Origin of the sequence: Enterococcus sp. 7E2_DIV0204, assembly GCF_002140855.1 — a bacterium.
Classification (GTDB): Bacteria; Bacillota; Bacilli; order Lactobacillales; family Enterococcaceae; genus Enterococcus_L; species Enterococcus_L lemimoniae.
The window spans coordinates 381542-439212 of the sequence record NZ_NGKY01000001.1; the positions used below are offsets into that span (position 1 = coordinate 381542).

52 protein-coding genes, 2 tRNA genes and 2 other annotated features are annotated in these 57671 nt (G+C 36.1%); of the genes, 13 read left to right on the forward strand and 41 right to left on the reverse strand.

Annotated features, from left to right (window positions below):
- Positions 1-469: 469 nt before the first annotated feature.
- From A5819_RS01855 to A5819_RS01870, 4 genes are all read right to left on the reverse strand, one after another.
- A complete protein-coding gene (locus tag A5819_RS01855) occupies positions 470-769 on the reverse strand; it encodes a hypothetical protein (RefSeq protein WP_086353014.1) in 300 nt (99 codons plus the stop codon).
- A gap of 20 nt (positions 770-789) precedes the next feature.
- Positions 790-1278, reverse strand: coding sequence for a nucleoside deaminase (locus tag A5819_RS01860; RefSeq protein WP_254907194.1), 489 nt, complete (start codon positions 1276-1278; stop codon positions 790-792).
- A gap of 416 nt (positions 1279-1694) precedes the next feature.
- Positions 1695-2492, reverse strand: coding sequence for a hypothetical protein (locus A5819_RS01865; RefSeq protein WP_086280514.1), 798 nt, complete (start codon positions 2490-2492; stop codon positions 1695-1697).
- 263 nt (positions 2493-2755) lie between these two features.
- A complete protein-coding gene (locus tag A5819_RS01870; protein WP_086280511.1) occupies positions 2756-4837 on the reverse strand; it encodes a DNA topoisomerase III in 2082 nt (693 codons plus the stop codon).
- Between the two features lie 187 nt (positions 4838-5024).
- On the opposite strand from A5819_RS01870, the gene A5819_RS01875 reads away from it, so the two are divergent.
- Positions 5025-5729: a DsbA family protein gene (locus A5819_RS01875; RefSeq protein WP_086280508.1), complete on the forward strand. Its 705-nt coding sequence runs from the start codon at positions 5025-5027 to the stop codon at positions 5727-5729.
- 74 nt (positions 5730-5803) lie between these two features.
- Here A5819_RS01875 and A5819_RS01880 read toward each other — a convergent pair whose 3' ends face one another.
- Complete coding sequence (locus A5819_RS01880; protein WP_086280506.1) at positions 5804-6169, reverse strand: DUF1033 family protein; 366 nt, start codon at positions 6167-6169, stop codon at positions 5804-5806.
- A gap of 225 nt (positions 6170-6394) precedes the next feature.
- Here A5819_RS01880 and A5819_RS01885 point away from each other — a divergent pair, with 225 nt between their 5' ends.
- Entirely contained in the window at positions 6395-6799 is a 405-nt protein-coding gene (locus A5819_RS01885; protein WP_086353015.1) for a hypothetical protein, read from the forward strand.
- 157 nt (positions 6800-6956) lie between these two features.
- Here A5819_RS01885 and mnmA read toward each other — a convergent pair whose 3' ends face one another.
- The 5 genes from mnmA to A5819_RS01910 form a co-directional block, all read right to left on the reverse strand.
- Positions 6957-8081 (reverse strand): tRNA 2-thiouridine(34) synthase MnmA, encoded by a 1125-nt coding sequence (gene mnmA, locus A5819_RS01890; protein WP_086280503.1) that lies wholly within the window; start codon positions 8079-8081, stop codon positions 6957-6959.
- Between the two features lie 208 nt (positions 8082-8289).
- On the reverse strand, positions 8290-8631 hold the full coding sequence (locus A5819_RS01895; protein ID WP_086280500.1) for a DUF1831 domain-containing protein: 342 nt from the start codon (positions 8629-8631) through the stop codon (positions 8290-8292).
- Positions 8632-8713: 82 nt separating this feature from the next.
- Complete coding sequence (locus tag A5819_RS01900) at positions 8714-9859, reverse strand: cysteine desulfurase family protein (RefSeq protein WP_086280497.1); 1146 nt, start codon at positions 9857-9859, stop codon at positions 8714-8716.
- Positions 9860-9943: 84 nt separating this feature from the next.
- Positions 9944-10840 (reverse strand): EamA family transporter RarD, encoded by an 897-nt coding sequence (gene rarD / locus A5819_RS01905; protein ID WP_086280494.1) that lies wholly within the window; start codon positions 10838-10840, stop codon positions 9944-9946.
- 100 nt (positions 10841-10940) lie between these two features.
- Complete coding sequence (locus tag A5819_RS01910; protein ID WP_086280492.1) at positions 10941-11906, reverse strand: ribose-phosphate diphosphokinase; 966 nt, start codon at positions 11904-11906, stop codon at positions 10941-10943.
- A 242-nt stretch (positions 11907-12148) separates the two neighbouring features.
- Between A5819_RS01910 and A5819_RS01915 the strand changes: the two genes are divergently transcribed.
- The 4 genes from A5819_RS01915 to A5819_RS01930 all read left to right on the forward strand — a co-directional run bounded on the left by A5819_RS01915 (position 12149) and on the right by A5819_RS01930 (position 16187).
- Positions 12149-13345 (forward strand): serine hydrolase, encoded by a 1197-nt coding sequence (locus A5819_RS01915; protein ID WP_086280488.1) that lies wholly within the window; start codon positions 12149-12151, stop codon positions 13343-13345.
- Between the two features lie 306 nt (positions 13346-13651).
- Positions 13652-14407, forward strand: coding sequence for a metal ABC transporter ATP-binding protein (locus tag A5819_RS01920; protein WP_086280485.1), 756 nt, complete (start codon positions 13652-13654; stop codon positions 14405-14407).
- Positions 14404-15261: a metal ABC transporter permease gene (locus A5819_RS01925; RefSeq protein WP_086280483.1), complete on the forward strand. Its 858-nt coding sequence runs from the start codon at positions 14404-14406 to the stop codon at positions 15259-15261. The genes A5819_RS01920 and A5819_RS01925 overlap by 4 nt, the downstream gene beginning before the upstream one ends.
- Complete coding sequence (locus tag A5819_RS01930; protein WP_086280480.1) at positions 15258-16187, forward strand: metal ABC transporter substrate-binding protein; 930 nt, start codon at positions 15258-15260, stop codon at positions 16185-16187. Before A5819_RS01925 ends, A5819_RS01930 begins: the two co-directional genes overlap by 4 nt.
- Positions 16188-16233: 46 nt before the next feature.
- On the opposite strand, the gene A5819_RS01935 is transcribed toward A5819_RS01930, so the two are convergent.
- The 7 genes from A5819_RS01935 to A5819_RS01965 all read right to left on the reverse strand — a co-directional run bounded on the left by A5819_RS01935 (position 16234) and on the right by A5819_RS01965 (position 24031).
- Positions 16234-17769, reverse strand: a complete 1536-nt coding sequence (locus A5819_RS01935) for an ABC-F family ATP-binding cassette domain-containing protein (RefSeq protein ID WP_086280477.1) — start codon at positions 17767-17769, stop codon at positions 16234-16236.
- Between the two features lie 584 nt (positions 17770-18353).
- Positions 18354-19553: an amidohydrolase gene (locus A5819_RS01940; RefSeq protein WP_086280474.1), complete on the reverse strand. Its 1200-nt coding sequence runs from the start codon at positions 19551-19553 to the stop codon at positions 18354-18356.
- Positions 19554-19568: 15 nt separating this feature from the next.
- On the reverse strand, positions 19569-20402 hold the full coding sequence (locus tag A5819_RS01945) for a MetQ/NlpA family ABC transporter substrate-binding protein (RefSeq protein WP_086280471.1): 834 nt from the start codon (positions 20400-20402) through the stop codon (positions 19569-19571).
- Positions 20403-20434: 32 nt separating this feature from the next.
- Entirely contained in the window at positions 20435-21115 is a 681-nt protein-coding gene (locus A5819_RS01950; RefSeq protein ID WP_086280468.1) for a methionine ABC transporter permease, read from the reverse strand.
- 27 nt (positions 21116-21142) lie between these two features.
- The gene (locus A5819_RS01955; protein ID WP_086280465.1) at positions 21143-22213 is read right to left on the reverse strand and encodes a methionine ABC transporter ATP-binding protein; all 1071 of its coding nucleotides are present in this window, start codon (positions 22211-22213) and stop codon (positions 21143-21145) included.
- Positions 22210-23058: a MetQ/NlpA family ABC transporter substrate-binding protein gene (locus A5819_RS01960; protein WP_086280462.1), complete on the reverse strand. Its 849-nt coding sequence runs from the start codon at positions 23056-23058 to the stop codon at positions 22210-22212. Before A5819_RS01960 ends, A5819_RS01955 begins: the two co-directional genes overlap by 4 nt.
- A gap of 68 nt (positions 23059-23126) precedes the next feature.
- Positions 23127-23378: a binding site (T-box leader), on the reverse strand.
- A gap of 89 nt (positions 23379-23467) precedes the next feature.
- Positions 23468-23703 (reverse strand) — a binding site (T-box leader).
- 67 nt (positions 23704-23770) lie between these two features.
- Entirely contained in the window at positions 23771-24031 is a 261-nt protein-coding gene (locus tag A5819_RS01965; RefSeq protein ID WP_086280457.1) for a zinc-ribbon domain-containing protein, read from the reverse strand.
- Positions 24032-24224: 193 nt separating this feature from the next.
- Here A5819_RS01965 and A5819_RS01970 point away from each other — a divergent pair.
- Both A5819_RS01970 and A5819_RS01975 read left to right on the forward strand, forming a co-directional pair.
- Positions 24225-24297, forward strand: a tRNA-Thr gene (locus A5819_RS01970).
- Between the two features lie 90 nt (positions 24298-24387).
- Complete coding sequence (locus A5819_RS01975; RefSeq protein ID WP_086280455.1) at positions 24388-24882, forward strand: GNAT family N-acetyltransferase; 495 nt, start codon at positions 24388-24390, stop codon at positions 24880-24882.
- A 192-nt stretch (positions 24883-25074) separates the two neighbouring features.
- On the opposite strand, the gene rpoN is transcribed toward A5819_RS01975, so the two are convergent.
- Positions 25075-26400: an RNA polymerase factor sigma-54 gene (gene rpoN / locus A5819_RS01980; protein WP_086280452.1), complete on the reverse strand. Its 1326-nt coding sequence runs from the start codon at positions 26398-26400 to the stop codon at positions 25075-25077.
- A 59-nt stretch (positions 26401-26459) separates the two neighbouring features.
- Between rpoN and A5819_RS01985 the strand changes: the two genes are divergently transcribed.
- Positions 26460-26531, forward strand: a tRNA-Arg gene (locus A5819_RS01985).
- A 568-nt stretch (positions 26532-27099) separates the two neighbouring features.
- Here the strand turns inward: A5819_RS01985 and A5819_RS01990 are convergent.
- The 5 genes from A5819_RS01990 to A5819_RS02010 all read right to left on the reverse strand — a co-directional run bounded on the left by A5819_RS01990 (position 27100) and on the right by A5819_RS02010 (position 31155).
- On the reverse strand, positions 27100-28077 hold the full coding sequence (locus A5819_RS01990) for a hypothetical protein (protein ID WP_254907195.1): 978 nt from the start codon (positions 28075-28077) through the stop codon (positions 27100-27102).
- A gap of 128 nt (positions 28078-28205) precedes the next feature.
- A complete protein-coding gene (locus A5819_RS01995) occupies positions 28206-28496 on the reverse strand; it encodes a hypothetical protein (RefSeq protein ID WP_086280446.1) in 291 nt (96 codons plus the stop codon).
- A gap of 169 nt (positions 28497-28665) precedes the next feature.
- Positions 28666-29337: an ABC transporter ATP-binding protein gene (locus A5819_RS02000; protein WP_086280442.1), complete on the reverse strand. Its 672-nt coding sequence runs from the start codon at positions 29335-29337 to the stop codon at positions 28666-28668.
- Between the two features lie 4 nt (positions 29338-29341).
- Positions 29342-30433 carry an ABC transporter permease gene (locus A5819_RS02005; RefSeq protein WP_086280438.1) on the reverse strand — a complete coding sequence of 364 codons (1092 nt, stop codon included), beginning with the start codon at positions 30431-30433 and terminating at the stop codon, positions 29342-29344.
- Between the two features lie 140 nt (positions 30434-30573).
- Positions 30574-31155: a TetR/AcrR family transcriptional regulator gene (locus A5819_RS02010; protein ID WP_086280436.1), complete on the reverse strand. Its 582-nt coding sequence runs from the start codon at positions 31153-31155 to the stop codon at positions 30574-30576.
- Positions 31156-31417: 262 nt separating this feature from the next.
- Between A5819_RS02010 and A5819_RS02015 the strand changes: the two genes are divergently transcribed.
- Complete coding sequence (locus A5819_RS02015) at positions 31418-32308, forward strand: C40 family peptidase (protein WP_086280433.1); 891 nt, start codon at positions 31418-31420, stop codon at positions 32306-32308.
- Positions 32309-32566: 258 nt separating this feature from the next.
- On the opposite strand, the gene A5819_RS02020 is transcribed toward A5819_RS02015, so the two are convergent.
- A complete protein-coding gene (locus tag A5819_RS02020; RefSeq protein ID WP_086280431.1) occupies positions 32567-32863 on the reverse strand; it encodes a hypothetical protein in 297 nt (98 codons plus the stop codon).
- 163 nt (positions 32864-33026) lie between these two features.
- On the opposite strand from A5819_RS02020, the gene A5819_RS02025 reads away from it, so the two are divergent.
- The 3 genes from A5819_RS02025 to A5819_RS19650 are packed head-to-tail and all read left to right on the forward strand — an operon-like array spanning position 33027 to position 35211.
- A complete protein-coding gene (locus A5819_RS02025) occupies positions 33027-33686 on the forward strand; it encodes a response regulator transcription factor (RefSeq protein WP_086280428.1) in 660 nt (219 codons plus the stop codon).
- Positions 33687-33715: 29 nt separating this feature from the next.
- A complete protein-coding gene (locus A5819_RS19645; RefSeq protein ID WP_254907196.1) occupies positions 33716-34480 on the forward strand; it encodes a hypothetical protein in 765 nt (254 codons plus the stop codon).
- Positions 34477-35211: a sensor histidine kinase KdpD gene (locus A5819_RS19650; protein WP_254907197.1), complete on the forward strand. Its 735-nt coding sequence runs from the start codon at positions 34477-34479 to the stop codon at positions 35209-35211. Before A5819_RS19645 ends, A5819_RS19650 begins: the two co-directional genes overlap by 4 nt.
- A gap of 50 nt (positions 35212-35261) precedes the next feature.
- Here the strand turns inward: A5819_RS19650 and glmS are convergent, their stop codons facing one another.
- The 17 genes from glmS to A5819_RS02120 all read right to left on the reverse strand — a co-directional run bounded on the left by glmS (position 35262) and on the right by A5819_RS02120 (position 57623).
- Complete coding sequence (gene glmS / locus A5819_RS02035) at positions 35262-37073, reverse strand: glutamine--fructose-6-phosphate transaminase (isomerizing) (RefSeq protein ID WP_086280426.1); 1812 nt, start codon at positions 37071-37073, stop codon at positions 35262-35264.
- Positions 37074-37684: 611 nt separating this feature from the next.
- Positions 37685-38518 (reverse strand): energy-coupling factor transporter transmembrane protein EcfT, encoded by an 834-nt coding sequence (locus tag A5819_RS02045; RefSeq protein ID WP_086280420.1) that lies wholly within the window; start codon positions 38516-38518, stop codon positions 37685-37687.
- Positions 38515-40224 carry an ABC transporter ATP-binding protein gene (locus A5819_RS02050; protein WP_086280417.1) on the reverse strand — a complete coding sequence of 570 codons (1710 nt, stop codon included), beginning with the start codon at positions 40222-40224 and terminating at the stop codon, positions 38515-38517. The genes A5819_RS02045 and A5819_RS02050 overlap by 4 nt, the downstream gene beginning before the upstream one ends.
- A 130-nt stretch (positions 40225-40354) precedes the next feature.
- Positions 40355-40906, reverse strand: coding sequence for an ECF-type riboflavin transporter substrate-binding protein (locus A5819_RS02055; RefSeq protein ID WP_086280414.1), 552 nt, complete (start codon positions 40904-40906; stop codon positions 40355-40357).
- 12 nt (positions 40907-40918) lie between these two features.
- Complete coding sequence (locus tag A5819_RS02060; protein WP_086280412.1) at positions 40919-41776, reverse strand: S-adenosyl-l-methionine hydroxide adenosyltransferase family protein; 858 nt, start codon at positions 41774-41776, stop codon at positions 40919-40921.
- A 242-nt stretch (positions 41777-42018) separates the two neighbouring features.
- On the reverse strand, positions 42019-43374 hold the full coding sequence (gene glmM / locus A5819_RS02065) for a phosphoglucosamine mutase (RefSeq protein WP_086280409.1): 1356 nt from the start codon (positions 43372-43374) through the stop codon (positions 42019-42021).
- An 85-nt stretch (positions 43375-43459) separates the two neighbouring features.
- Positions 43460-44611 carry a YbbR-like domain-containing protein gene (locus tag A5819_RS02070; protein ID WP_086280406.1) on the reverse strand — a complete coding sequence of 384 codons (1152 nt, stop codon included), beginning with the start codon at positions 44609-44611 and terminating at the stop codon, positions 43460-43462.
- Complete coding sequence (gene cdaA / locus A5819_RS02075) at positions 44608-45495, reverse strand: diadenylate cyclase CdaA (protein ID WP_010771325.1); 888 nt, start codon at positions 45493-45495, stop codon at positions 44608-44610. Before cdaA ends, A5819_RS02070 begins: the two co-directional genes overlap by 4 nt.
- Before the next feature lie 159 nt (positions 45496-45654).
- The gene (gene nifJ, locus A5819_RS02080) at positions 45655-49332 is read right to left on the reverse strand and encodes a pyruvate:ferredoxin (flavodoxin) oxidoreductase (protein ID WP_086281417.1); all 3678 of its coding nucleotides are present in this window, start codon (positions 49330-49332) and stop codon (positions 45655-45657) included.
- A gap of 185 nt (positions 49333-49517) precedes the next feature.
- Positions 49518-50534, reverse strand: coding sequence for a DUF3114 domain-containing protein (locus A5819_RS02085; RefSeq protein WP_086280403.1), 1017 nt, complete (start codon positions 50532-50534; stop codon positions 49518-49520).
- A 127-nt stretch (positions 50535-50661) separates the two neighbouring features.
- On the reverse strand, positions 50662-50970 hold the full coding sequence (locus tag A5819_RS02090; protein WP_086280401.1) for an antibiotic biosynthesis monooxygenase: 309 nt from the start codon (positions 50968-50970) through the stop codon (positions 50662-50664).
- A 130-nt stretch (positions 50971-51100) separates the two neighbouring features.
- The gene (glnA, locus tag A5819_RS02095; RefSeq protein ID WP_086280398.1) at positions 51101-52441 is read right to left on the reverse strand and encodes a type I glutamate--ammonia ligase; all 1341 of its coding nucleotides are present in this window, start codon (positions 52439-52441) and stop codon (positions 51101-51103) included.
- A 43-nt stretch (positions 52442-52484) separates the two neighbouring features.
- Positions 52485-52868, reverse strand: coding sequence for a MerR family transcriptional regulator (locus A5819_RS02100; protein ID WP_086280397.1), 384 nt, complete (start codon positions 52866-52868; stop codon positions 52485-52487).
- Positions 52869-53246: 378 nt separating this feature from the next.
- A complete protein-coding gene (locus A5819_RS02105; RefSeq protein ID WP_086280393.1) occupies positions 53247-54560 on the reverse strand; it encodes a DUF6056 family protein in 1314 nt (437 codons plus the stop codon).
- A 151-nt stretch (positions 54561-54711) separates the two neighbouring features.
- Positions 54712-55953: a GTPase HflX gene (gene hflX / locus A5819_RS02110; RefSeq protein WP_086280390.1), complete on the reverse strand. Its 1242-nt coding sequence runs from the start codon at positions 55951-55953 to the stop codon at positions 54712-54714.
- Between the two features lie 3 nt (positions 55954-55956).
- Positions 55957-56877, reverse strand: a complete 921-nt coding sequence (gene miaA / locus A5819_RS02115) for a tRNA (adenosine(37)-N6)-dimethylallyltransferase MiaA (RefSeq protein ID WP_176271338.1) — start codon at positions 56875-56877, stop codon at positions 55957-55959.
- 5 nt (positions 56878-56882) lie between these two features.
- Entirely contained in the window at positions 56883-57623 is a 741-nt protein-coding gene (locus tag A5819_RS02120; protein ID WP_086280384.1) for a glycerophosphodiester phosphodiesterase, read from the reverse strand.
- Positions 57624-57671 lie beyond the last annotated feature (48 nt).

Consider the following 57671-nt stretch of genomic DNA (forward strand, 5'->3'; position numbering starts at 1 on the left):
ACAAAACAAAACGCTTTAACAAGCTGTTTATGCACTGTCTCTTATACACATCTAGATGTGTATAAGAGACAGCAATTAAATTGTAACATGAAATCTAATTCTATTTATCAACTAGTTGAGTTTAATCTAATATCCATAAAAATATTCAATATAAAACTTATATACCAATCATTTTTTCAAAAAAACAACCAGAGAGTGCTCTCTGGTTATTTAATAAATCTTTTATTTTTCAATACCAAACAATTGGTATCTCACAACTAAATGAAGCAAAAAAACCATTACTTATATCATTATCTTTAGATGCATCTAGATGTGTATAAGAGACAGTATGGATACAGTGTAAGCAACAATAAGAATCAATAGTAAAATAATCCATATCTTTTTTCCCACCAACAACACCCCAATACATCTATTATTACAATAGAAATGTTTTTACGTTTATTATCTAAAGCAATTTTAAATTAAACATTTATTCTAACAGCCCTTTTTCCTTTGAATAATCCATATATTTATATACCTTCTCAATCTTATCGTGCTTCACTTTCTCTATTTTTTTTTGAGTAAAGCCTGCAATAATCCCCTTATTCTGCATTTCTTCAATCATTGCAGTCAATTGATAGAATTCTGTCAACAGTTGTTCTTCATTCGTTTCATCAGCTCTTGAAGGGGGATGATCATCAAAACCGAATCTGATCGCCTTTGACAATGCTTGTTGGATCTCTGCACACTCTTCCATTGCAACTAAAGCTAGATATTCATTTTTCCTCATCTTTTGACTCACCTCATACTTTATCTTTGAAAATAATCAACATACACTGGCACTGCCGCCTCTTTTAGAACACCTTTGGCAACTTCAGGTCTATTCGGACTTTTTGAAAAAATCTCTTCACTGCCAATCATAATATTAAAACCGGCGATCTCAGCTAATTCATCATGCCCCAAACCATAAACCATTCTACCTAAATTGCTCCATACCATAGCTCCAGCGCACATACAACAGGGTTCACAACTTGTATACAGGGTATATTCTGATAAATCTGTTATTTTTTGACTCGTACAAAAATCACGAATAATGCCTAATTCTGCGTGATAGGTGGGATCACTTTCCGTGTGGATCTGATTTTCACCAGTTAAAATAACTTTATCGTTTTTGACAAGTACGGCTCCAAATGGTTCATTTCCATTATTGCTAGCGTCTTTAGCAAGTTTTAGGGCTTGTTTCATGAATTTAGCGTCTAGTTCAGCTTGCTGTTGTATTACTTCAATATTATTCTTCACAATGAACACCTTCCTCTCAAAAATTAATTATCTATTTTCACCGTCAATTAAATTGTAACATGAAATCTAATTCTATTTATCAACTAGTTGAGTTTAATCTAATATCCATAAAAATATTCAATATAAAACTTATATACCTGTCTCTTATACACATCTAGATGTGTATAAGAGACAGCTCAAAAATTAATTATCTATTTTCACCGTCAATTAAATTGTAACATGAAATCTAATTCTATTTATCAACTAGTTGAGTTTAATCTAATATCCATAAAAATATTCAATATAAAACTTATATACCTGTCTCTTATACACATCTAGATGTGTATAAGTATTCAATATAAAACTTATATACCAATCATTTTTTCAAAAAAACAACCAGAGAGTGCTCTCTGGTTATTTAATAAATCTTTTATTTTTCAATACCAAACAATTGGTATCTCACAACTAAATGAAGCAAAAAAACCATTACTTATATCATTATCTTTAGATGAGGCTTCAAAAGATAAATATACTTTAGAAATACTTTCATCCAGATTATTTATAATAACAGCATTATTTTCAATAACTGGTTCTATCGTTACACCTTGTTTATCTGTAGAGCCACTAACTGTTCTTTTACCATCAAATTGTTTAGAGTATTTCACAGGATGTTCCATCACGAATTTTTTAGTTGATTTATCCACATAAATGGTTGGCAAATTCACATTCATCCCCCCAAATGCTTGAATAGATTTTAGTTTAGGTAATTCTGATAACATACTAAAATCGCGGATATTTGCATAACCAAAATATAAATTTTCAAGATTTTGTAATTCACTAAAAGGGGTAATATTTAGTACTTGTTCTTCATCTCCTTGTATCAATGAAGAATACGCATGATATTCTCTCAAGTTATTCATACCAGAAATAGGACGAAAATCAGCGATTCCTAAACCACTAATTTGTATTTTTTCAGCATTTATTGCATATTGAACTCCTTCTATAGATCCATTATCAGTGCCACTTATCTCTTTAATTTCACTCATTTGTTGAGCTGTCGGCAATTCATTTTCTACCGGTTCTTCAATTTGATCGACCATACTTTTTCTTAACCAATCATCTGAGACGTATATTTTTTTCTCATTTGCTAAAGTTCCTTGGCTGAAAACACCGAAACTTATAATTACGCCTAAAACAAAAACTCCTGTTATCAAATTCATTTTACTCTTTTTCAAAAAAATTCCTCCTTTATGTTAACAATATTATTATATAACAAAACAAAACGCTTTAACAAGCTGTTTATGCATTAATTATTTTCTTTTCGATATAAATTACATATATAATGTAGATTAAAAAGAACTATTCGATCAATTGTTTATGATTATTTTCACATAATTAAAAAACATTCCACTTTATCCCAACCGAAGATACTCTCTTTAGTCAGGCAAGTAGAATGCTTTTTTATTACGTTTAACATATATTCCTTAGTTAACGAGGATCAGTCTTGTTTCATCGCTGCTTTTAACGCTTGTGCTAGAGCACTTTCTTCTGGTTCTTCTTTTTGCGAATATTTCTTCATTAACTTACGTTCTTCATGTTTAGTCAGTTTTTTATTGCGTTCTTTTTTGTCTTGCATTTTTTCAGTAATTGAACAGTATTTACATTTAAAGTAAGCACCATTTTTCCCATCAATAATTTCCATTTTACGATGGCATTGAGAGCAACGATGGTTTGAAACTTTAGGATCTTTTCTGCGACGGTAGCTGCAATCTTTATTAGAACATACATAGATTTTACCGTCTTTGGTATTTTTCTCACGTAAGTTTGAACCACATTCTGGGCATTTCTTTTGTGTGATTGAAAAATCTTGGTATTTGCTTTCACTTTGTTTGATCTCGTTGACAAGTTTTTTAGTGTCTTGCTCGATTGCTTTTAGGAAAACAGTACTGCTTTGTTTGCCTTTGGCGATTGCTTCTAATGTTTTTTCCCATTTTTCTGTTAGCTCTGGGGTTACCAATGATGGGTTGACTAGTTCAAGTAGTTGTTTACCTTTTGGTGATACATTTAAGCCGTTGGTATTGCGTTCCATCAACTCTGACTTGATCAGTTTTTCAATGATTTCTGCACGTGTGGCAGGAGTTCCTAAGCTGTATTTTTCCATCAGCCCTAAAAGAGTTCCTTCAGTCAATGGTTTTGGTGGTGCAGTTAGTTCTTTATTAATAGTGAAATTTGGTGGAATCACCATTCCTAATGTCCAGTCAACAGACGGAACCACGTCTTCTTTTTCTTGTTTCCAACCAGCTACTTCGACTTTACTTTGACCGAAGATAAATTGTTCTTTGCCAAAGCTTACAGTTACTTTTGTTTGTTTCGTCCGATGCGATTCAGCAAACATGCCGAGGAAGCGAGTCACGATCATGTTGTAGATTTTTTGTTCATCTCCACTTAATTTCTCATAACGTGGACGTTGTTCAGTAGGAATCAGTGCATGGTGATCTGTCACTTTCTCATTCTGGAAAACCTTCGTCAATTTAACTTGCCCACCATCTTTGATGTAGGTTTTGACTTCTGGTGCAAAATCACTTACTGCTTGCAACCGTTCCTTCATCGTTGCTTTCATATCTGTCGTTAAATATTTACTATCGGTTCTTGGATACGTTACGATTTTATGGAACTCATAGAGACTTTGAACTAGCGATAGTGTTTTCTTTGCAGAAAATTGATAGCGTTGGTTAGCTTCCTTTTGAATTTCTGTTAAATCATAAGGCAGTGGTGCTTGTTCTGTTTTCGTTTTTTCTTGAATATCCGTTACTTTGCCTTTTCCTTCGCTGAGTTTTTTCACGAATGTTTCAACATCGTTCCGTTCTTTAAATGCGTACGGATTGCTTTGAACTAGTTTTGCTTTTTCTTTTTGAACTTGCAGCTCTACTGAAAAATAAGTTTGGGGTCTAAAGCTTTCAATTTTCTTTTCTTGTTGACGGACTAGAGATAGCGTTGGCGTTTGTACTCTTCCTGCTGATAAGCTATCTTGATATTTTACGGTCAATGCACGTGTAACATTTAGACCAACTAGCCAATCCGCTTTAGCACGCGCTAATGCTGAATAATATAGATTGTCGTATTCTTTTGCTGGTCGTAATTTCTTGAAACCATCTTTGATTGCTTTATCAGTTTGTGAAGAAATCCATAGACGTTTGACGGGTTTATTAAAGTTGACATATTCTAAAATCCAGCGAGCAACTAGCTCGCCTTCACGTCCAGCATCCGTTGCAATCACCGCTTCTGTAACATCTTTACGATTTGCTAATTGTTTGATTGCTTTTAACTGGTGTCCTGTTTTTGGTAACGGTTTGATACCTAATTTTTTTGGTACCATAGGCAGAGTCTCCATTTGCCATGATTGCCATTCTTTATTGATATCTTCCGGCATTTTTAAACCTAAAAGATGACCTAATGCCCAAGTAACAATGACTGTCGGACCTTCGTAGTAACTTTTATTTTTTTGATTTGCCCCTAGTACTTTACTTAAATCTTTGGCAACACTAGGTTTTTCAGCAATAATTAGTTGTTTATTTGCCATTTGGTTCACTCACTTTCTGTATTTCCTTATGTAAATTGGGTTAATGGTTAAAATATCAGTAAGTTGATTCTACCACATTTGGTCTATACTGCGCGCCTCTTACTGAAGCATTTTAATTGAATTCCTAATTGCTAAGCTATATACTTACAATAAGTAAGCAAAAAAACACTTTTATCAAGGAGAAATTATGATCACAATTGAATTTTTTCACGACGTCGTCTGTAGCTTTTGTTTTCCGATGTCTTATCGGATGAGGCAAGTTCAAAAAGAATTACCAGAAATAAAGATTATTCATCGCTCTTTTGCCCTCGCTAGAGAAGAGGCTGATCACGAGCAGATGTTTGGTTCTAGAGAAAATGCTAAAAATGAAATTTTAACACACTGGGTTCATGCCAATCAAAATGATGATCTTCATCGATTTAATATCGAAGGAATGAAAGCCGCTGATTTTCTTTTCCCCACTTCTATGAATGGGTTACTTGCTGCTAAAGCAGCTGGTGTTGTATCTGAAGAGTTGGGCTATTGGGAAGTGTTTGATGCACTTCAAAAAGCTCTTTTTGTTGAGAGTCGAAATATTGGCGATCTAGCTGTAATCGAATCGATTGTTAAACAAAGTTCGGTTGATTTTGAAGACTGGCAACAAGCTTTTGTGGATCCAGCAACATTAGCACTTGTTGAAGATGATTTCCGCATTGCAAATGCGTATCAATTGACTGGCGTTCCAGCATTGATCGTGAATGGAAAATATTTGATCAATGGAGCACAGCCATTAGAACAGATCATTCAAGCACTTCAAACCATCAAAGAAAAAGAAGCGCCGCTGATTGAAGCAAATGATTCAGAAAGTGGTTCTTGCAACATGGAGGACGGTAAATGGGTTTGTAAAGACTAAACAAACCTATGTAGAGAAAAAAAGATAGAGCACACGATAATCAAATTATCTGTGCTCTATCTTTTTGATTCAGTTTAAACAAGACTTGATTTACAACATTTCGCCTTAGCACAATCATTATGACGTTCATGAAAATCATCACCGCTCTCAAAAGTTACAGCTTGCAAATCTTTCAACAAAGCAAGTCCCTTATATTGCTGCAGATCCTCATCACATTCCTCACACCAGCGTTCATCCCCCGCGTTCCAGAAGGCCGCTAAATAATTAACTTTTGTATTTATGTATTCATATGTTGAAGAAAGTTCTTGCCATTTTTTTATGTAGTAACGTTCAGCCTCTTCCAAAGAATCAAATGTTTTATTTTCTTCAATATCTTCCTGCCAATCTTCAAAAAACCACCAAGGCTCATTATCGCCATACATGGTAACAACTTGGTACATTGATCGATCACTCCAATTCTTTCTACAAGTGCTATTCTAGTCACTTAGAGTAAAACTTTCAACTTAAGTGCTTGTGAATTAGTTTTTTGTCTAAACGTTCATTCGTTTAATTTTACCATAAATTGAAATAGACGAGAGAATAAACTTGGTTTTCTATTTATTTGATTGCGTATAGAATGCGTATTTGCTAAACTATGTAAAGAACAGAAAGGAACATTTTTTATCATGAAAAAACCAGTATTTTGGAATTCAATCGCTATTTATTTATTATTATATAATAATATTTTACTCATCATTTCGCTGATCATAGCCTTAAAGACTGTTGTCGAAGGAAAAGGTAGCTTCGGCTCTGATGTATGGTATCAGATTTTTGTTTTTCTTCTCTATATTATTGTGATTGCCGGTTTAATGACAGGCGGTAAAAAAGGTTACTTTGTTTCTGTACTCTTCATTCCGTTTATTTTTTTAATGTACTTTTATCCCCCAATGATGGTCAGCCTATTTCCAAAAATGATCATGTTGGCATTTCGTGTGGTTGAGTTAGGTTCAATGGTTTACCTAGTAATTTCACCAGAATCTAGAGCTTATATTCAAAACAGTAATCAAAAAAAGGGTATGGGACAAAAGTAAAAAGCACTTTTGTTTCACACCCTAAATGCGAATAAACGGTGGGAGCAGAAGCAACTCCTTCGGAAATAAGCTAAAATTCACAAAAATTTGAAGAGCAATTTTCATGAATTCCCTCTTATTTCTCGGGGTTAAACACTCCTGTCCCAGCCTCTTTTTTTTAGATATATTGTAATACTTTTTCTTCTTGGTAAGCTTGATCGATCAAGCCACCACCAAGGCATTCCATACCATCATAAAAGACAACAGCTTGCCCTGGAGTAATTGCTCGAACAGGTTCTGAGAAAATCACTTTAGCCTTGGTTCCGTCACCTGTTAACACCACCTTAACAGGAATGTCATCTTGGCGGTAACGGAATTTTGCTGTACATTCAAAAGATTTTGGCATTTCTGTATCAACAGTGAAATGAATTTCACTTGCATCTAAATGTGTCGCATATAATTGTTCATGATGAAAACCTTGCCCAACATACAATGTATTCGTCGCTAAATCTTTTCCCACGACAAACCAAGGTTCTTGTGAGCCTTTGCCGCCGCCGATACCTAAACCTTGGCGTTGACCGATCGTATAATACATCAACCCGTCATGCTGACCTTTGATTTCACCATCTAATGTCACCATATTCCCTTTTTTAGCTGGTAAATAGTTGCTTAGAAATTGCTTGAAGTTCTTTTCTCCAATAAAACAAATCCCTGTTGAGTCTTTTTTCTTAGCTGTTGCTAAATTGGCTCTTTCAGCGATTGTGCGAACTTCCGGTTTTTCCATGCCACCTAACGGGAACATTGTTTTAGCTAATTGCGCTTGAGATAATTGACTCAAGAAATACGTTTGATCTTTATTGTTATCCACTCCACGCAACATGCGCACAGTGCCGTCTTCTTTTCGTTCGACTTGAGCATAATGTCCAGTTGCAACATAATCTGCCCCAAGTTGCATCGCATAATCTAGAAAGGCTTTAAATTTGATTTCCTTGTTGCACATCACATCAGGGTTTGGCGTTCGGCCTGCGCGATATTCTGCCAGAAAATATTCAAATACCCGATCCCAATATTCCTTTTCAAAGTTGACTGAATAATAAGGAATACCGATTTGATCGGCAACTTTTGCTACATCTTTGTAGTCTTCCGTAGCTGTACAGACACCATTTTCATCCGTGTCATCCCAATTTTTCATAAAGATGCCTACGACATCATAGCCTTGCTCTTTTAAAAGCAACGCGGTAACAGAAGAATCTACACCTCCGCTCATGCCTACAACGACACGAGTTTTGCTGTTATCTGTCATTTGATCACCATCATTTCAATTTAGATTCTGAACTCATCTACGATTTGAAGGTCGTAACTTTTCAGTGATACTTATTATACTAGTATTTTGGAAGAAGTAAAGGTATTGAGAGGAAACGACTGCTTTCTTAGTACATATTTCTCTAATATAGGAGAAAAAAATAAGACTCGATCTGCATAGATCTTGTCTTATTTTAATATGCCTCAGTTTATGCCTTCTCTAACACACCACGGCTAATCATACCATCCATCAAGAAATAAAATTTTTCTTGACTCATTGCATGAGTTTCATTTTTGAAGATATTCATTGCTTTTAATCCGTTAGCTGTTGTTACAGACATTTTCAATGTTTTTAAATCTTCAGCGATCGTAATTTTTAATTTGAAACCTTCTTTACTTTGGGGCGTTGCATCCAAGGGACGAATAAACTGAAAATTCCCTGAATTTGTTTCAGTAAAACCATTATCTTTCAGTGTATATTTTTTAGCTTGTTCATTTACTTTATAAAATACTGTACAACCTTCTACTGTCGCTTTTTCTTTAAATGCCATTTTTCCACCTCTTTATTTATTGTCTCTTTTATTATAGTTGGTAGGCTTTCTTTTTACTAGTTCTATTCCTACTTTTCTTTGATTACTGCTTGATTTTTTGAATCGTTTCACTTAATATTGCTGAAAATCGTTGGATTTGTTCGCAATCATTGCCTAATCCGAAACTGATTCGGACAGATTCTTTGATTGCCGGATGATTCTTGCCATACAGCGCCTCTAAAACATGAGACGGCTCTACTGTTCCTGCCGTACAAGCTGAACCTGTTGAAATGGCAATTCCTTGAAGATCCAAGTGCATCAATAATAAGTCACTTGATACTCCCGGGAAGCGTAAGTTTAAAATATGGGCTAATTTATTTTCAGGATTACCGTTGATTTCGTAAGCAATTTTATTTTCATTCAAATGAGTTAAAATCAGTTGTTGGTATTCAGCATATTTCTTATGCCGCTGTTCTTTCTCACTTTCGGTCAAAAGTGCAACAGCTTCCCCCATCCCAGCAATTCCCGCTAAGTTTTCTGTCCCTGCTCGACGTTTTTCTTCTTGCTCCCCACCATGTAAAAAGGCTGGTAAAGAGATTGCATCATTTTTAAACAGAAAGCCAACACCTTTTGGTCCGTTGATTTTATGAGCGGAAATACTTAATAAATCTATCCCAATTTCATGAGGTGAAATTAGTTCAGCCCCATAGGCTTGGACAGCATCTGTATGAAATACGGCTGGATGCGTTTTTAATAAGGCTCCGATTTCTTTGATTGGTAATATATTCCCAATTTCATTGTTTCCATACATTACTGAAACCAAAATCGTGTCATCCCGCAGGGCTTTCTCAAAATCTGCAATAGCCAGTTCCCCATTCTTATCAACGGGCAGATAGGTTACTTCAAAACCCATTTTTTCCAAATACTTCATTGTTTCTAACACTGCTGGATGCTCGATCATTGTTGTAATCAGATGCATACCTTGTTCTTTTTTAGAAAGTGCCGTTTCAATGATGGCTGTATTGTCTCCTTCTGTACCGCCGCTATTAAAGATAATTTCATGAGGCAATACATTCAGACTAGCTGCGATCACTTGTCTAATATCTTCTAACTTACGACGTGCTTGTCTACCAAATGTATGAATACTGGACGGATTACCAAATGTATTAGCCATTTCATTGGCCATTATGTCAATAACTGCCGGATGTGCTGGCGTAGTTGCTGCGTGATCTAAATAAATGGGGTCCACTGAACTCGTCCTTTCTGAATCATTTTTAATGGATTTAGTTTAACATAACTGAAAATCTTACTCAAAGATTGCTTCTTCTATCGCTTATTTTGCGAACCGTTTTTCTTTTCGATAAGTATAAATATTGCCATACGTAAAGACCGCGATCCCCGCCCAAATAAAGCCAAATGCGATAAATTGGTCGGCTGAATAAGGTTCATGGTATAAAAATAGTGCTGAAATTAGCATCAAGGTCGGTCCCACATATTGAATAAAACCCAGAATGATATAAGAAATTTGTTTCGCTGCTTGTGCAAAAAGTAATAGTGGGATTGCTGTAACAACGCCTGCCCCCATCAATAATAAATTAGTAGACGCTTCATAATTCATAAATCCTTGTCGTGAAAAGAAGACTAAATAAATCAACGCAACAGGTAAAATGACAAAAGTCTCGATCGTCAAACCAGTATATGAACTTACGGTGACACCTTTTTTAATCAAGCCGTAAAAGCTGAATGTCACAGCCATAACTAAAGGGGCTAAAGGAATTTCTCCAGTTTGAATCGTTAATAAGACTACGCCAGCTAATGCTAAAGCACAAGCAATCATTCCTGAACGACTCAATTTTTCTTTCAAAATCAACGTTGCCAACAGGACATTGACTAAGGGATTCATATAATAGCCTAAACTTGCTTGGGTAACATGTCCTTGGCTAACAGTATAAATAAACGTAAACCAATTGATAGAAATCAAAATAGCCGCACAAATAATGGCAAATAATTTTTTCTTGTCTTTCAGTACCGTTTTGACCTCCGCTAAAAACAATGCCCATCTTTTAGTCACCAAAATATAGACGATCATAAATAAAAATGACCAAACGATCCGATAGCACAAGATATCAAGCGGATCAACTGTCGGCAGTAATTTCCAATAAATTGGAATGATCCCCCAAAATACATACGCAATAAATCCTAATAAAACACCTTTTTTCTGTTCATTCACAGACGTAACTCCCTTCTTTTCTTCAATCCATCTAAACCATAAAAAGAAGTCCAGTCTAAAATAATAGCTGAACTTCTTTCTTGATTTAAGCAGATCGTTATTATTTTTCTTCTAAACGAAATAGCGGGCTCATTGGTGTATTTTCGTGAATTCGTTTCACAGCTTCTCCCATTAGTTCCCCACAAGAAACAATATTCAAGACAACTGGCTTACGTTCTTCAGAAATAAAGACAGAGTCCGTCACACAAATTTGTTCAATTGGTGAGGCATCCAATATCGCTTTTGCTCCTTTAGATAATAAACCATGTGAAGCACACGCATAAATACATTTTGCGCCATTTTCTTTTAAAATCTCCGCAGCTGTTGCCATGGTACTGCCGGAATTTAAAATGTCATCTACTAAGATACACGTTTTTCCTTTGACTTCACCAATCACATAACCTGAGCGTACACCATCTACTTCATCTTGGTCAATAATAGCAAGCGTCGCATCTAAATATTCAGACAAACTTCTCGCACGCTGTACACCACTATTTTTAGGAGAAACGACCACAATCTCTTCTCCTGTCAACAGCTGCTGACGATAATGATGTGCAAATAGCGGCATCGTGAATAGATTATCCACTGGAATATCAAAAAATCCTTGCACTTGAACTGTATGTAAATCCAGTGTCAATACACGTGTAGCGCCTGCTTCTTCTAACAAATTAGCGACTAATTTTGCTGTGATTGGTTCTCTCGGTTTAGCTGTACGGTCTTGTCTCGCGTAGCCATAATAAGGTAATACCACATTGATTGTTTTAGCACTTGCTCGTTTTAATGCATCAATCATGATCAACAATTCCATTAAATTGTCATTAACTGGAAGGTTGGTCGACTGAACAAGAAAAACATGGTCCCCACGAATACTCTCTTCAATATTGATTTGAATCTCTCCATCACTAAATTGGCGCACCGTACTTTTTCCCAGTTCAGTCCCGACAACTTCAGCAATTTTCTCTGCTAAAGGACGATTGGCATTCAAACTAAAGATTCGTAATGTTTTGTCTTGGTATTTTTGGGTCATGATTTCCTCCGTGATCTAGTTTTTTTCAATTCTTATACTTAAAAAACTTCAAGTTCTATTCTACCACTGATTCAGTAAAAAATCATGGATCTTTTTCTTTCTTGTGACAAATAATTGAAAATATTGAGACGATTAAGAGAAGAAATTTCGTGCTTACAAAACTGTTCGTTAAATCCCTTAGAATCACCTTGCGATTCTTTTTTGTATCAGTAAAATAAAGAATAATCGGAGGTGATCGACTTATGCGTCACAAAAAACATCATAGAAAAAGCAATCCTTGGATACCTATACTAATTACCTTGATTTTAATCATTTTAGTCGGCATCGAACTTTACCTTTTGTTTTTCCAAAATCATTCTGAGCCTACCCTTTCTAAAAGCTCAAATGCGAAGGTCGAACAAACAACTGAATCTTCTCAAACACAACCCAACAGTAGCGAAAAAATAAAGCATTTAGATCAAGAAGTTCAGCCTGCTTCTAATTTTGCCAATGAAATAAACCAGAAGTTAGAAGATAGTCAATTTATTGGTTCTGCTTTGATTATTCATGATGGCCAAGTTATTTTGCAAAAAGGCTTTGGTTACGCTAATTTTTCTGAAAGTCGACCAAACACCTATCTATCCACTTTTCAAATTGGTTCGATTCAAAAGGCTTTTACTGCTGCTCTTATTCTACAACAAGTTCAAGCTCAAAAACTTTCATTAGATGATACAGTGGATCGTTTCTATCCAAATATTCCAGATAGCCAAAGAATAACCATTCGGCAATTATTATCAATGACATCTGGGTTACAGCAAAAAATCAAACCAACTATTATGATGTCGGAGGATGATTTTGTTCAGTTCTCCATCTCTAATGCAACGATAGATGTTTATGGTCAATACAAATATGAAGCAGTCAACTATTCTATTTTAGTGGGCATTTTAGAACAGTTAACAGGAACTTCCTATCGAACATTGTTCACAAAAACCTTTAATCATGGTCTTAAACTATCGCACACATGCTTTTATAATGATTTTATCAAATCAAGTAATCGAACCTATGCTTACAAAAAAGTTGATGGTAAAAATTTTGCTTCTGAAATAAAAGATGATCCTTTAGGTTTTGATCAAGAAGTTGGTACTGGAAATGTTGGTATGACTGTAGGCGACCTTTATTCTTTTTACTCGAGTTTACTTGAAGGTAAAATTATTGATCAACAAACTATCGATGAAGTTTGGACTCCAGAAATTGGCTCAAAGTATATGGGGGGGCTTTATTCTTTTTCAAATTATATTAGAGGGCACGGAATCGAAGCAGGTTTTGAATCAAATGCGAGAGTTTCAAAAGATAGACAAAATGCTGTGATTCTTCTTTCAAATCAAAAACCTGAGGATAAAACACTTCAGAAGTTAGCAAATTCTATTTTCAACTCATTAGGTCCATACAACAGTGAGTAATTTTCAATAGAATGAAATGTGCTCTCCGTTAAAATTGGCTACTTAACACTTAGATTTTGATGTGATCGAGGCAGAAGACTTAACTTTAGCACGTTTCATGTGTAGAGGTTAAGGAGATCAAAACGAAGTGTAGTAATTGCTTCTGTTCCCACCGGCTATTCGTATAAAAAGAACCTGAACTATAACTTTTTAAGTTATAGTTCAGGTTCTTTTTATTATTTTTAGGCAAACCTAAAAAATCGGTTGATTTTAATTTAACTTTATCTTATACTCATTTTAAGGCAAACCTAAAAAGGAGGTTTTTTTATGTCTATAAATAATAATAACATTACAGTTAAGCAGTTAACTGTTAGTTATCAAGGTCAAAAAGCTTTGATTGATATTTCACTACAAATTCCTGCAGGAAAAATCACTGGGATCATCGGTCCCAATGGTGCAGGAAAATCAACTTTTTTAAAAGGAATGCTCGGCTTACTCAAAGCAGATACCAGAACAGTTTCTCTAGGAGAGCAGTCTATCGATTCTCAAAAGAAGCGAATTGCTTACGTGGAACAGCGTAGTGCATTGGATCTTTCTTTTCCAATCAACGTCTTGGAAGTTGTTCTTTTAGGAACTTACCCAAAATTGGGTATTATGAAGCGTCCCAAAAAGCAAGAAAAAGAGCAGGCAATGAAGGCTCTCAAAACAGTGCAACTAGAAGCTTTTGCTAAACGTCAGATCGGTGAGCTGTCAGGTGGACAGCTACAGCGAGTGTTTATTGCCCGTGTGCTGGCTCAAGAAGCAGATGTTATCGTTTTAGATGAACCTTTCGTAGGGATCGATATGACCAGTGAGAAGGTCATCATGGATATTCTTAAACAGTTAAAGGATGCCGGAAAAACAATCGTGATCGTCCATCATGATCTTCACAAAGTCGCACATTATTTTGACGATGTGATCATTTTAAAGAAAGAACTCATCGCATGTGGGCCAGTTGTAACAACCTTTACAAACAAAAATATTCAATTGGCTTATGGTGAAACAATGGGCGATATTATAATCAAAGGAGTGGCTGATGCATGATTGCAAATTTTGTTGATGGTTTGGTTCGTTACCAATTTTTACAAAACGCGTTGATTACGTCGATCATTGTTGGATTGGTTTCGGGAATCATTGGTTCATTTATTGTATTACGAGGAATGTCTTTGATGGGCGATGCGATTTCTCATGCTGTATTGCCTGGAGTGGCTGCCTCTTATATGTTTGGTGTTAACTATATTTTCGGTGCTTCGATTTTTGGGATTTTAGCTGCATTATTAATCGGCTTTATTACGCAAAAAAGTCAGTTAAAAAATGACACTGCTATTGGCGTTGTCTTCAGTTCATTTTTTGCATTAGGTATTATCATGATTTCATTCGCCAAAAGTTCAACTGACCTTTATCACATTTTATTCGGAAATGTTTTAGCCGTTCGCGATTCAGATATTTTAATTACGGCAGTCGTTGGCGTTATTGTACTGATCTTTGTCGGATTATTCTACAAAGAGTTACAAATTACTTCTTTTGATCCAACCATGGCTCAAGCTTACGGCTTAAATGTTCAATTTTTCCATTATGCTTTGATGTTTTTATTAACCTTAGTTGCTGTTTCATCCTTACAAACAGTCGGAACGATTTTGGTGATTGCAATGTTGATCACACCAGCGGCCACAGCTTACCTACTGACAAATCATTTGCCTTCGATGATTGCTTTAGCGTCTCTCTTTGGCATATTAAGTTCGATCATCGGGTTATTTTTTAGTTATTCCTATAACTTAGCCTCTGGCGCAACAATCGTTTTAACAGCAGCAGCGTTTTTCATTTTAGCATTTCTATTTTCACCAAGAAAAGGATTATTTTTTGTCAATAAACAGAAAACGGAGGAACCAATCTTATGAAGAAAAAAATACTTTTTATCACTGCTTTAGCCAGTCTCTTTTTACTTGCTGCTTGTCAATCTAAATCTGCTAGTACATCAGACCAAGAAAAGATCAATGTTGTTGCGACAAACTCGATTCTTGCTGATATGGTGGATAATGTCGGAAAAGACTTAGTCAATTTGCACAGTATCGTCCCTGTTGGAACCGATCCCCATGAATATGAGCCACTACCAGAAGATGTTGCTAAAGCTTCGGAAGCTGACGTTTTATTCTTTAATGGTTTAAACTTAGAGACCGGCGGAAATGGCTGGTTCAATAAATTAATGGAAACAGCCAAGAAAAAAGAAGATCAAGACTTCTTCTCAGTTAGTAAAAATGTCAAACCGATGTATTTAACCAGTGCCGGACAAGAAAATGAACAAGATCCACATGCTTGGTTAGATATTCAAAATGGCATTTCTTATGTTGAATCGATTCGAGATACATTGAGTAAAAAAGATCCTAAAAATAAAGAAACATACGAAAAAAATGCCAAAGAATATATTGATAAACTCTCAACTTTAGACAAAGAAGCAAAAGAAAAATTTGCTGATATTCCAGACAACCAAAAATTACTGGTCACCAGTGAAGGTGCTTTTAAATATTTCTCTAAAGCATATGGATTAACTGCTGCTTACATTTGGGAAATCAATACTGAAAGCCAAGGAACGCCTGATCAAATGAAACAAATCATCGATCAAATCCATAAAACAAAAGTTCCTGTTTTATTTGTTGAAACAAGCGTCGACAAACGTAGTATGGAAAGAGTTTCAAAAGAAACTGATTTACCGATTTATAGCACGATTTTCACTGACTCCATTGCGAAAAAAGGTGAAGATGGTGATAGTTATTTCGCTATGATGAAATGGAATTTAGATAAGATCCATGATGGATTGATGAAATAGAAAATAGCTTCTGACAGATTAAAACATGTCAGAAGCTATTTTTTAATTAAATCATTTCCTCAATATCGATCACACGATCTGTAATATCTGTATAAAATTCCTCCTCATGAGAAACAATCACGATCGTACCTTGAAATTGCTGGATCGCTTGACGTAAGCTTTCTTTGGCAACCGCATCAATGTGATTTGTTGGTTCATCCAAGAAAATAAGGTTACTTGAATCCATGGTTAGCTCACAGAGTTTTACTTTTGTCTGCTCTCCCCCACTTAATAAACGTAAATGCTGATTCACCAGCTTATCTGGTAAACCACATTTAGCTAGGTAAGTCCTAATTTCTTTGACTGTTTTTTTAGGGGAACAATCACTTAAATAAGTAAGTGGCGTCAAGTAATCATTTTCCCACGTCAAATCTTGGGAAAAATAAGCAATTTTAGTATTGGCTGGATATTGATATTCACCATTAATTGGGTTGATCTTGCCTGTTAATGTTTTAATTAATGTTGATTTTCCAATACCGTTAAACCCTTTGATTGCTACTTTTTCACCACTATGAACAGACAGATTGATTGGTGCTAGTAATGGCTTCGTGTACCCAATGACTAATTCATCTGTAATCAAAGCCAAGCTTGCCACGATCGGTTGATACGGAAATTGGATTTGTGGTTTCATCAAGCTGCCTGGAGGAGCCATTCGCTCCACTCGATCCAATTGTTTCTGGCGACTTTTCGCCATGGTAGCACGATTTCCAGCTTTGTATTTACGAATATACGCTTCGGCTTTTTCAATTTTTGCTTGTTGCGCATGATATTGTTTTAAGTAACTTTCTTTGTTTTGTTCCTTTTGTGCAAAAGATTTTTCAACATTTCCTGTATATCTTGTCAATTTACCAAATTCAATATCGCAAATACAATTTGTGACAGCATTTAAAAAATGGTAATCATGAGAAACCAAAATAAACGTGCCATTAAAATTGTTCAAGTAATTGATGAGCCATTGAATATGCATATCATCCAAATAGTTTGTTGGTTCATCCAATAATAAAACATCCGGCTCTTCTAAAAGAAGTTTTGCTAGAATGACCTTTGATCTTTGCCCTCCACTTAGTTCATTCATTGGTCGATCTAAGCCAATTGCTTCTATTCCTAGACCATTAGCCAAATCATTGATGATCGTATCAATTTGATAAAAATCACTTTCGTCTAACTGTGTTTGTAAATTTCCTGCTCGTTCTAGTAATTTATCTTCACCGGTCTTACTATATTTTGCATATAATTCATTGATTTTATTTTCGATTTCATATAGTGGCGTGTATGCTTGGTGTAAAAACGCATTGATCGTACTATTTCCGATTACTTCCACATACTGGTCCAAATAACCGATTTTGGTTTTGTTTTGCCACGTAATACTACCATCATCAGCTAAAATTTCACCTGTTAAAATTTTGACTAAGGTTGATTTTCCTACGCCATTTTGTCCAGTTAGACCCATGTGGTCCCCTTTATTGACACGAAGTGATGCATCTTCATACAGAATTTTTTCACCAAAACGTTGGGTTAGGTGTTCGATTGTTAATAAACTCATGTTTACGTCCTCTTTTCCATTCTCGCAAAGGTGTTTTTCACTGTCTTTGCTTCTAGTTTATTGTAAATTGCAGTAATCATTTGTTTTTCTTCAAAAATTAACATTGCTTTACACAACGTTCTCGCACGTTGATTTGAAAGGTCTTTGTTTATTCAGACAAAAAAACAAGCGATCAAATAGGTCCACCTACTTATCCCTTGTTAGTATCAACAAAGGACAACGTACGAAACACGTTGTCCTTTGATCAGCGCTATAAAAATCATGATCATCGTCAAAAGTAAAACTAAATAAGACTACATCTTAGCCACAAAAAATTTAGTATACATTTAGACGATGAAGCGTTCATTCTATTAGGCTCCACAACAATGCTTCATCACATTCATATGTTGGGAGCTGCTTCTTTTCACAAATTTATCTGAAAGAAAAAACATTCTTAATCACCTTTCTTTACAAAAATAGTTTACCATAATTGCTTTGAAAAGCAAGAATATTACTAAGTAAGTTCTTTTCTTTCAAGTAAAAATAAAAAAGCATACAGCTTGAAGTTCGCTATTAAACTTCAAGCCGTATGCTTTTATTCATGATTAATCAATCGAATTTAAATACGTCAATGCATAGCGAACATGAAATTCTGTTGCCAAAGCCAAGCCTGTTTCATCAATATCAAACTTTTCATGATGATGGCCATATTGCGTTGCTGGATTCTCTAAATTTCGTGTACCAACACGTCCATAAACACCGGGTGCTTTAAGTAAAAAGTCAGCAAAATCATCTGCGCCTAGACTCTTGGTATGATCTGTCACAACGTTTTCTTTGCCAACAATTTCAGCAGCGACTGCCTGTGCTAGTTCAGTTGCTGTATCATCATTGATCAAAGGACCTGCTGCATCATGAATATGGAATGAGGCAATTTTTGTGCGATGTGCTTCAGCAATTTGATTGGCGATTTCTTCGACACGCTGTAAGACAAAGGCCCGCGTTTCATGGCTGAATGCTCGCACCGTTCCTTCAATTCTCGCATGATTCGCAACAATATTATATCTCGTTCCAGCATCCAGTACACCAATTCCGACTACAACTGGATCTAATGGGCTAACTTCTCTTGCAGCGATTTTCTGTAACTCGACAACAATACTTGCAGCGGCCAAAACAGCATCTCGTCCCACATTTGGCTGCGCTACATGACTGCTGAGTCCTTCCACTTCAATTTTAAAAATATCACAAGAAGCATTTGTGGCACCTTTCGTTGCTACCAATTTCCCGACAGGAACGCTTGAATCTAAGTGGATCCCAAAAACCTGATCGATGTTCTCGACAAAGCCGCCATCGACAAACTGACAAGCCCCAGCTCCGATTTCCTCGGCAGGTTGAAAGGCTAATTGGATTGTACCAGCAAAATCTGCTTCATGGCTTTTCAACACTTTAGCTGCTCCCAATAACGCTGCAGCATGTCCGTCATGACCACAAGCATGATTTAATCCGGGATTTTTAGATTGATAGGCTTTGCCTGTGGCATCTTCTAATTCTAACGCATCAATATCCGCTCTTAAAATGATTGTCTTACCAGAACCTTTTTCTCCTTTTATCGTAGCCAATACACCAGTTTCACCGACTGCTTCAAAAGGAATAGTCAGCTTGTTTAGCTCTTCTTTGATTCGTTTGATTGTTTCAAATTCTTTCAAACTAGCTTCTGGATATTGATGAAAGTGACGTCTAAGTGCGATCACTTCATCAGCATTTTGTTGAATTTCTTCTTGAATCGATTGTTTTGTCACTGTCGTCATTGATTCGTCCTCCTCTTATTTTCTACCAAATGTTTCCCAAGCTGGGATACTTGATCCTTTTGATGTTTCTTCGATCACTTTTTTCGTTTCTTCTTGTTGATACGTGTCAACTACTTTATTGTACGTTTTATTGTCTTTGTCCGCTTCACGAGCAACAATGATATTGACATACGGTTTTGATGTTTCATCCACAGGCTCTAAGAAAATCGCATCTTTCGTTGGGACAAACCCAGCATCGACAGCCATTCCGCTATTGATCACAGAAGCATCAATATCTTGCAACGCTCTAGCTGTTTGAGAAGCATCTAATTCTGTGATTTTTAAGTTTAATTTGTTTTCAGTGACATCACTTACTGTCGGAGTTTGTTTCTTAGCAGGATCTACTTTGATCAACCCAGCACTTTGTAATAGCAATAATGCCCGTCCACCATTTGTAGCATCATTTGGAATTGCGATTTCAGCACCCGTTTTTAATTCTTTGACATCTTTAATTTTAGATGAATAAATCCCTAATGGTGCACTAACCGTATTTCCGATCGACACAAGATCTGTTTTGTGTTCTGCATTATAGTTATCCAAGAAAATTTGATGTTGGAACGAATTTAAGTCGATCTCTTTTTCGGCTAATGCCGCATTCGGTTGGGTATAATCAGAAAACTCTACAAGCTGTAAATCGATGCCTTCATCTTTTAGACGTTCTTTAACTGATTCTAAAACTTCATTGTTAGCACCCACTACGCCTAATTTAACCACTTCATTCTTGTCGCTTTTAGCACTTCCAGCAGAACATCCTGCTAATACAAACCCAATTGTTAACGCTAATCCGATAATTTTAATTGTCTTTTTCATTTAATTTTCCTCATTTCTCCTATTTGTTTTTTTTAATGTGATGTTCTCTTGATCAATGTATTACTGATAAACTGACTAGCAAAAACGAACACTAAGATGATCAGTGTTGCAACGATCGTAACATCTGTCTGAAAACGATTATAGCCTCTGGTGATTGCTAAGTTACCTAAGCCACCTGCACCAATTGCACCAGCCATTGCGGTCAAACCAATCAAATTGATGATTGTAACGGATGACACTCGAATGATACTTGGTAATCCTTCAATTAAATACACTCTAAAAATAATTCCTAAAGGACTAGTTCCCATTGATTCTGCTGCTTCAACAACACCTGGATCAACTTCTAATAACGCATTTTCAATCTGACGTGCAAAAAATGGAATCACTCCTATCACCAGTGGCACTAAAGCCGCCGTTGTCCCAATCGTTGTTCCTGTTAAAAAACGAGTGATCGGCTGAATCAATGCCAGCATGATGATAAAAGGGATGGATCTACAAACATTGATGATTTTTTCTAAAATATTATAAAGCACACTGTTTTTTAAAATCCCCTCAGGCCCTGTTGCTACTAACACAACCCCAAGTAATGTGCCTAAAATTCCTGCGATAATGGCTGTCCAAAAGACCATATATAATGTTTCGATCGTGCTATCAATAAATTCCTGTTTTAGTAATAGGACATTTGGAAAATACTGTTGTAAAAATTCCTGCATATAAGTCACTCCTTCTACTTTCTCACTTTAGATAACATGTAATGGGATAACATTTTCTTTTGATTCACTTGTTTTCAAGATTTTGATTTTTACCCCTTGTTGTTGTAAAAAGTCTATTGCTTTTTCTCGTTGTGTTTCTTCTCCCGAAAGAATCACGATCAAATTGCCAATTGGCACTTGCTGCAAGATTTCTACATTACCGTACAAAATATTCGTCACAACATGGTATTTGCTATACAGCTGTGCAATCAATGGTTCACTCGTTTGTTCCCCTACATAAGAAATTTCTACCAACACTTCATTCCCACCCAAATCAGTCAAACTAGGATGTTGAATAATCGTCTCCAAGGCTTGGTCAATATGTGTCGCTGTTCGGATAAAGTCCTTCGTCAAGGCTTCTTTTGGTTGGCTGAAAATCGAAACAATATCATTTTGTTCAATCACTTGTCCATCTTCCATCACAGCTACTTTGTTACAAATTTCTTTTACGACTTGCATTTCATGCGTGATCAAAACAATTGTTAAGCCGAGTTCTTTATTTAATTTCTTTAATAACTCTAAAATCTGAATCGTCGTTTTTGGATCTAATGCACTCGTTGCTTCATCGCACAATAAAATTTCTGGATCATTTGCTAAAGCTCTAGCAATCGCTACGCGCTGCTTCTGTCCACCAGATAACTGGCTAGGGTAGGCATCTTTTTTCTCTGAAAGACCTACTAGATCAAGCAAACGCTCGATTTTTTCTTTTCGCTGTTCTTTGGATAAACCAGAATACTTTAGTGAAAAATCAACATTAGCAAAAATCGTTCGCTCCTTCATCAGATTAAAGTGCTGGAAAATCATCCCGATTTTTTTACGTTGTGCTCTTAGTTCTTTCGGTGAAAAGCCTAAAATATTTTGATTGTTGATAATGACTTCACCCGATGTTGGTCGCTGCAGTAAGTTGATTACCCGCACCAAGGTACTTTTGCCAGCTCCTGAATAACCGACAATTCCGAATACATCTTCTTTTTCAATGGTTAAGGTGACATTTCTTACTGCATCGATTTGCTGTTTTTTTTGATAAAAAGTGACATCTATATTTTTTAATTCGATCATTTTTGTTCCTCCTGTAGTTCTTTTGGAATAAACCAATAATTCCCTTGATTATGTTCGTTCAAATATTTTTTAAACGCATCGGAATGATACGCTTTTATCACCGCTTGGGCCCAGTCGCTTTTTGAATTTTTTTCATCAATTGTTGCAACTAATTCGTATTCTTTTAACACATCTTCTGAGAGTAAACTATCTTTAGGATCTAGCTTGGCACTATAAACAATACTTCCTGGTATTACAGCAAAATCTAAATCTGCTAAACTTCGAGGTATTTGAGCGGATGACATTTGAATCAGTTCCAGATTTTTTGGATTGCTCACAATATCTTCTTTAGTCGCTTTAACTGGATCAACACCTGCTTTTAATTCGATCCAGCCAGCTTTTTGCAGTAGGTTAAACGCTCGTGCTGTATTTGAAGCATCATCTGGAATCCCGATTTTGTCTCCTGTTTTTATGTCATTTAATGTACGTTTCTTTCCTGGAAACAGCCCGGCCGGGACAGTAGGAATTGGTGTGATTCCCACTAAGTGTGTTCCTTTATTCTCGTTAAAATTGTTTAGATAAGCTGTGTGCTGATCTACATTTAAATCAATGGCCCCTTCTGTTAATGCTACGTCAGCTTGAATCAATTCTGTAAATTCAGTTTGTTCTATTTGATAGCCTTCCTTTTCTAGAATCGGTTTAACCGCTTCTAAGAATAATTCGCTATACGGACCAGGTGAGGTTCCAACTCGAACAATTGGTGCTGCTTTGTCTTGATCTGATGCTACCTTATCATTCTTACCACACGCTGCAATTCCAACAATCCCTGTTACGATCAACACTAGACTGATTAACTTTTTCTTCATCTTATCATCCCTCCATTATGGTTAGTTATAAAAAGAAAAAAGCATCCTCAAATGTATAAAACTATACATTTGAGGACGCTTTTGCGTGCTACCACCTCTATTTGATATCCACTCACATAGATATCCTCATCAAGTACAGCGATCCGTGATCACTTATACTCTAGTACTATAACGGGTACATCCGTCGCTGTCTTATGAATGATTCACTCGAAGCGCTGCTCAATGGCCATTTTCTAGATGTCGTTTACCGCTTGTTTTCAGCTACCCAAGCTCTCTGTTAGATATCGTTTCATCTGTACTTTCCATCTCATTGCTTTATTTATTTGATTTAGTTGTTTGAAGGATCAATACTTCCTTCGTCAGTCTTGTATTATTCAACATACAAAAAGCCCTCTACCAGCTTATGCTAGTAAAGGGCGAATAATCGCGGTACCACCTTTTTTTTAAAAGTAATCCTCATTACTTTTCTTAGACCAAGTCTTATAACTTGTCGCTTTGATAACGGGAGCTTTCCCGAAGCTGCTTACTTATCAACAGCTTGTCCTCATGAGGCCATCTTCAATTCTTATGCGCTTATCTCTTTTCACCAACCGAGACTCTCTTGTGAAGCACGTCCAAATTTACTCTTCTCTTCAACGGACTGTTATTCATTTGTTGTTACGTTGTATTCTACTGGAAAATAAATTCCATGTCAAATCTTTTTTTAATTTTTTTATTCGGTGATTGTTTCAGCAGTACTAACTAGGTATTGCGTCAAAACATCCTTAGATAACTCTTTACCATATCCGCAAATTGGACATAGTAGATAATGACTAGATGATGTTGTAAAAAGCGGAATCCAAAATAACGTGAATTTTCGTCCGATTTGTTTTCCTTGCATAACCACTTCGTTGTTACAATGGCTACAGTCACATTGAATCACCGTATCCCCTAAATCTTGTTCAAATCCTTTACTACCCCAAACAATAAACATATTTATCATCTCCCCTTTGTTTCAGTTTAGCAAGAATTGTTGACTAGTGTCAATAAAATTTTTACTAATAAAGGATAAAATCAACTAATAGTTATATAACAATTTATGAAACGATGTCAATCACTCTCACAAACGGAAATCTATTGACAAACCTTACTTTCTACGGTAATCTGTTATCTGTATTACTATTATTGCCGCCTTAGCTCAGCTGGTAGAGCACCACCATGGTAAGGTGGGGGTCGACGGTTCGAATCCGTCAGGTGGCTCTTAAAAAACTATACCTTTAGCTAATAAGGGATATAGTTTTTTTTATTTAAATTGATCAGCTACACTTTGTAGAAAACAGGTGAAAATAAATGCCCACTCATAAAAAATTAAATGTTGAATTCTATCAAAAAAATGACCAGCAGCTTTACTCTATTCTGACTCAAGATATCCGTGTCATGCGTTATATTACTGAAAAAACAGAACCAGAAAATGAAGCGATTGAGAACTTCAAAAAAATCTTAGCATATAATGCCAGCCATCATGATCAAACAGGCTACTATAAAATCTTTGATCAAGCTACTTATATCGGCTTTGGTAAATTGTCTTGGGATGGAGGAAATAAAATCGAGATCGGTTACATGATTTTACCTGAACACTGGGGAAAAGGTTATGCGACAAAAATAATAACTCATTTGTTAAACTTAGTAAGACAATCAGAGCAGCTATCGCAAGCTACTATTTACGCTATAATCGACCCTAAAAATGGTGCATCAAAACACCTTTTAGAAAAAAATCACTTTGTCTCTGTCTGGCAAGGAATCGAAGAAGGATTACCTTCTGAACACTTAATCTGGCAGCCTTGATCCATGCAAAAAAAGTGGGTGTGGGACAAAAGTAAAAAACACTTTTGTTTCACACCCTAAATACGGATAAACGGCGGGAGCAGAAGCAATCCCTTCGGAAATAAGCCGAAATTCACAAAAATTTGGAAAGCAATTTTCATGAATTCCTTCTTATTTCTCGGGATTAAACGCTTCTGTCCTAGCCTCACTTTTTTAATCATCATATCGTTTTCGTTTAGACGAAGCAGGAATACCTAAAGCTTCTCGGTATTTGGTAACCGTTCGGCGAGAAATTTCGATTTCTTGCTCTTTTAATAAATCTACTAGTTTTTGATCAGAGAGTGGTTTAGCTTTGTTTTCATTATCTACTAAAGATTGTAGTTGTTTTTTGATACTGCTAGTTGATGTTTCTTCTCCTGTACTATCATTTGACAGACCATGTGAGAAAAAAGAACGAAGCTCAAAAACGCCGAACTCTGTTTCTAAATATTTACCATTCACTGTACGACTAACTGTAGACTCATGAATCTCTAAAACTTCTGCAATTTCCTTTAATGTCATCGGTTTCAATGGACGATCTTCTTTAAAAAAGAACTCTTGCTGACGTTGGACGATCTCTGTACCCACTCTTAAAATCGTATCTCCACGTTGAACAATCGTTTTTGACAACCATTCAAATTCATTTTTCTTTTCCTTAATATACTCTTGCACTTCTTTATCGTCTGTCGCTTCCATCCGTTCAAAGTACGCTTGCTGAAATTGAAGTGTTGGCGTACCCGTTTTATTAGAAAGAACCGTTAATTGATTTTCTTTGATTCTTACGGTCAAATCTGGACGAATATATAAGCCTGATGTCGATTCAAAAATACTGCCCGGTGCGGGTGTTAAAGTCTGAATGTAATCGAAAATCGTTTGGATTTCTGATAATGCAACATCAAATTTTTTGGCAATCAGTCCCCATTTTCGATTCGCCAAATGATCAAATTCTTCTTCAATGACAATATAGGCTAGCTCTGGTGCTGTATCATCTCGCTCAACTTGTAACAATAGACACTCACGCAAATCTCTGGCACCAACACCCGCTGGATCCAACTGTTGGATCAGGGTTAAAGCATCAAGCATTTCAATTGCCGTTGCGCCTGTTTTTAAACTCGCCTCATCTAAGTCGATCATCAAGTACCCATTTAAATCAATATATTCAACTAAAAACAATACTAGCGTTCGTAAATAAGTATCACGATAATTCAAATGGATCTGATCGATCAAATATTCAAAAAGCGAAGTATGGTTATCAGGAATCTGATTCAAATAATTGTTTTCTTCATTTGTGTATGTGCGACTGCCCACACTCGAAAAATCACTATAATTTGTTTCTGTTTGAATATCGATCAATGGGTTTTCTAATGCTTTGGCCTCTATATATGCAAAAAGTTCCTCTGAATTGTATTGTAAAATCTGTATCGATTGCTGTAATTGTTGGGTCATTGCAAGTTTTTGGACTTGTTTTTGTTGTTGTGATAAATGTTGTTCAAATTTCATTTTTTTGGTCCTTCCCCTTGTAATTTATCAAATTATCAGCTAAACTAGTAAACGTGCTTGCGCCCTTAGTGTAGTGGATATCACGTAAGATTCCGGTTCTTGAGACGGGGGTTCGATTCCCTCAGGGCGCGTCATTTTACTTATTAATAAAGTGCTATATAAAGAATTATAGCATAATTTAAAATCAGATGTAGTCATAACTTATTTGATCATTAAGATATTTTCCACTCCAACATTACAATTTTTGTAATGTTTTTTTATTTAATTTAAGTTTTTTCACAATAAGAATGTATTTCCTAACAGTCAATATATTTTCTCATTTATCTATCGATTTACATTAAAACTTGATAAAAAAACATTGTTTTTTATGTTATTATAAGTTTTCGAAAATATTATAGTTAGGCAGTTGATAGTATTGAGTCAGCGTCACATGAGACTTTTGGTTCTTTCCATTTTTTTAGCGCTCACAGAATTTTTTCTCACTCGTTATTTTAACCAGCTCACAACGATTGATTATCCGCTTTTATTTTTAGTCATCACTTTTATTCAAGGAGGAATTTTTCTATATTACTTACTCTCATTCATTCTGCTATTATTTCTGACCCACAAATCTAAACCGTGATTATATATCTAATTTCTGCTAAAAAAGGAGAACGAACAAAACTGAAGATCCGCTTTGTTTCGCCTCCTTTTTCAACTTTATAAAACCATCGTCTCCAATTCAAAACGGATCTTGCTTTGGATTTTCTGAATTTTTTCGATTTCTGTGCGCTTTCCATCTATTTGAAATTTTTGAGCAATCGAATGGTTATATGAAATAATATAACTAATTGCCCATAATTTGGGATTTTCGATAATGTCATCTGCCAAAGGATATAATAAGGCAAAATGCAATCTGATTTCTTCTAAGACATCTACGAGCAAAATAAGATCATCATTGATCAACTCTTTTTCTAAAAATAATAAAATCCTTTGATATGCAGCAGAGTCCAACGGTCCGCCTATCGAGGCTGGAATAACGGTATATTTCTTATTATCTCTCCACAGAAATTCAATTTCTTCTTTAACATGGAGACTTACAAGTTCTTCAAGAATCCAAGACCGAACTAAATTATGTATTCGCCCATCCAATAAAATTTTTTTACCAATCGCAATAAATTCATCTTGAGGTAGTTGACCCGCTTTTTTGACTAACCCCAATTGTTCATAGTAGTTCTGTGTATTAAGATCTTCTAACTCTTCTTTTAATTCTTTGATTTTACTAACCTCAAAATTCCGATACATAAGCTCAACATGACGAATTTTTTTCTTCAAAGAAATCAATTTTCTCATTTCACCACTTTGTTCCATCAAAATTCGCTCATTGATAATGCTATGTGCTTGAATGAATAGGTGATTCTGAATTAAAATTTGAATATAGAGTTCTAGATAATCTAAGTAAGCAAAATATTTTTCTTTCATTTCTGATGCTAAAGATAATGCTTGCTCATTTTCACCTGTTTCTAAATACATATTTACCAATACCAAATTTAGTGGAAAGTCTTGCCAAATGGCATATGCCTGCTCATAATAGTATACTGCTTCGAGTAAATTATTTTCTTTGGCCGCTTCTTGTCCTAGCTCAATAAATCGTTCATAGTTCTTTGGAAATGGAATTTTATTTGTCAAAAGAAACACCACCTTCCTAATAATTATTTCTTATAACATAGTATTTATCTACATAAACTCTATTAACAAAAGAAATAGTGTGTATCGTTTAAAAAGGAAAAAATTTTCTTAACAAACCCTATTAAAACAACTGACTGTTAATATAAATTTCTGATGATGACAGCTGTTTCTGGTTGACCCTGAGCTTGCATTCGTTCTGCTTTTTCGCTCAAAGTATACCCAACATAAAAGTCTTTTGTCAGCTCATCTTGTACTTTAAATTCCATAATTTCTTCAACATGAAAAGCATTTGGTTCAACTTCTTGAACACTATCCCACCCAGTATCAATAAATACTTTGGTATCATCCTTAATTGCGCTATTTGCATCCAACTCTGCTACAAGTTGCCTCAATTGCGAAAACGTCATTACCTCTACTCGATTATCCATTGTACTGCCTCACTTTCTTCTGTATAGTTTTATTTTTTAGCCAACTGCATGTATTTCCACCCATTTACTTTTCTCCTCTATTATCATAACCTAAAATCATATTTTATAACACTTAAAATTAAGAAGAAGGAAAATAAACTTTTTTTGTTTATTTCCCTTCTTCTTTTTTTTACTCTTTTATCAAGTTGCCATCTTCAATACGGTAAACACTATCGCTCCACTCAATCATTCTTGGATCGTGTGTGACCATGATCGTTGCTTTTTGCTTTTCATGTGCTTCTTTTGCTAAAATTTTTACCACTTCATATGCGTGTTCTGTGTCTAAGCTAGCAGTTGGTTCATCCGCTAAAATCAAACTCGGTTCGTTAAACAATGCTCGAGCAATTGCTACTCGTTGACGTTCACCGCCCGAAAGATCTCTTGGAAATTTATTGATCAAATCAGCAATATCCAAAGAAGCTAATAAGTCATTGATGCGCTGAGTCTCTGTTTTTTTCTTTTCGATTTTATCGACTAGTGTAAATTGATTTCCTACAGTTAAAAATGGAATCAAATTAGATGCCTGTAAAATAAAGCCAATTTCTTCAAAACGTAATCGTGAGCGTTTCTTCTCACTCAGATGAGTAAAATCTTTTCCGTTAATCACGATCTTACCTGTTGTAGGTGACTGTAGTCCGCCTGCAATGGTTAAGAATGTACTTTTTCCAGAGCCAGAGGGACCAATAATACTGACAAATTCTCCAGCTTTAACACTTAAATTGATTCCTTTCAACGCTTCCACTTTTGCATGACCTTTTCCAAATGTTTTTCGAATATCATCCATTACTAAAATATCAGTCATTTTCTTAGCCTCCTATCGCTTTCATTGGATCGACATGTGTCACTGTCCGAATGGAGAAAACGCCGCCTAAGACCGCAACGATAATCAATACGATACTGTAAACGAGTAAGTTTGTACTATCCAATTCAAACGGCATAGCAGATGGTAAGACAAGGTTTGTCAATAACGTCAAGATGACACCGATCAAAACGCCAATCACACCTAAAATAAAGGTTTGAGCAATGATTGATTTAATAATATAACCATTTGAAATTCCTTGTGCTTTCATAACACCAAATAAACTCGTTTTTTGCAAGGTCATTACATAGATAAAGATACCAATAATCGCAGCGGTGATGACAAATAAGAAATAGATCATCGCATTGAGTGTCAGGTTCTGTTCGCTGTATCCAGGTAGTTTTTGAATAAATTCTTCAATACCGTATTTTACCAAATGATCATCAGTTGTTTCTAGTTTGATCTTATTTGTTGGCGTTTTACGAACAACGATGCCATTGATTGGTGCTTGAGCACCTTCGATGATTTTACTAAATTTAAGCTCTTGCCATTGATCAAGGGATGTATAAATTAACGGAACAATACTGAAACTATTTTGTTTCGTAATCCCAACCACCTTCAACTCTTTATCAAGTTTTCCGATTTTTACAGCATCGCCCAGTTTGATTCCTTTATCCACTAAATTTTGTGGAATAATAATTTCTCCAGCATTTTCAAAGTAACGCCCTTCAACCAATTTAGGTTTGATTGAACTATTCTCAGCTACGCCAAAAAGAGAAATATTGATTTTGTCGGCTTCTTTGTTTTTACCAACCTTGTTTAACGCTCCAGCATATTGTCCAAGCGGTTCTACATTTTGAGCCTTTACGTGTGTTAAATCATCCATTACTAAACTTGATGCGTTCAAGCTTTTGTTAGCATCGCCAGATAGAATAATACTTGTTGCCTCCCACTGATCTACGCCTTGACGAACCCCTTGGGCAAGTCCATTAGCTAACCCCGACAACATAAATGCAACATAAGCAACTAACACAATGACACCAACCACTAACGTATACCTAAGCTTAAAATACTTCATTTCTTCTAAACCTAAAAACATTGATTCCACCTCTTTTTTATCAATCGATAAAAAAACAGCTAAAAAAATAAACAGTTTTTTATCACTTGATAAAAATTTTAACACGAAAAAAAGAATTAAACAACGTTTTTTATCATATGATAAAAAAACAATTTAATTCCTCAAGATAAAACACCATGTAATACCATATCCATTAACTCAGAAATTTGCGCTGAGCGCTCTTTTTCTGTAGAAAGCTGATGAATCGTTGAAAATAACAATGACAAACTCATCAGATAAAATTGAGCTGCCTTTTTTGAAGACACACTGCTGTTTAATGGCTCTTGACTCGATTCAAAAATAGTCTGTAATGGAACTAGATAATAATCATTCAATATATAAAATAGCTGCTGTTTATTTGCTTGTTCCATTTCTGCTGCACTTTGATGGATAAAAGAAAAAATATCTCTATGATAGACAGTTAACAGAGCATTGGTGCATTTAATCAATTGATTTTCGATGGTATCTTGTTCTTCATGAATCTGTTCGATTGCACTTTTTAACTGAATACCAATTTGTTTATTAATCTCAATAAATAGAATTTCTTTATTAGAAAAATGATAATACAATGCTGGTTGTGTAATATTTGCAGCTTTAGCAATATCACGAGTAGAAGTATTTTTGTATCCGTTCGTTAAAAAAAGATCCTTCGCAGTTTCTAAAATTGACTGATGTGTTACCTCAAATACTGATTCTTTTTTCATTACCGCTCCTCCGTTCTTCACTAGTTTAAATCAAAATCAGAAAAAAAGATAGTCTATAAATCTAACCTCAGCTATATTACAATGATTCGTCATTTTGAAATAAATGATCCTTTTTTGTAACCCAAGAAACAAATATTTAACCTATCTTTTACAGACATTATAAAGAAGCTGTGTTTAAATATTAACTGGTCTTAAAATAATAAAATGAATACACTTTAGTTATAAATAGATCAACTAACATAAATACTTGAGGAGCGTTTTTTTGAAAACACAGATAATTATAACCAAATTATTTTTAAGCGGCTTGACCGTTGCTGCTAGTTTAGTAATAGGTAATCAAGCTTTTGCAACCTCTACACAGCCAACTCCCCCAGATAAAATCATTACAGAAGCTTCACAAAAACTATCCCAGTTAAAAGTGGATAAACAATATTTTTCAGATAAAAAAAGCAAACAAACGATTCAGCTTTCTAACTTAGAGCAAAAAATGAAAAAAATCCAAATCAGTCTTGAACAGCTAGAAGAAATTGAATCTGTTACAGCCATCTCTGAAACAACAAAATCAACTAAAGATCAGAACGTAACACTCACAACAACTTTTTCACCTGTTCCTATCCAAAATAACCCGATAGTTGAGAAAAAAGAACAATTAACTGAATTAAAACAACAACAAGCTCTCTTAAAAACAAATACAGAAGACATTACAAAAAAACAGGCTGAAACAGTTAAACAAGAATCCCAATTAACAGAAAAAATCACTCAGGCTAAAAAACAACAGGAAGAACAAGCAAAAAAAACAGATGCTCGTTCAATGGTTATTAACTCGGCCAAAACACATTTAGGTAAACCTTATGTATATGGTGCTGCGGGTCCTGATTCCTTCGACTGTTCTGGTTTAGTTCAAGTTGCTTTTGCTGCTGCTGGGCATGCTTTAGGTCGTACAACCGCTGATCAAGAATCTGCTGGAACGACAATTTCAGTTGCAGAAGCTCAAGCTGGCGACTTAGTCTTTTGGGGAAGTCACGGTGGGACCTATCACGTAGGAATTTCAACAGGCGATGGTTCTTATATCCATGCACCCGTTCCTGGCGACGTTGTCCAAGTCGCAACAGTTGCTTCCTATGCTCCAGACTTTGCTGTACGAGTTTTATAAACAGTTCAAAAAACATTGCTCCTTTTATGTGAGCAATGTTTTTATTATATATTTATACTCCTTGTTTCATTAGGAAAACAACCATATTATTTATAGAATATCCCTTCTTTATAAGAAATTCTCATTTTTTTTCCTAAACATCGAAATTCTTGAGAATTATTAGGAAGTATGGTATTTTATGGTTGTGTGTAATTTGATTTGTGTTCCCTCCATCTCTCTGATGGAGGAATATTTTTTTATTTATCTATTTTTATAATTTTACAAACAAGAACCATTCATTCTACTCTGATGTCTACCTCTTGTTTTCCTCATATGATTTTGATCACGATTTTGTCTTCTACCATAATACTCATCTTCTGACATTACTTGATCTTGTTTCTTCTCATCGGTCAATTGATTATTCATGACCTCTCGATGTCTTACATGTCTAGACTTCATTTCATAAGAATCCATACGATCCTCTTCACCATGCCCTACGGCTTCACTCACTGTGATAAATCCCATTGTACCTATCAATAAGCCTACAAATAATCCACTAATCATCTTCTTTTTCATGTTCTGATTCCTCCTTGATTAAAAATGTGACACGTTGGTCCAGCTCTAACTGAATAACTTGACTTGAGTCTAATAAATAATTGTGTCAAATATGTGTCGAAAATAAATGCCCTAAACGCGTAATTATTGTCTATAATAAAAGAAGAATCTAGGAGGTCCTCTCATGAAAAATATTTTGATCATTGATGATCATTTACAAATTACAGAAGTACTCAAAGAATATGTTTTAAAAGAAGGATTTAATCCAATTATAGCTGATAATGGTCAAGCAGCCTTAGATGCATTTTCTAGCCATGCGATTGAATTGATTTTATTAGATGTCATGCTACCAAAAATCGACGGATTTGGTGTTTGCAAAACGATACGTGCAACATCAAATGTCCCAATCATCATGATCACAGCCAAAGGAGAAGACTATAATCGCATCATGGGGTTAGATATTGGCGCCGATGATTATATTATGAAACCATTTTCCCCAAGTGAAGTGATGGCACGAATCCGAGCAATTTTAAGACGAATTGAACGAACAGAAGAAAATCAGCATACTATGGATCGTTTGACTTATGATAATTTGACTGTTTATTTGGAAGAAAAAAAAGTAACGATCGCCACTCAAGAAATTATTTTAACAAAAAGAGAATTAGAGCTTTTATGGCTACTCTTAGCCAATCCAGAAAAAGTTTTTTCTCGAGATAACTTATTGGATAGTTTATGGGGCATCGATTACTTTGGCGATGCAAGAACGGTTGATACTCATATTAAACGATTGCGCGCCAAACTAGACGAAGTCTCGCATCCAAATTGGGAAATTGCGACGGTTTAGGGCCAAGGGTATAAGTTTGAGGGTAAAAAATGAAAAATAAGCTGACTAGAAAACTTATTCTTTATTTTTCTCTAACGCTGTTGCTTTTTTCATTAGTAATTGGTGTAGCATTTAGTACTTTATTTTCTAAACAAACGATCACGATCCATACAGAAGAAATGACACGCCGAGCAACAGTTATCGCCGAGACTTTAAGCGACTATTTTGACGAACAAGAAACCACAAATGAAAGTAACTCATCTATGCATGGCATGATGGGATCTGGTTCTTCCATGAAGATGGGTATGGGGTATTCTTCTTTCCTTCATTTCATGGATCAGTTAGCACTGGATGATATTTGGATAGTTGATGAAAATGCTGATACGATTACCGTCGGTCATGGTATGCACAATAAAGAATATAGTGAGTTACCTGAGAATGCGCAAGATGTCATCAAAAGAGTTTATGCTGGAAAAACAACGAATAGTGATGCTTTTAGTCATTTTATTGGAAAACCAACCGTAACAGTCGGTGCTCCTGTCACGAATAACGATGGCACTGTTTTAGCTGTGGTTTTACTTCATTCAGCAGTCTCCAGCGTTCATAAAGAAGAGAATCAGGGGTATTTATTGCTCTTTATCAGTATTTTGATTGCTTGGATCATCGGACTGTTGCTCTCTATTTTATTATTAAAAAAATTCATCGCCCCGATCAATAAAATGAGTCATTTTACAGAAGAGCTTGTTGTAGAAAATTATGAAGAATCGTTAGACATCCAGACTAAAGATGAAATAGGTCAATTGAGCGAAAATTGACTATTTTAAAAAATCGTTTAGCAGAAGCGAAATTTCAGCGGGAAAATCGTGAACAAGCACAAAAAAATTTTTTATCCACGATTTCTCACGAATTGCGAACGCCAGTAACGGTCATTCGCGACTTACTCGAATCCTTAAATGATGGTTTGATCCAGCAACCAGAAAAGATCGAGCAATATCACCAACAATTATTAGCAGAATCAATCGTATTAGAGCGCTTGATCAATGATTTGCTAGAATTATCTCGGTTAGAAAATCCAGAATTTACGATTACAATGGAGCCTATTGCAATCAATGATGTTTTATCAGACAGTTTGAGGAGTCTCCGCTTGAAAACTTCACCAAAAGAACAACAATTGTGTTTTAAAACCTCTTTAGAAGAACCCGTTGTTGTCAATGGTGACTATGGTCGAATTCGACAGCTGTTTGTTATTTTGATAGAAAATGCCATTAAGTTTGCACCACCTAAAGCAATTATTGAGATTCAAGCGAACAAAGTAAATGATACGATCAACATCAGTGTTCATAATCCAGGTTCCTATATTTCTCCAAAGGAACAAAAAGAGATCTTTCAACGCTTCCACCAAGCACGTTCTAAGGAGCAACTAGACGGTACCGGATTGGGTTTGGCAATTGCTAAGGAAATCGCTGAACGTCATCACTTTTTACTCAGTGTTCGTAGTGATAAAGAGACTGGAACAACATTTGACGTGACAATACCGATAAAATAAAGCAACAGCTGAGTTTATTCCCAAAGAATAAGTTCAGCTGTTGTTTTATTTTATTCGACCGTTACACTTTTGGCTAAATTACGAGGCTTATCTACGTCATAGCCTCTTTGCAATGTTGCAAAATAAGCAATCAATTGCGTTGGAATGATACTCACTAAAGCGGTCAATAATGGATGCACATCTGGTATAATGAATTGATCCGTTTCTTTTGCCAATGATGACAGAGCAATAACAAAGTTGCGAGCACCACGACTTTCAACTTCTTTTAAATTTCCACGTGTATGTGCCGCTGTTTTTTTATCTGTGATCACGCCAAAAACGGGTGTCATCTCTTCAATCAACGCAATCGTTCCATGTTTTAATTCTCCAGCAGCAAAACCTTCTGCTTGGATATATGAGATTTCTTTTAGCTTCAATGATGCTTCCATCGATACATAGTAATCTACACCACGCCCGATATAAAACGCATTTCTTGTAGTCGCTAAATAGTCTTCTACCAATTGACTAATTATCATCTTTTCAGCAATGATCGATTCTATAACTGTAGCAATCACACTTAATTCATGAGCAATATCAAAATCAAGTGAGGACGGGTTTGCTTTGCTATCGCCAACGGCTTTAGCAAGCACTGCTAAAACTGCAATTTGTGCCGTATAAGCTTTTGTTGACGCAACCGCAATTTCTGGTCCTGCATGAAGTAATAACGTGTAATCGGCTTCTCTAGATAAAGTAGAGCCAGCTACATTTGTTAGTGTAAGCGACGGTAACCCTAACTCACTAGTTTGCACCAATACTTGGCGACTATCCGCTGTTTCTCCACTTTGACTCAAGAAAATAAAAAATGGATTGTCTGATAATAATGGCATATTATAGCCAAACTCACTTGAAAGATGCACTTCAACTGGAATGTTCGTCATTTTTTCGAGAATCGCTTTTCCCACCCAGCCAGCATTATAGCTAGTTCCACATGCGATGACATAAATACGATCGCTAGCAGTTATTTGTTTAATGATTTCTTCATCGATCACAGTTCGTCCAAGAGTATCTGTATATTCCTGTACGATTCGACGCATAACAGCTGGCTGGTCATCTATTTCTTTCAACATGTAATAAGGGTATGCTCCTTTTTCGATATCACTTAAATCTAGTTGTGCTTCATAGGATTCACGGTAAACCAAATTGCCTTTTTGATCTTCGATCTCGATTTTGTCCGCTTTAACAATAACCGTTTCCCCATCAGCAATTTCCACAAAATGGTTTGTTTCAGCTAGCATTGCCATCGCATCACTGCAGATTACATTAAAATCATCGCCTAATCCAATTAATAATGGACTTTTATTTTTTGCTACATAAATCGTGTCTGGATCATTCTTATCAATCAATGCAAATGCATACGAACCTTTAATCACATTCAGTGCCTTTTTAAAGGCTTCTTTTGTTGTCATTCCAGATTCTGCAAAATATTCAATCAAATGTACGGCAATTTCAGTATCTGTTTCACCTTCTAGTGGAGTATTTTGAAGAAATTCCTGTTTTATTTCTTCAAAATTTTCGATCACACCATTGTGTACTAAAATAAACTGATGATTGCTTGATGTATGTGGGTGTGCATTTCTTTCACTCGGTTTGCCATGCGTAGCCCAACGCGTGTGTCCGATCCCCACAGTTCCTTGAACTTCTGGACTGATCTTGTTTTGTAGATCGGCGATTCGACCTAATGATTTTACTAAATGATCGTCTTGATTTTTTCCAGTTACAAAAATACCTGCTGAGTCGTAACCACGGTATTCTAACTTTTCTAATCCTTGAACTAAGATATCAGTCGCATTGTCTTTTCCAATAATTCCTACAATTCCACACATATTATCTATTTCCTACTTTCTCGGTTTTCTTAAATCATTGACCAAGAAAAAAGGAATTGGCGGATAAAATATAAGTATTAAGTCGTTTCCTGTTAAAACCACTCTCTATTTTTTTATCCGTCTCTGCTCTTTTCTTGATTTGTTTCTTGTTGGTTTCTATTCTGCGTAGTTGGCATTTTGTTATAACGTTGCAATTATGTTTTATGTCCAACTTGTAGAGTGCAGTCCCTAGAGCCATCCGCCGAATCTTTCGATAAGCTCTCTCCTCGTCACCTGATGAATCAGGCCTGGCGCTATTCCATTATTGGTATAACTAACCTCCTTTTCAAAACTTCAAATAGAAACTGCACTAATAATACAATATAAAGAATATACCTGTCAATACTTTTATATGAAAAAGGAATTGGTCTAGTCAGAAACAAGAAATAGAAAGAGGTTGGGACAGGAGTGTTTACCCCCGAGAAATAAGAAGGAATTCACGAAAATTGCACTTCAAATTTTTGTGAATTTCAGCTTATTTCCGAAGGGGTTGCTTCTGCTCCCACCATTTATTCGGATACGAAGAGCCTGAAACATAACTTTTTGAGTTATGTCCCAGGCTCTAAAAAATATTAGTTAAACGGATTATAAAATCTCCCACTATTTACTTTGAATAAGGCAAAACTGACCATCGTCAGTACAATAGCTAACCCTATAACGATAAAATCAGAAATATGAAATGGTTGTTGTGCATACCAGGTTCTTTTTTTCTTTTCACCAAAGCGCCGCAACTCCATTGCTGTACTAATCGTCTCAATACGATCTAGACTTGAAAGGATCAGAGGAAAAACAATCTGAGCCGTTCCTTTGATTCGTTGCATAAGTTTCCCTTTTTTAGACATCTCAAAACCACGAGCTTGTTGCGCCAGAGAGATATTGACAAAATCTTCTTGAATATCTGGAATGTAACGAATTGCCAAAGCTACAGCATAACTTATTTTATAACTAACCCCGATTCGATTTAAGCTAGAAGCAAACTCACTTGGGTTCGTTGTTAACAGAAAAATCAAGACTAACGGAATCGTACAAAAATATTTTAGAACTAGATTGAACTCATAAAATAATTGCTCTTGCGTCAGGGTAAATCGCCCAATCCCTTCCCAAATAACCGCTCTAGACTGATATAATTCTACTCCGTATTCTGGTGCAAACAGGTAAACTGCAATGATATTCAATAATGAAAAAACAAAAATAAATTTTACAACGAAGGAAATTTGATGCCACTTGATATTTGATAGCTTAAATAAAACCAGTGAAAATAAGGTCATACCTATCAAAAATCGGGTATCATAGGTTGTCATACAAGCAATCGATAATAGAATCAGAAAAATCAGTTTAGCTGTTCCATTTAACTTATGAATAACTGTCTTATCAGGAATGTAGCCTAACATCTGATGTTCATTCATTTCAAACGCACCTCCTGATCATACGTCATAAAGTTTTCTGTAAATAAAAACGGATCATCCAACCCTAAATGTTGGGCAAAAGTAAATAAACTTGTTTCTTTTAAAGAAGCTCGTTCTACTAACTCAGAATCTGTTAAAACCTTTACTGGTGTTGTATCAGCGATAATTTTACCATCATATAATACCAACGCTCGATCTGTATACTCCAGCATCAGATGCATGTCATGAGTAATCATTGCAATCGTGACGCCCATTTGATTCAGCTCTTCTAAAAATGTCATCATTTCAGTATAATGTTTAAAATCTTGTCCTGCAGTCGGCTCATCCAATATGATCATTTCAGGTTCTAAAACTAAAATCGCCGCAATCGTAACGCGTTTTTTTTGCCCAAAGCTCAGCGCCGAAATTGGCCAATGACGAAACGAATGTAGCCCACAGATTTTCAAGACTTTTTCAACTCGCTCATTGATTTCAGCTTCTGAGACTCCTTTTAATGTCAACCCTAGAGCAACCTCTTCAAAAATCATTTTCTTAGAAATCATCTGATTTGGATTTTGCATAACAAAGCCAATTTTATCCGCACGTTCTTTGATAGAAAACAGTGTAAAATCGGTACCTGACCAGCTCATTTTGCCCGATTGAGGTGTAACAAATCCGCAAATAGCTTTACTCAAGGTAGATTTACCAGCGCCATTTTTCCCAACAATACTAAGCATTTCTCCACGATTAAACGCAACTGAAACTTCATTTAAAACATACTGATTATTTTGATTATATTGGTACGTCACCTTTTCTAATTCTAATAATGCTGGTAAGTTTTTTTGCTCTGAAAATCTGGTTTGTTTGGTCATCCAGTTTTCCATTTGCTCTTTTAAATTTGGTGCTTGAACTTTTTCAATGTTAGACAGCTGTTCAACCGTTTCTAAGTCTACACCAGCATATTTCATTGCAGTTATATAGAGTGGCTCTCGAATTCCTTGTTCAGTTAGAATCTCTGTTTTTAATAAGTCATCAGCTGGTAAATCTGCTACCACTCTTCCCTCATTAAAAACAATCACACGGTCAACCGAACGATACAAAACATCTTCTAAGCGATGTTCAATAATCAAAATAGTCGTTTTGGTCTTTTGATGGATCTCTTCTATCAAAGCAATCGTTTCTTTTCCTGCTTTAGGATCAAGATTTGCTAACGGCTCATCAAACAATAAAATTGGTGCTTCATCAATCAAAACACCTGCCATTGATACTCGTTGCTTTTGACCACCAGATAAATCTTGCGGTCGATGATGTAAAAAGTCATTTAAGCCGACTATTTTAGTCCAATGATCGACTTCTTCATGCATCTTCATTTGTGAAACTTCATCATTTTCTAAAGCAAATGCAACATCTTCTCCTACTGTTAACCCGATAAATTGACCATCTGTATCTTGCAATACTGTTCCAACATCAAATGATAAATCAAATAAGCTAGTCTTGGTTAAGTCTTTGTCGCCTATTTTGACAGATCCGCTTATTTCCCCTTCATAGCTATAGGGAATCAAGCCGTTGATGCATTGAGCAAAAGTTGATTTGCCACTGCCGCTTGGACCAACGACAAGGACTTTTTCCCCTTCATAAATCGTTAAATCAATATTATGTAATGTTGGTTCAACCTGACTATGATATTGAAAAGTAAAATCGTCAAATATTATCAGTGGTTTTTTCATCGATGCCGCTCCTTTATTCTATGTAAAAAGGACAAGAAAAGGACTAAACTTAAAAAATCAAGCTTGCTTTTTCTCGCCCTTAATTTTATTTCAGAAATTATATTTATGCTAATTTCATTTTACTATATAATCAATCTTTTGTTAAACTACCTTTTTTTGTGCGAGTTGCCGCATAAGCTGCCATCAATAAGGTTCCAATGATTCCAACAGCGATGATGTTCAAGACTACAGCAATCACACCCTGCGTATAGACCTTACTTGCTGGCTCACTGTAAATCAACACATCCAAGGTCGGTGCAATCAGTCCCCAAACAACCGCATTTCCAATTACTTGATAAATATTAAAATAAATAATGTCTTTTTTATTGAATTCACCATGTTGAAGATCGATTTTTCTTCCAGCTAAACCATAGATTACCCCTATAATACCAGAACAGATGATCCAACTCCACCATGCACTGCCATATGTTGTAAAATCTTTTAACGTATGACCGATCAAACCAATCAAGCCGCCTGCTACAGGTCCAAAAATAACAGAAATCAATGCCAAAAATGGATAAGCTGTTTCTAAGTTTGTGTTAGGAAATCCGGTTGGAATCACAACAAAACGACCTAAAATAACAAATACTGCTGATCCAATCCCAATTGCGACGATTGTTTTTACTGAAAAATCTTTTTTCATTTATCCCCACTCCTATTCAAAAATAATTTTTGGTGCTTTTCTTAACTGGATGGTCCAATCGGTCCCCGTTCCGATATGATACAGTTTTGAAAATGAATCTTGATTGACTGCCACACCAATATTGACCAATGAGTTAACATAAACTAAAGGTTCCCCAATATTCACATCTGCAAAAGATTTTGCAAACTTCATAATGTTTTGGTAAACTTTTTTCCCTTGATGATAAATCGTAACTTGTAGTTGATCATCATGAGTGATTTCTTCTTCTTTCATAAACGCTAAAGGAATATTTGTCCACAAAGAACCGAAGCGAATATCTAAAACATCAATACTGCCTTCTAAGATATGCTCGCTATGCTTGGCTTCAATCAAAGGCAATGCTTGGATAGAATCGTTGGCAACAATATTTCCTAGCTCTTCAAAAGAAATTTCTCCACTCGCTAAACGTGCCCCATTATACGCATAGATATCTCTACCGTGAAAGGTGTGGCTTTCTTCTGAATGTGGCAAACGACTGGTTACTTCATCAATTGCCCGAATCTCTTTGATGCCTTGATAATGAGCGATGTGCGTTAACGACCCATTATCTGGTGTGATGATATAATGTCCAGAAATTGTTTTTGCTACGATACTTCGTCTCGTGCTGCCCACACCAGGATCAACAACAGAAACAAAAACGGTTTCCTGCGGCCAATATTTTACCGTTTGATACAAACGATACGATGCCGCCCAAATATCATAAGGAGGGATCTCATGGGTCAAATCACCAATGGTAATATCATCACTTACCATGTGAGCAACACCATACATTGCACTGACAGCTCCATCACCAAGTCCAAAATCTGTTTGTAATACTAAATAATTCCCCATTAAATTGCCCCTCTCTAGAGTAGTCTCATACCTCAATTTTTTATTCAAAGAATTGATTGAAAGCAAAGGACTCTTTCTTATCAATTCTCAAACATAGTACCTTTTTCTGTTTATTCTGTCAATAAGGTTATCGAACGTTTACTAAAATAAATCCTTTATTATTCGTTTTTTTTTTAAACAAATAAGATAGGCTAAGGTATCACTCTCTGAGCCATATCTTAGCCTATCTCTTTAACTATTGATTAGCCTACGCCAATTTCTGCTTTTACAACAGCAGCGATTTTATCCACATAATAATCAACTTTCTCTTGCGTTGGTGCTTCAGCCATCACGCGTAATAATGGCTCAGTCCCAGAAGGACGAACTAAAATACGACCATCGCCATTCATTTCTGTTTCCATCAATTCAACGATTTCTTTGATTGCTGGCACATCCATCGCACCATGTTTATCTGTTACTCTGATATTCACCAGTTTTTGTGGGTAAACAGTTACCTCAGAAGCAAGCTCTGATAGTTTTTTACCAGTTTGTTTCATCACATTTAATAATTGAATACCTGAAAGCATGCCATCCCCGGTTGTATTGTAATCAAGGAAAATCATATGACCTGATTGCTCTCCACCAAAATTATAGTCATTTTTACGCATCTCTTCAACAACATAACGATCACCAACTTGAGTAATCACATCTTTCATTCCAGCAGCTTCAACAGCTTTATGGAAGCCTAAATTACTCATGACAGTTGTAACGATCGTATCTTTTTTCAAACGGTTCTTTTCAGCAAGATACTTCGCACAAATAAACATGATCTTGTCGCCATCAACGATATTACCTAATTCATCAACTGCAATGATTCGATCACCATCGCCATCAAAAGCCAAACCTACGTCTGCCCCTTTTTCAACAACCATTTCCGCTAATGTTTCAGGATGTGTTGAGCCTACACCGTCATTGATATTTAAACCATTTGGGCTTGTCCCCATAGTATAAAAATCAGTTTCCAAATCTGCGAATAAACGATTGACAGACGTTGCAGTTGCACCATTTGCTGCATCGATACAAACAGTCAAACCAGCCAAGTCATCTGGAATTGTCTGAACTAAAAACTGCGAATATTTTAGTAGTCCTTCTGGAAATTCATCCAGTGATCCTAAACCTTCTGCTGAAGGTCGCGGTAAGTTATCTTCTTCGGCATCTAGTAATGCTTCGATTTCAAGCTCTTGATCATCGACCAATTTAAACCCATCTGAACCGAAAAACTTGATACCATTATCTTCTGCTGGATTATGAGAAGCTGAGATCATAACTCCTGCTGATGCTTTTTGCAGTCTTGTTAAATAAGCTACACCTGGCGTTGAGATTACCCCTAATTGGAACACTTCGATCCCAACAGATAACAAACCTGAAATTAAAGCCTGTTCTAATAATTGTCCTGAAATCCTTGTATCACGACCGACCAATACTCTTGGTCGACGAGTTGAATCTTCATGCTGGCTTAAAACATATCCGCCAAAGCGGCCTAATTTAAATGCTAATTCTGGTGTTAATTCTTTATTGGCAATGCCTCTAACACCATCTGTTCCAAAATATTTACCCATTATAACTCTCCTTCTACTTACTAAACAGTCTCAAGTACTTTATTGAATCCACTTCAAAAGAATCCTAATTTTTTAATCAATCAACTTAATTCACAGGTTCTGAACTACTCCCGTTTTCTATATCATTTGCCACAGTACTTTCAGTACTAGTCGAACTTGATGTGCTCGATGTACTGGACGAACTTGCTGGGCTTTCACTTGACGGCAAAGGATTCGGTATCATTTGACTTGAACTTGCTGTTGTTGAACTTTGTCCTCCGCTTGTTTCAGAAAAACTAGTATTGGTTCCTACAAAAACTGGATTGATTGTTACTTCTACTTCCTCAGGAGAAACAATATAATCAGCATTTGTTGGGATCTTTATTGTTTTTTTCATTGATGACTTTATATTACTGACATCAACGGGTAGCTCTATTGTATTGATCGCATCCAAAACAGATTTTGTTCCTCTGATTTCAACTTTTTGCTCTGAAAGAGTAAAAGTATAATGCTCAACGCTAGACGGTGGTGAACCAGTGGCACTAATTGTTAGACCGACTTCTTTTGATGGTAGTGATAAATCAACAACCACTTTGACTTGCGGTGCCGGGTTTTCAATACTTAATACTTGTCCTTTACTATCAAGTGCTTGTACATTCACTGTTTGTTTGATCGTATCAACTGATTGTTTAACATTGGATAACGGTGCCACTACACGGTTGATTGCTTTAGCAGTCTCTTCTCCGGTCGTGATCTCGACCGTTTTAGGACTTACAGCTACTTTTCCCACTTTATAGCCTTCTGCTTCGATTGTTTCTGGTATTTGTGCTTCTACACTAAATGATTTTGTTACTTTTTTCTCTACTGTTACAGTAATTGTTTTTGGTTCGATTTCAGCTGTCACAGCCGTACTCAAGCCTTTGACTCTTAATTGAATCTCAGAAGTCCCTAGTGGTGTTTTAGTCAAATCAGCGACCACTTGGAAATTTCTAGTATCTTCATTCGATTCCAAATTCAGTTGAATTCGATTGGCACTGCTCAAATGAACATTAACCGTTTCTTCATAGCCAGAAACAAAATACTTATCTTGATCATACTCTACTTGAACTGGAATATTATAAAGCATTTCATCGTAGATTTGATTTGTACCAGACACATTGGACATGCTCCCAGATGCATTGGCATTAAAAAACAACAACAAGGCAAACAATAAGGCTAATAAACTCGAAAACCAATTACTTTGGGAGGGCTTTTTCATTTCTTTTTCGCCCCTTTCGATACACCTTCAAGAAAGTGCTGCAAAAGGTTCTTTTTATCTTTGCCTTCTTCTTTAGGTACTAATTCTGCTCTAAGTATTTTTAAGTATTCTTCTTGGCTGAGTCTAGAAATCAAATCATTGTTCAATGTTAAGCTAACATCCCCGGTCTCTTCCGACACGATAATGGTCACAGCATCACTAACCTCACTGATCCCAACCGCTGCTCTATGGCGAGTACCAAATTCTTTGGGAATCAGATTACTTTCAGATAGAGGCAGATAAGCACTTGCTACAGCAATTTTCCCTTGTTTGACGATCACAGCGCCATCATGTAACGGTGTATTTGGAATAAAGATATTGATCAGTAATTCCCCTGAAATATCCGCATCCAAATCGATTCCAGTTTCGATATATTCATCTAAGCCTGTATTTCGTTCTACCGTGATCAAGGCACCTATTTTTCGTTTTGACATGTATTGAATTGCCTTATCAAACGCAAGCACCATTTTTTCATCTTCCTGTTGCTCAGACTTACTCGTACGGAAAAATGAGCTCCTACCAAGATGTTCCAAGCCTCGCCGAACTTCCGGCTGAAAAATCACTACTGCTGCGATAACACCATACATGATGACTTGATTCATCAACCAAGATAACGTATGTAGTCCAATAATTTCACTCAATATTCGAATCACAATGAACACAGCGACCCCTTTTAACAACTGAACCGCTTTTGTTCCTTTAACGAGCATGATCAACTTGTAGACAAGATACCAGACTACCAAAATATCGATAACATTAATAATATAATCACGCGACAAGAAATCTGATGAGATCAATTGCCGCCAATAATTCAAATCAAATAATTGACTAAGTTGAAAAGACATCATAAACCTCACTTCTCTCTGAAGATTTCTTAATTAGTATACCATAATCTTTTACTTGGTTACAGGATGAGCGCAATCGATAGAAAAATTTAACTAAAAAAGAATGAAAGAATTAGACTTAGCTGCCTAACTTCTTTCATTCTAAATCAAATCCATTGCTTATTCTTCTATTTTTCCGCGTTTTGCCGCACGCTCTGCTCTTCTCGCCGCTCTTTTTGCTTCAGCTTCCGGATCAGTTACGCGCTCTTTCTTCACGCGAGGTGCTTTTTCAGTAACGGATTCATCCGTTGTTTTTTCTAATTTTGCCCGAATTTTTTCCTCTTGACCAGCCATACGAGCATAATTGTAAAAACGATTTTTGGCATCATCGACCGTTTTCTCAAAAAGTTTACCTGCGAACGCTGGCTGTGTAGATTCTAATGAAGAAAAGCGAACTTGTTTGCGCATAAAGCTTTGCATCTCTTCAAAATTCGGCTTTTTATAATCTAAGGTCATTGGATTTTTTCCTGATTCTCTCAACTCTGGATTATAGCGATATAAGGACCAATAACCAGAATGAACTGCTTCTTTTGCTTCTTCCAGAGTCTTACTCATACCACCGGCTAGGCCATGAGTGATACATGGTGTATAGGCGATGATAATTGATGGACCTGGGAACCGTTCTGCTTCTTCAAAAGCTTTGATAGTCTGCATTTGATTAGCACCTGAGGCAATTTGAGCTACATAGACATTCCCGTAAGTCATCGCCATCATTCCTAAGTCTTTTTTAGAAACATATTTCCCACTAGCCGAAAATTTAGCAATTGCAGATGCTGGTGTGGCTTTTGATGTTTGCCCACCTGTATTAGAATAGACTTCATTATCTAAAACAAGCATATTCACATCTGCCCCGCTAGCAAGCACATGATCGATCCCACCATAGCCAATGTCATAAGCCCAGCCGTCTCCTCCAATCATCCATTGACTGTTTTTTACAAATAAATCATTATCTGCATAGATTGCTTCTAATAAAGGTTGCCCAGTTTTTTCAGCAAGCAAAGCAGCTTTTAGTTTTGCTGCACGCTGTTGTGTTCCTTCACCTGTGTGCATATGATTGATCCAGTCTTCCATCAACAATTTCAATTCAGGTGAAACATCTTCCATGGCTTCACTCATCTTCATTGCTAAATGTTCACGACGTGTTTGACTGGCTAAAAGCATTCCATAACCAAATTCTGCATTATCCTCTAGCAATGAGTTAGACCAAGCTGGTCCTTGACCTGCATCATTGGTTGTATAAGGTGCGACTGGCGCCGCCCCACCCCAGATGGAAGAACAGCCGGTTGCGTTTGCAATCATCATGCGATCACCAAACATTTGAGTCAATAGTTTCACATAAGGTGTTTCACCACAACCAGAACAAGCACCCGAAAATTCTAATAAAGGTTTATTGAATTGTGTTCCTAAAACTGTGTTTGGTTTTGCTGGATTTTCTTTTTGTTTCAACGTCATAGAAAAGGCCCAGTTCATAGCTTGTTCTTTTTGTTCTTCGTATGGTTTCATGACTAGGGCTTTGCCTTTAGCTGGACAAGCATCCACACAAAGTCCACAGCCAGTACAGTCTTCCACAGAAACTTGAATGCGGTATTTCAAGCCATGTGCTCCACGCATTTCTCTAACAATATAGCCAGCTGGTGATTCTTCCATTTCTTCGTCATCTACTAAAAATGGTCGAATAGCCGCATGCGGACAAACAAATGCACATTCATTACACATCGTACAACGATCACTATTCCATTCCGGTACTTCAACAGCGATCCCGCGTTTTTCCACAGCCGTTGTTCCAAGTGGCATCCGTCCATCTGTCATATCATTTTTAATAAACGCACTAACAGCAAGTTCATTGCCTTCTTGACGATTGATCGGTTCTACGATTTCATGGACATAATCTGTTACGTTTGCTTGGCGAATTTTCGGTTTTACTTCAATCGTTTGCCAAGCAGTTGGAACCTCAACTTTATGCAACAGTTCCACAGTACGGTCAATGGCTTGAACATTTTTTTCGACAACAGACATCGATTTTCTAGCATAGCTTTTAAATGCTTCTTCTTTTAAGATCGGCAAGACTTCATCAAACGGCATGATATCTGCTAATTTGAAGAATGCCGTTTCCATTGCCGTATTGATCCGTCCACCTAAACCAACTTCACTTGCTAGTTTAACAGCATTGATCGTATAAAATTCAATCTCATTCTCAGCTAAATAACGTTTCAATTTAGTCGGTAAGAATCGTTCTAATTGTTCATCATTCCAAACGGTATTAAGTAAAAAAGTACCGCCTTTTTTCAAGCCTTTTACTAAATCATACGTATTTAAATACGCTGCTGTATGACACGCAACAAAATCGGCATGTTCAATCAAATAGGTTGAACGAATCGGTGTTTCACCAAAACGCAAGTGAGAAACGGTTAACCCACCTGATTTTTTAGAGTCGTAATAAAAGAAGCCTTGGGCATACTTATCAGTATGATCACCAATGATTTTGATTGCTGATTTATTTGCACCAACTGTCCCATCGGAGCCAAAGCCCCAGAATTTTGCTTGATACGTTTTAGGATTGGTTAAATCTAACGCTTCACCGCAATCAAGTGATGTATAAGTAACATCATCTACGATCCCGATCGTAAAACGAGATTTTGCTGCTTTTTTATCTTTTAATAACTCATCATAGATTGCAACGATTTGATTTGGTAAAACATCTTTTGAGCCTAGTCCATAACGTCCCCCAATAATCATTGGGCGCAGCTCTGATTCATACATCGCACTTTGAACATCTAAAAGTAAAGGCTCTCCACCAGCTCCTGGTTCTTTGGTTCGATCCATTACACCGATTGCTTTAACTGTTTTAGGCATTTTCTCTAAAAAGTTTTCAATAGGAAACGGGCGATATAAGTGGATATTTAAGAAGCCGACTTTTCTGCCTTGTTTTGTTAAGTAATCAATTGTCTGTTCGATCGCTTGAGCCGCAGATCCCATAGAAACAATCACTTCTTCTGCATCTTCAGCTCCATAATATGTCACTAGATCGTAGTTTGTTCCTCTAAGTTCGTTGATTTCATTCATGTATTTTTTCACAATAGCTGGAATTTGTTCGTAATAGCTATTGATTGTTTCACGTTGTTGAAAATGGATATCTGGATTTTGGTTTGTACCACTAACTGAAGGATGATTTGGATTCATACTTCTACTGCGGAAGTTGGCTAATTTTTCTTGGTCTACTAATGGTGCTAGTTCGTCGTACTCCAATACTTCGATTTTTTGAATTTCATGACTTGTCCGAAACCCATCAAAGAAGTTGATAAAGGGAACGCTAGACTCCAGCGAAGCTAAATGAGCAACTGCAGATAAATCCATCACTTCTTGTACACTGCTTTCACTTAACATAGCAAAACCAGTCTGACGAGCCGCCATTACATCTCCATGATCACCAAAAATGTTCAAAGCATTGGTCGTCACAGCTCGGCTAGCAACATGAAAGACTGACGGCAACAGTTCACCGGCAATCTTATACATATTCGGGATCATCAATAGTAAACCTTGTGAAGCAGTATATGTAGTCGTTAACGCACCCGTTTTTAGTGATCCATGGACAACGCCAGCAGCACCTGCTTCTGATTGCATTTCCACAATTTTAACAGGTTGTCCAAAAATATTTTGTTTGCCTTCTGCTGACCACTGATCAACAAGTTCAGCCATTGTTGAGCTGGGTGTAATTGGATAAATAGCGGCTAATTCAGTAAACGCATAGGAGATGTATGCGGCTGCTGTATTTCCATCCATCGTCTTCATTTTTCTCATTATAATCGTCATCATCCTTCTATCTAAAAGTAGAATAGTTGCACGCATATTCTTCTCCATTATAACGGAAGCCGTTCAAATTTGAAACAGTTTGTGAAAATATTTCACAAACTTATTTATTATTTAGCTCTCTCTCTTTAGTTTAAAAAGATTTTTTGTGAAGAACAAAAGATTGGATTCTAACCTTAACGTTTATTCCTTGTTCTTTTTTGATACTTCAATCCTTTTTCTGATAATCTTCTAACTAGCTGGTAAAACCAATCATCTATCGGTGAGAGCCAATCTTGTTTCAGTTCATTTCGCTTAGTTGTGTCAAAATATCTTGGCGGTTTTCCATCAAGTTTATCGTGTGTCTGATATTGATCTAGCCTCGGTCGTTCTCCGTAGTTAAACGATTCACCATTGACGATCGCACTTTCAAGTTGAGCTTTTGACTTTATTTGTTTAGTCCATTGACTTAAGAGTCGGCCTTGCTCATCCACGATAAACTCACTATGATAATCTGCAGATAAAATTTTGCGGTAAAAACCATGATTTCTGATTTTCTTGATTAAACCTTTTTTAGCTAAGCTTCTTCTTCCTTTTGTAAGATCATCTATCATGATATCACTGCCTAAATGGGCCCGATTATGATATTGAGGATCCGCATACAGCCAGTTATTCCCAAGAATCATTTTGATGGCTGTTTCATCATTTTTCAAACCATGTCTGACTTTATAGTTTTCCACATACTGAACATTAGATTTATCTAGTTGATTTCTGAACTGATGGATTTTTGTTTCTTTTGCGTATTTCTTTTTGAGTGCTATTTTTGATAATTTTTTATCTGTCGAAGCAATGAACAGACCGTTCGGATAAGCACACTGAACAGCCTTGGCATAGCTATCTAAAAAAGGTGCCCCTGGCGACATTTGATCACAAAAATTATATTCTGAAGCTGTAAATTGCAAATCACCTAATTCATCTTGATAGCCACCCAAATGGTTAATCACTAACATTACTTTGACATGAGCCGAAAGCTGACTTTGATCGAACATTTCTGTATAGAGCTCAGAACCAATTAAAAAAATTGCTTGATCAGCTTCTAATGCATTTACTTCTCTTTTTTTTATGTAGATAGCAAGAGCAGCATCATCCCAGCCTTGTTGCTGAACGTTTTCTATTTTTTTAAGAGTCATCGAAGAGAATTTTGAATCCTGCATATCTTTTCTCCTTATCGTTCATTTGAATTCTACTATACCCGCTTTTTGATTAAAATCACATTTATTTGAACAATTCAGGAATATAAAAAAACCCAAAACAATTTTTTGTTTCAGGTTCCTACTATTTTTAAGCCGAAACTTCATAGCTTTTTCTCTTTTTTTCTAAAACAATGGACGACTTGGTCTCTTTGTTTTTATGTGCATCACGATGTTCCTGCAAGTGTTCTGGGCGTTTTAGCCAATTTTGAAAATCTTTTTTACTTTCCCATTTGGAAACTAACATAAACTCACAGGTATCCTTATCCTCCGAAAACCAACATTCACTTGATAAACAACCAGGAAATTCTAGCATCGAAGCAACATCTTTACTTGTTTTGCCTTCAAATCTTTCTCTACCCTCTTTTTTTATTACAAATGCAACAGTTTGAACAATCATGGGTTTCTCTCCTTTTCAAGTTTAATTGATAATGATTCTCATTTATAATTATAGCACACTTTTTTGACTTTAACTGATCGATCTCTATAAAAAAGTGGCTAAACCAATTTCTGGTTTAGCCACTCAATGATTAATACAGCTCTAAATATTGTTCTCTTTCCCATTCAGAAACGGTTTGACGGAAAGCAGCCCACTCCATGCGTTTGGCTTCAACAAAGTTTACAAAAATATGTTCTCCTAATGCATTGACCATTATGTCATCTTTGCGTAATTCTTTAATAGCATTATGCAGTGTTGAAGGTAAATCATGAATTTGTGCTTCTTTTCGCTCTTCCTCATTCATCACATAAATGTTACGATCCACAGCCTGTGGCGGCTCGATCTCATTTCTGATACCATCTAACCCCGCTTGTAACAAAGTTGCCATCGTTAGATATGGATTTGCTGAAGGATCAACTGAACGTAATTCTAAACGAGTTGAAAGTCCACGTGATTCTGGAACACGTACTAGTGGTGAACGATTACGCCCGCTCCAAGCAACATATACTGGCGCTTCGTAACCAGGTACCAAACGTTTATAAGAATTGACGGTTGGATTACAAACTGCTGTATAAGCGCGTGCGTGTTTCAACAATCCACCAAGGAAATGATATGCAGTTTGACTTAGTTGCATTGGACCATTTTCATCAAAGAAAACATTTTCGTTTCCTTTGAATAATGACATGTTGCAATGCATGCCTGAACCATTGATTCCATATAAAGGTTTTGGCATGAATGTTGCGTGTAGTCCATGTTTTCTAGCGATTGTTTTAACCACTAATTTAAACGTTTGAATATTGTCACACGCTTCAACAACATCTGTATATTTAAAATCGATCTCGTGTTGCCCCGGTGCTACTTCATGATGAGACGCTTCCACTTCAAAGCCTAAGCTTTCTAGCTCAAGAACGATATCTCTACGGCAATTTTCGCCAAGATCGGTTGGGGCAAAGTCGAAGTAACCGCCTCGATCATTTAAATCTGTTGTGATTTTCCCATCATCATCTAATTTGAACAAGAAAAATTCTGGTTCAGGTCCAAGATTAAATGAAGTAAAACCAAGTTCTTCCATATCTGCAAGTGCTCGTTTTAAATTTCCACGAGGATCTCCTGCAAACGGAGCGCCACTCGGATTATAAATATCACAAATCAGACGTGCAACCTTCCCGTGATCACTTTCCCATGGAAAAATCATCCATGTTGATACGTCTGGATACAGATACATGTCACTCTCTTCAATTCTCACAAAACCTTCAATAGAAGACCCATCAAACATCATTTTGTTACTTAATACTTTGTCTAATTGGCTCACTGGAACTTCCACATTTTTGATTGTTCCCATAATATCTGTAAACATTAATCGTAAAAATCGAACATTCTCTTCTTTGGCAATTCGTTTGATATCTTCTACTGTGTTTTGTTTCGTTGTCATATTATTCCTTCACGTCCTTCATTTTTTGTATGAATCTCAGCTATTACAATTTTGGTCCTCTGGATTGGAATGGATTTTGTTGAGTAAGTCCACCTTGAGAAATAAGTTCGTCATATAAAATTTTCCGAACATCTTCATCCGTTAGCGGTTTGGTTGATTCTTGCGCATGCATTTGTTCTTCCAACTTCATTTCATAGACGCGTTTGATCCCTGCCATGTTTAGACCATCTGATAAATAATCTTTGATTTCCAATAAGACATCAATATCATTTAGTGAATACATGCGACGGTTTCCTTCGCTTCTTTCTGGATGAATCAAATCCTGCTCTTCATAATATCGGATTTGACGTGCTGATAAATCAGTCAATTTCATGACTGTACCAATTGGAAAAACCGACATTGATCTTCTCAGTTCCTTCTCTCTCATATCCACCCCCCTCTCTTTGTTTAAATGTGTAACAGGCTCGTTCAATTTCGATCGAAAAATAAGAAAATAGGTTTAAGGCGCTTTTTCCCACAGACTGATTTTCTCTTTTTTTTCACGAAGCTAGCCTACGTAGCTAATAGATTAGGTATAGGATAGCAAGACTTTTTTCTATTGTCAATGATTTATGTTAGGTTTTCTGACATAAAACTAAAAAAATACAGTAAATCCTTTATGATAAGTCTTTTTCATCTAATTTGTATTAAAATAAAAGAAAGTAAGGTAAAAGTAAAAAATACTTTTGCCTTACCTTCTGAAACCACAGATAAATGTTTCTTCCTTAAGTACCATTTTTCACCAAATGATAGACTAACGGTTCATTCACCTTAAAAAAAGCACTGAAAATAAGTTTATCCCCGGTATAAAACAAGCGTAAAACAATAGTTGTTTATTTTTATTTTCCTCATTGACCGCTCTAAATTGCTGATAAAGTAGAAATAGAATAATCAGTAGAAAAACTGAGGAACACATAAACACTCTAGCACCAGATGCATACATCGTTGGTGAAAACCACATTAACATCGAGGATAATAATGAGGCGCTATAACTTAACCCTATAAAAACCTTTTGCTTCGCAATTGATAAAGAAAATCCAATAACCAAAACAAAGAATCCAGTCCACAATAGATAAGGTAAGATTGCGCCTATAACAGTCCCATTCAGAATGTTGCCTGACTTCAATTGGCCAATCCAGCCACTTTCATTTATAAGTTTAAAATTAGTTAATTTATTAGGAAAATTATACAGTAGCAGCCCTAAAACCACAGTATATCCTGTAGTGATTTTAGCTAGCAGTTTTGAAGAATCGATAAAAAGGGAAATCACCAGTATAACGATAAACAGCAATAACAATTTCGTCTGCCAACCTTCAAACAACCATGAACTACCTCGTAAAATTCGAGAAGACAGAGATAACTCTTTGAAATCAGGCATCCACATCTCGATTTCCTGCTGCATCCTCCCCTTATTTCCAGGCGCTAGAAACATAAAACTAAACCCGGTAACAAAAAATGCCGTTGGGATATATAGAAAATAATTTTCCTTTCTCTTCATGACCAACATAGTGCCATGATAAATCAAAACAACACCAATAACACATGCTATCAACTGTTCATTTGAAAAAGAGAAAATAAAGGCTGGAACTAAATATAACCAGATAGCTGTTTTTTTATTTCTAAAAAAACTATCTGCATAAGGAATCATAGCAAATAAACCTAACGCTAACGGCCAAAGATAATTAATAGCTCCTGTAATCCAAAAAATTGAATCCTTCATGACCCAAATATTCATAAATCCAAGTGATAAAAAAGCCACTAAAAAATCCTTTCGATTAATAGTTCCTACAACTATTCGGACGAGAGAATAGCTATATAATAGCCAAGCACAAGCACTGATTAAATGATGGACAATTAGAGGAACTAAAAATATCAGATACAACATCGCTTCTGGAAACAGTCGTGCAGACCAATGATAGTAGCGCCATTGAAGAAATCCAAAAAAACTATACTCTCTAGGTACTGTCATAAACCAACCATCATCTGAACTCAAATCTACATCAAAATTTGAAAGATATAAAACTGCCAAAACAAACAAGCCAACATAAAACACATAATTATTTTTTATAAACTTTTGCAAATCGAAATACCACCTTAAACTTATCATTTTCTATTTAGTGTATCATTGCATGATAAAAAAAACCATACTAAAAAAAACTTAGTAGGAGAATCATTATATTAATTCTCTTACTAAGTTATAAAGTTTATTAGTTTTGAATACTTCCAAGCATTTATTCTTCCAATGCTCTTACCCATTTAGAATTTTTTTTAGCAAACCCTTTAACATGATACGCATTTTCAGCTTCTTCAAACGTTTCTGATAAAAGCAATGTATGACGAGTCATTTCACTTAGCTGCTGTCCTTGACTTGAAGGGATTTCAAACTCATATGGTACTAACAATTCCATCATCATCTCTCTAACAGCCCTTGTCAGTTGTTCTTTTCCTAAAGTACTTTTAGCTGAAACTAAGACACTAGGGAACAACGTTGGAACAAAATCAGCATCATCAATTTGGTCACTCTTATTGTAAACAGTAAAAACAGGAACTTTTTCTAACGCTAAATCATTCAGTAATGCAACAACTGTTTGTTCATGCTGTAAACGATCCTCTGCACTTGCGTCAACGACATGCAGTAACAGATCCATATTACGGCTTTCTTCCAAGGTTGATTGAAACGCTTCGATCAACTGTGTTGGCAGATCTTGAATAAATCCAACGGTATCTGTTAAGGTTACGATCATTCCCTGGGGAAGTTGCCATTTTTTCGTTAGAGGATCCAACGTTGCGAATAATTGATCTTCTGAGTAGGCGCCAGCTGTTGTCAGCAGGTTTAAAATGGTTGATTTCCCTGCATTTGTATAGCCAATCAAACCAATTTGAAAAATATCAGATGCTTGACGTTTTTGTCGGCTTCGCTCCCGATGGGCTGTCACTTCTTTTAGTTCACGTTTGATTGCGATGATTTTATTGCGAATATGTCGACGATCTGATTCGAGTTTCGTTTCCCCAGGACCTCTTGTACCGATTCCACCACCAAGTCGAGACAATTGTTTCCCTTGCCCAATCAATCGTGGCAGCAAATAATTTAACTGAGCTAACTCAACTTGTAATTTGCCTTCTTTCGAACGGGCCCGCATCGCAAAAATATCTAAAATCAGCTGGACTCGATCGATTACTTTTATGCCTACAGCTTCAACGATCAACTGATTTTGTCTTGGTGTCAACTCATGATTAAAAATGACAATATCTGCTTCATATGCATCAATCAGTTGAACGAGTTCTTCTACTTTTCCTTTACCGATCACGGTCTGTGAGTCTACCCGAGGTCGTTTTTGGGTTAATGAGAATACGACTTCGCCTTGTGCGGTCTTCGTTAAATTTTTTAATTCTTTCATGGACGCTTCGAATCGCGTATAATTTCCTTCTGTTTCAACGCCAACCAAAATGACCTTTTCTGCTATTTTATCCATTTTTTATCCTTCCGAAGATTCCAGCCAGGCGACTATTTCTTTTTCTAATTCTAAAATAGTTTCAGGTGCTTGCACCAAATCCCACCAGCTAGTCTTCATGCGATTTCTAAACCAAGTCAGTTGTCTTTTCGCATATCTTCTTGAATTTTGCTTAACTTGTTCCGTTACTTGTTCTAACGTTTCTTCTCCTGCAAAATAAGGAAAAAACTCTTTATACCCAATTCCTTGAATCGATTGCTGAGGTTGGTTTTTATATAATAATTCCGCCTCCTCCAGCAAACCTTGATGAAGCATTAAATCAACTCGTGCGTTGATTCTATCATATAGATGCGCTCGATCCGTTTCTAATCCAATCAGATAATAATCATACAAGCGTTCAGGTTTTTCCTTAGGTGCCAAAATACTATGCCCCGTTTTATCAAAGACTTCTAATGCTCGGATAACTTTTTTCTGATTATTAAAATGGATCGTTTCAGCAGCTAGCTCATCTTTTTCTTTCAATACTTCCCATAAACGCTGATTCCCGTATGTTTCAGCCAACTGTTGATATTTTTCACGGATTTCTGTCGATTCATCTTTAGCACCTAACTCAAAGTCATATAATAGTGCTTGGATATAAAGCCCTGTACCGCCCACAACGATTGGCAACTTACCTTTTGCAGTAATCGTATCGATGGCTTGACGACCTTCCTTCTGAAAATCTGCCACAGAGTATGTCTCAGTTAATTCTCTACAATCAATCAGATGGTGGACAATCCCAGCTCGCTCTTCTTCTGTTACTTTGGCTGTCCCTATATTTAAATGTTTGTAAACCTGCATCGAATCTCCACTGATTATTTCTCCATTTAAACTTTTTGCTAATTTTATACTTAGAGCCGTTTTCCCAACAGCAGTTGGCCCTACAATAACTAATACTTTTTTCAATTTGTTCATCCCTTATTTTCTATCGATTGACGAATTTGTAATGCTTTTTCTGGATAATCAGTATGGATTCCAGCCAAGCTATGACTAAAGCACAGCTTCATTTGTTCTTCCTGATTGACAGTCCAAGGACGAATCGCTTTTGGAAAATCAATTAGATCATCTATATGTTTCAATACCCAATCGATTTTGGGATGTATCCCTTCGATAAAGGCGGATTGTAATGCACGTTTTGCATCTGCATCAGAAATTTCAAAGACTGAAGCAATTTTTTTATTTTTTTCTATTACCCAGACTTTTTCCAGACTTTCAAAATGAAAGCTTGAATACATATAGTCAAAGGGCCACTTCTGATTTTTCATAAGCTGAACAATCCTTTGTTCAATCCCTTCATAATGTATCTTATCTGTTTTGATTTCAATATTCAACAAACCTGTAAAGTTTTCTTGTTTAAGTAAATTTACTACTTCTTCTAAAGTTGGGATTTTTTGAAACATCGGATTTTTTTTAAACCAACTACCAGCATCAAGCTGTTTCAGCTCTGCTAATGTTAGTTGGGCAATTGCCCCCTGTCCATTCGTAGTGCGATCAACGGTCTCGTCATGGATCACGATCAGATGATGATCTTTTGATAATTGAACGTCTAATTCAATGCCGTCAGCTCCCACTTGAATTGCTTTTTTAAACGCGGCTAAAGTATTTTCTGGATGCGTTCCTTTACTGCCGCGATGGGCGATTATTTGAGTCATACGTATACCTCCAGTTGAAGTTATTGTATCATTCAGTAATTGGAGTAG

Excerpts from the sequence above, each read along its gene's own strand:
- A5819_RS01855 (WP_086353014.1), bottom strand. The coding sequence starts at position 769 with ATGAGGAAAAATGAATATCTAGCTTTAGTTGCAATGGAAGAGTGTGCA.
- A5819_RS01870 (WP_086280511.1), bottom strand. The coding sequence starts at position 4,837 with ATGGCAAATAAACAACTAATTATTGCTGAAAAACCTAGTGTTGCCAAA.
- A5819_RS01875 (WP_086280508.1), top strand. The coding sequence starts at position 5,025 with ATGATCACAATTGAATTTTTTCACGACGTCGTCTGTAGCTTTTGTTTT.
- A5819_RS01880 (WP_086280506.1), bottom strand. The coding sequence starts at position 6,169 with ATGTACCAAGTTGTTACCATGTATGGCGATAATGAGCCTTGGTGGTTT.
- A5819_RS01885 (WP_086353015.1), top strand. The coding sequence starts at position 6,395 with ATGAAAAAACCAGTATTTTGGAATTCAATCGCTATTTATTTATTATTA.
- mnmA (WP_086280503.1), bottom strand. The coding sequence starts at position 8,081 with ATGACAGATAACAGCAAAACTCGTGTCGTTGTAGGCATGAGCGGAGGT.
- A5819_RS01895 (WP_086280500.1), bottom strand. The coding sequence starts at position 8,631 with ATGGCATTTAAAGAAAAAGCGACAGTAGAAGGTTGTACAGTATTTTAT.
- A5819_RS01910 (WP_086280492.1), bottom strand. The coding sequence starts at position 11,906 with ATGACCCAAAAATACCAAGACAAAACATTACGAATCTTTAGTTTGAAT.
- A5819_RS01915 (WP_086280488.1), top strand. The coding sequence starts at position 12,149 with ATGCGTCACAAAAAACATCATAGAAAAAGCAATCCTTGGATACCTATA.
- A5819_RS01920 (WP_086280485.1), top strand. The coding sequence starts at position 13,652 with ATGTCTATAAATAATAATAACATTACAGTTAAGCAGTTAACTGTTAGT.
- A5819_RS01925 (WP_086280483.1), top strand. The coding sequence starts at position 14,404 with ATGATTGCAAATTTTGTTGATGGTTTGGTTCGTTACCAATTTTTACAA.
- A5819_RS01930 (WP_086280480.1), top strand. The coding sequence starts at position 15,258 with ATGAAGAAAAAAATACTTTTTATCACTGCTTTAGCCAGTCTCTTTTTA.
- A5819_RS01935 (WP_086280477.1), bottom strand. The coding sequence starts at position 17,769 with ATGAGTTTATTAACAATCGAACACCTAACCCAACGTTTTGGTGAAAAA.
- A5819_RS01940 (WP_086280474.1), bottom strand. The coding sequence starts at position 19,553 with ATGACGACAGTGACAAAACAATCGATTCAAGAAGAAATTCAACAAAAT.
- A5819_RS01945 (WP_086280471.1), bottom strand. The coding sequence starts at position 20,402 with ATGAAAAAGACAATTAAAATTATCGGATTAGCGTTAACAATTGGGTTT.
- A5819_RS01950 (WP_086280468.1), bottom strand. The coding sequence starts at position 21,115 with ATGCAGGAATTTTTACAACAGTATTTTCCAAATGTCCTATTACTAAAA.
- A5819_RS01955 (WP_086280465.1), bottom strand. The coding sequence starts at position 22,213 with ATGATCGAATTAAAAAATATAGATGTCACTTTTTATCAAAAAAAACAG.
- A5819_RS01960 (WP_086280462.1), bottom strand. The coding sequence starts at position 23,058 with ATGAAGAAAAAGTTAATCAGTCTAGTGTTGATCGTAACAGGGATTGTT.
- A5819_RS01965 (WP_086280457.1), bottom strand. The coding sequence starts at position 24,031 with ATGTTTATTGTTTGGGGTAGTAAAGGATTTGAACAAGATTTAGGGGAT.
- A5819_RS01975 (WP_086280455.1), top strand. The coding sequence starts at position 24,388 with ATGCCCACTCATAAAAAATTAAATGTTGAATTCTATCAAAAAAATGAC.
- rpoN (WP_086280452.1), bottom strand. The coding sequence starts at position 26,400 with ATGAAATTTGAACAACATTTATCACAACAACAAAAACAAGTCCAAAAA.
- A5819_RS01995 (WP_086280446.1), bottom strand. The coding sequence starts at position 28,496 with ATGGATAATCGAGTAGAGGTAATGACGTTTTCGCAATTGAGGCAACTT.
- A5819_RS02000 (WP_086280442.1), bottom strand. The coding sequence starts at position 29,337 with ATGACTGATATTTTAGTAATGGATGATATTCGAAAAACATTTGGAAAA.
- A5819_RS02005 (WP_086280438.1), bottom strand. The coding sequence starts at position 30,433 with ATGTTTTTAGGTTTAGAAGAAATGAAGTATTTTAAGCTTAGGTATACG.
- A5819_RS02010 (WP_086280436.1), bottom strand. The coding sequence starts at position 31,155 with ATGAAAAAAGAATCAGTATTTGAGGTAACACATCAGTCAATTTTAGAA.
- A5819_RS02020 (WP_086280431.1), bottom strand. The coding sequence starts at position 32,863 with ATGAAAAAGAAGATGATTAGTGGATTATTTGTAGGCTTATTGATAGGT.
- A5819_RS02025 (WP_086280428.1), top strand. The coding sequence starts at position 33,027 with ATGAAAAATATTTTGATCATTGATGATCATTTACAAATTACAGAAGTA.
- A5819_RS19645 (WP_254907196.1), top strand. The coding sequence starts at position 33,716 with ATGAAAAATAAGCTGACTAGAAAACTTATTCTTTATTTTTCTCTAACG.
- glmS (WP_086280426.1), bottom strand. The coding sequence starts at position 37,073 with ATGTGTGGAATTGTAGGAATTATTGGAAAAGACAATGCGACTGATATC.
- A5819_RS02045 (WP_086280420.1), bottom strand. The coding sequence starts at position 38,518 with ATGAATGAACATCAGATGTTAGGCTACATTCCTGATAAGACAGTTATT.
- A5819_RS02050 (WP_086280417.1), bottom strand. The coding sequence starts at position 40,224 with ATGAAAAAACCACTGATAATATTTGACGATTTTACTTTTCAATATCAT.
- A5819_RS02055 (WP_086280414.1), bottom strand. The coding sequence starts at position 40,906 with ATGAAAAAAGATTTTTCAGTAAAAACAATCGTCGCAATTGGGATTGGA.
- A5819_RS02060 (WP_086280412.1), bottom strand. The coding sequence starts at position 41,776 with ATGGGGAATTATTTAGTATTACAAACAGATTTTGGACTTGGTGATGGA.
- glmM (WP_086280409.1), bottom strand. The coding sequence starts at position 43,374 with ATGGGTAAATATTTTGGAACAGATGGTGTTAGAGGCATTGCCAATAAA.
- A5819_RS02070 (WP_086280406.1), bottom strand. The coding sequence starts at position 44,611 with ATGAAAAAGCCCTCCCAAAGTAATTGGTTTTCGAGTTTATTAGCCTTA.
- cdaA (WP_010771325.1), bottom strand. The coding sequence starts at position 45,495 with ATGTCTTTTCAACTTAGTCAATTATTTGATTTGAATTATTGGCGGCAA.
- nifJ (WP_086281417.1), bottom strand. The coding sequence starts at position 49,332 with ATGAGAAAAATGAAGACGATGGATGGAAATACAGCAGCCGCATACATC.
- A5819_RS02085 (WP_086280403.1), bottom strand. The coding sequence starts at position 50,534 with ATGCAGGATTCAAAATTCTCTTCGATGACTCTTAAAAAAATAGAAAAC.
- A5819_RS02090 (WP_086280401.1), bottom strand. The coding sequence starts at position 50,970 with ATGATTGTTCAAACTGTTGCATTTGTAATAAAAAAAGAGGGTAGAGAA.
- glnA (WP_086280398.1), bottom strand. The coding sequence starts at position 52,441 with ATGACAACGAAACAAAACACAGTAGAAGATATCAAACGAATTGCCAAA.
- A5819_RS02100 (WP_086280397.1), bottom strand. The coding sequence starts at position 52,868 with ATGAGAGAGAAGGAACTGAGAAGATCAATGTCGGTTTTTCCAATTGGT.
- hflX (WP_086280390.1), bottom strand. The coding sequence starts at position 55,953 with ATGGATAAAATAGCAGAAAAGGTCATTTTGGTTGGCGTTGAAACAGAA.
- A5819_RS02120 (WP_086280384.1), bottom strand. The coding sequence starts at position 57,623 with ATGACTCAAATAATCGCCCATCGCGGCAGTAAAGGAACGCATCCAGAA.